The following is a 55,052-nucleotide window of genomic DNA, read 5'->3' on the forward strand; positions in this document are numbered from 1 at the left end:
GCGTAGCCCACGATGCCCGCCGAACCCTCCCGGGTCCGCTCGCGCCTGGCCCGCTCCTGCGGCGACAGTCTCTCGGCCGAACCGCCCAGCAGGGTGGCCGGATCGGCGGCGACCCGCTCCTCGCCCGTCGCGGTGTCGAGGACCATGAGCCGGTTCGCGCGGTCGGTGCCCGAGGACGACCGGAGGAAGACCACCCTCGTCCCATCCGGTGAGACCGTGAAGGCGCGAGGTGCGCCGAGAGTGAACCGCTGGGTCCGGGCGTGCTGGCGGGGAAAAGACAGCTTCTGCGAGGTCATGGCCCCGAACCTAGCCCGCGGCGGCCGGTCCGTGCGCCCCTCGTGCTGCTGTGCCCCGATCAATGCGTCGGCACGGATAGTTATGATCCGTAGCGCTCGGTGGGTATGAACCTGCTGGCTCCATGTGTGCTGCCTGTCCCGACCGTACTGATGGAGGTGAACCGCCGTGGCACTCTCGATTTCGGCGGTGGTGCTGCTGGCGATCGTCGTCTTCCTGCTGATCCGGAAATCCGGACTGAAGGGCGGACACGCGGTGGTCTGCATGTTGCTCGGGTTCTATCTCGCGAGCTCTTCGATCGCACCGACCATCTCGGAGGTGACGTCGAACGTGGCAGGAATGATCGGGGGCATCAAGTTCTGACGGGCGGCCCGGGCGGCCGGGACACCGTGGGGCGGTCCGTGCGGGGGACGGTCTGCTCGTAGGGTGGTCCCATGAAGGACCTTCCCGGCCGCCGTCTGCTCCTGGTGCACGCGCACCCCGACGACGAGTCGATCAACAACGGCGCCACGATGGCCAGGTACGCGGCCGAGGGCGCCCACGTCGCGCTGGTGACCTGCACCCTCGGCGAGGAGGGCGAGGTCATCCCGCCCGGCCTGGCGCACCTGGCCGGGGACCGGGACGGCGGCCTGGGCGACCATCGCGTCGGTGAACTCGCCGCCGCGATGCGGGAGCTCGGGGTGAGCGACCACCGCTTCCTGGGCGGCCCCGGCACCTACCGCGACTCCGGGATGATGGGCACGGAGCAGAACGACCGGCCCGGCGCCTTCTGGGCCGCCGACCTCGACGAGGCCGCCGGGCACCTCGTCGGCGTGATCCGGGCCCTGCGCCCCCAGGTGCTGGTGACCTACGACCCGGACGGCGGCTACGGCCACCCCGACCACATCCAGGCGCACCGCGTCGCGATGCGCGCCGCGGACCTGGCCGCCGACCCCGCCCACGAGGACGGCGCGGCCCCGCACACCGTCGCCAAGATCTACTGGAACCGGGTGCCCCGGTCCGTGGCGGAGGAGGGCTTCGCCAGGCTGCGGGAGACCGCCCCGGACGCCTTCCCCGGGATCGCCGCGATCGACGACGTACCCGGAGTGGTGGACGACGCGGAGATCACCACGGAGATCGACGGGACCGGCTACGCGGAGGCGAAGACCGCCGCGATGCGGGCACACGCCACCCAGATCGCCGTCGACGGCCCGTTCTTCGCTCTTTCGAACGATCTCGGGCAGCCCGTCTTCACGACCGAGTACTACCAATTGGTGCGGGGCGTCCGTGGCGTGGACCATGGTGAGCGGGAGCGCGACCTCTTCGCGGGCCTGACCGACGCGCCCCTCGCACCGGGAGCACAGACATGAGCAGCAGGCAGAGGCAGCGCGCCTCGTCGCAGTCGCCGCGCACCAACGCCCCGCCCAGGAGCCCCGGTCCCACCGGACTCGCCGCGCCCCCGAACCCCCGGCGTATCCCGCTGTACGCCGGACTCGCGGTGCTCGGCGCGGCCGTCGGGCTCGCGGGCACCCTCGTCCAGGCGGCTCTGTTCCCGGGCGGGTTGCTGCTCGCGCTCGCCGCGTCGGCAGGGCTGTTCTACGGCGGCCGGGTGCTGACCCGTACACAGCTCGGCGCGCTGGTACCGGCCGTCGGCTGGTTCATCGCCGTCGTCCTCCTCCTCGGAGGGCGTCCCGAGGGCGACTTCGTCTTCGGCGCCGAACTCGGCCTCGCGCTCTTCATGCTCGGGGGGATGGCCGCCGCTGTGATGTGTGCCACGATGTCGCGGCTGCCGTATCCGGCCAACGGCACCGGTGGAACCGGCGCGTGATGTGGTATGTCCCGCTCCCGGTTGTCCCTCCGCGCGGCGGTGGGTGCATCCTTGATTCCCCCGGGCGCGGAGAGTCTTACGGCGGCGGCCAGTATGGTGGTGCGCGCGCCGAGCCGTCCCCTGGCCTGCGGCACGGGGGAAGTACGGGCGGCGGAGCCAATCGGGAGAACCTGCTTTGAGTCGTGAAACTGACAGTTCGTCCTCCGGGCCCCAGGGGCGCGGCGGAGCCGCGTACCCGTCGGGTACGCCGCCGTACGGATCACGCCAGTATCCGTCGCTGCACCCGTCTCAGGAGGGGGCGGAGGGGACTCCGGAGTCTGCGGATCCGCCTCAGCCCGAGGAGCCCAGAACCGAGACGACGCTGACGACACGTATCCGGATCAACATCCCGGGTTCGCGTCCGATCCCGCCTGTCGTCATGCGTACGCCCATGAGTGACACCGATCCCACCGGGGGCCGTCCGGCCACCGAGCGGACCGGCAGCACCCCGAGGCCCGGCGCTCCCGTGCCGTCGCCCGCCGGCCCGCCCGGCGGTTCCGGCCCGGAGCCGCGTGACGGTGGTCCCGTCGCCGAGGCACCGGCCGAGAAGCCCGCGAAGGAGAAGAGCGGCAGCGACTGGTTCGCCCCGCGCAAGGCGCCGGCACCCGTCGCCGGTGCGGCGACCCCGGGCTCCGCTCCGGGCACGCCCGGCCAGGGCGCCGGTGCTCCGGCCCCGGGCGGCCCTTCGGCCGGAGGGCCTGCTTCCGGCCCCGCGCCGACGCCGCCCCGCACGGACGCGCCCTACTTCCCTGACGGCCCGCAGGGTCCCGGCGATCCCGGTGCACGCCAGGGCGGCAGCGCCCTCGACGCGCTCGGCGCGGGCGGCCCCGGCGGCTCGCGTCCCACGCCGAACCTCGGTACGAGGCCGCCCGGCGGTCCCGGCCCCTCCGGGCCCACCACCGGCCCGGTCACGGGCAGTTCGGCGCTGACCCCCAACCTCGACGGCTTCCCCGGCGGCGGCCGGCCGGGCCCCTCCGGCGCCCGCCCCGGCGGACCCGGCGGCGAACCGCCCAGGATGTCGGACGACACCGCGATCCTGACGCCGCAGGCTCCGGCACCCGGCCCGGGCTCCGGTACCGGCGGGAACGTCTCCGGCGACACGCTCACCAGCGGGATCCCCGTCATCCCGCCGGACTCGCGCGATGCCCGCTCCCCGTTCCCCGGCGGCCCCGGCGGGCTGCGGCCCGAGGGCCCCGCAGGCGGCGGCCCCGCGGATCCGGCCACGCCGGCCCCCGCCCCCCGGCCCGCGCCCCAGGCCGCCGCGCCCGCCAAGAAGGGCCGCTCCAAGCTGGTCCTCCTGGGCGTGGCCGTCTTCGTGCTGCTCGGCGTGGCCTACGGCGCGGGACTGCTGCTGAACCACTCCGAGGTACCCAAGGGCACCACCGTGCTCGGCGTCGACATCGGCGGCGGGACGAAGGAGGAGGCGGTCACCAAGCTGGAGGCCGCGCTCGGCAAGCGTGCCGAGACGCCGCTCCAGCTGTCCGTGGACGGCAAGAAGGAGAAGCTCGCCCCCGAGAAGGCGGGCCTGACCCTGGACAGCCAGGAGACCGTGCGCGGCGCCGCGGGCAGCGACTACAACCCGGTCTCGGTGATCGGCTCCCTGTTCGGCGGGGCACGCCCCGCCGACCCGGTGATCCCGGTCGACGAGGAGAAGCTCGGGGTCGCGCTGACCGACCTGGCGGGTGTCTCCGGCTCCGCCAGCGACGGCACGATCAAGTTCGAGCCGAACAAGGCCGTCGCCGTACCGGGCAAGCCGGGCAAGTCGCTGGACGTCAACCGGTCGATGATCTCCGTACGTGACGCCTATCGCGCACAGGTGCAGACCGGAGAGCCGGCCGTCGTCGAACTGCCCGTCGCCGCAACCGAACCCACCATCACCCAGGCCGAACTCGACCGGGCGATGAAGGAGTTCGCCGAGCCGGCGATGTCGGGTCTGGTGACCATCAAGGCCGGGCCCAAGCAGATCGACTTCGGCCCCGCGAGGTCGCTGCCGCAGATCCTGTCCATGAAGCCGGTGGACGGCAAGCTGGTCGCGGTCTACGACAAGAAGGCGATCGAGACCCTGCTCGACGGCGTCTTCGACGGCATCATGATCACCAAGGGTGACGGCAAGCAGTACCCCGTCAGCGCCGACGACGTGGCTCACGCCATGCAGGGCGCGCTGCTCGGCAAGACGCCTGCCGAACGCACCGTCGCGATCGAGCTGAACGGCGAGGGCTGACCGGCCTGGCAGTACCGTACGGCCCCGCCCCCGCCCGGACCTCTCCGGGCGGGGGCGGCGCCGTACGGTGGCGATGTGCGACAGTGCGGGTCCGTCCATGAGGAGTTGGCCGCGGGGCCGCTCGGGGAGGAGACCCATCGATGTCGACCCTGTGGAGTCTGACGATCGACTGCGCGCACCCGAAGGCCCTGGCGGCCTTCTGGGCATCGGCGCTGGGGTACGTGGAGAAGCCCCCGCCCGCCGGGTTCGCCGACTGGCAGCAGTGGTTCGCCCACCACGAGGTCCCGGAGGAGGAGTGGGACGACGGTGCCTATCTCTGTGATCCGGACGGCCACGGCCCGAACCTGTCCTTCATGAAGGTCCCGGAGCCGAAGACCGTGAAGAACCGGCTGCACCTGGACGTGCAGGCCGGAGGGGGGCGTGAGACGCCCTGGGAGACCCGGTGGCCCCGGGTGGCCGAGGCGGTCGAGCGGCTGACAGCCGCCGGTGCGACCGTCGTCCGGGAGTACGAGTCGCAGGGCCGGCCCGACCACGTCATGATGGCCGATCCGGAGGGCCACGAGTTCTGCGTGCTCTGAGGACGGCCGAGTGGTGCGTGCGCCGAGGGCGGCTGAGTGGTGCGTGCTTTGAGGGCGGCCGAGTAGCGCGTGCGCCGAGGACGGCTGAAGGACGCGCGTACCAATGCGGTCGTCACGCTCATGCGCGCCTCCGCGTTCCCCATGCGGCCAGAATACGGCAGCCGCGGTCACCCGCCTGGTTCGCGGTACGAATTACCGGAGGGAGAACCTCTGGCGGAGCCGTCGGTGAATTCCTCGGCGGAGCCGGGCCTAATTGAGAAGGGCCCTCGCGGCCTGGGCCCGGTGGCGGATGGCCTCCGCCGCCGTCGGCTCGATGCCGTCGACGATCTCGGCGTACTCGTCCATCTCCGCGGCGCCGCGCAGGAACTCCCCGCGCTGTACGAGGAGCTGGGCCCGCTCGTAGCGGAGCCTGGCCGGGTGCGAGGGCAGCAGCAGGGAGAGTTCGAGCGCCCACAGCGCGACGTCCGTGCGCTCGGGCCGTGCCGACGCCCAGGCCCGGATGTTGTTCAGGACGCGCAGCACGGTCTCCAGGGGCCTGGCCGGCACCGGCGCCGAGGCCTCCGGCGGGACCCCGGTCGCGCCCGTCACCAGCAGGTCCGCGTCCTCGCCGGTCAGCGGCGCGCCGCCGGCGAAGGGATCGGCGAGCACCCGCTCGGCCGGGTCACCGAAACCGACCACGTAATGACCGGGGAGCGCCAGGCCGTACACGGGTGCGCCGGCCCTGCGGGCGACCTCGATCCAGACGACGGACAGCAGGATCGGCAGCCCTCTGCGCCGCCGCAGCACCTGCTGGAGCACCGAGGAGTCCAGCCGCTGGTAGTCCTGGGACGATCCACCGAAACCGCAGCGCTCGCCGAGCAGTTCCGCGAGTGCCGAGGCCCAGGCGCGGGGGCCGCGCGCCCCGTACGGGAGGAGGCCCGCCAGCCGGTCCAGTTCGATCTGCGCCGCGTCGACGCCGTGCGGATCGGGGTCCCCGGCCGTCGCCGGGAACGCCTCCGCGCCCAGCAGGAGACAGAGCAGCGCGAGGTCCGGCCGCTCGGCGCGCGCCTCTTCGGCGAACCGCTGCCGGCGTCCGGCCGTGCCGGGATCATCGGTGCTCATGTGTGACACGTACCCCTGCTGCTGTCTCCGTCACGCGGGCCGGAAGTGGTGGTAACTGTGATGGGTGGCGAAGCCCATGCGCTCGTACAGCGCACCGGCCCCTTCATTGTCCGTCTCGACCTGGAGCCATGCGGCCGAGGCGCCTTCGTCCAGCGCGGTGCGGGCCAGGGCCGCCATGACGGCTGTCGCGAGGCCCCGGCGGCGGTACTCAGGGCCCACCTCGACGGCCATGAAGCCCGCCCAGCGGCCGTCGGCCACGCAGCGCCCGATCGCGGCCGGCGGTCCCGCCGGATCATCGCCCGGCACGGAGGCGAACCACACCGACGGGCCGCTGTTCAGCACCTTCAGCACATGGGGCCCCGGGGTCTCGAAGCGCTGGTAGCGCGAGAGCCACGCGTCGTCCGTCGTGCGGGACACGCGTACGGCGGTGACGTCCGCGTCCAGGTCCCCGATCGGTGCCAGCGCCGCGATCCGGAGGTCGGCCGTCACCTCGCGGTGCCACCCGTGCTCCTCCAGGCCCGCGCACAGCAGCTCCTGCGTGCCCTCGGCGCCCGTCGCGGCCTGGACGTAGGCCGGCAGGCCGCGTTCGCCGTACCAGTGGCGGACCCGTTCGAGCGCGTCGCCGAGCGGGAGCCCCGGATCGCCGAGCGGCAGCACCGAGTTGGCACGGCGGGTGAATCCGGCCGAAGCGCGCAGCCGCCACCCGCCCAGCGTCTCGCTCTCCACCGGCTGCCAGGCACGCGCGGTGACCAGGGCGAGTTCCGCGAAGGACGCGGCCGGCCCCCGGCGGCGAGCGGGCGCGGGCGGCACCACCTTGCCCGCCACGAGCGCGGATTCCGCGATGTGGACGCTCTCGCCGTTCTTCGTCGTGACGGAGAGCACTCCGGCGTCCCACGATGTGAGAACGCCGACCGTGTCGGTGAACTTGGCGCTCTGGCCAGGGGCATCGACGGCGCGCCGGATCGAGACGCGTTTACCCACGTCAGCAGCTGTCATGCGAACCTCGAGCTGTCCGCCCATGGTGAATTCCACAGCTCTGTACGCCCCTCCTGTTCGGATCGTGCCCCGGAACGGAGATACTAGGTGGCGGGCATCGACGACGCCGCGCTCCCGCGCGAGAGCCAACGCCCTACCGAGGAGGAACGACAGCGTGACCTACGTCATCGCGCAGCCTTGTGTCGACGTGAAGGACAAGGCCTGCATCGAAGAGTGCCCCGTCGACTGCATCTACGAGGGCTCACGGTCCTTGTACATCCATCCGGACGAATGCGTCGACTGCGGAGCCTGTGAGCCGGTCTGCCCGGTCGAGGCCATCTTCTACGAGGACGACACCCCGGAGGAGTGGAAGGACTACTACAAGGCCAACGTCGAGTTCTTCGACGACCTCGGCTCGCCGGGTGGTGCGTCCAAGCTGGGTCTCATCGAGCGCGACCACGCGTTCATCGCCGCGCTGCCGCCGCAGAACCAGTAGCAGCGGCCGCACGAGCGCCGCCCGGCCCCGTACGGCTCGTCACCGTACGGGGCCGACGTGTTTCCGGCAGCCATGCCCCCGTACGAGAAAGCAGAGTTCCGTGTCCGCAGCAGTTCCCGTGTCGTCCCGTCTCCCCGTCTTCCCCTGGGACAAGCTCGCGCCCTACAAGGCGACGGCCGTCGCCCACCCGGACGGTCTCGTGGACCTGTCCGTCGGCACGCCCGTCGACCCGGTGCCCGAGCTGATCCAGCGGGCGCTGGTCGCCGCTGCCGACAGCCCGGGCTATCCGACGGTGTGGGGGACCGAGGCGCTGCGTGACGCCCTGACCGGGTGGGTGGAGCGCCGGCTGGGCGCGGTGGGCGTCCGGCACGAGAACGTGCTGCCGGTCGTCGGCTCCAAGGAACTGGTCGCCTGGCTGCCCACGCAGCTCGGCCTCGGCGCGGGCGACAAGGTGGCCTACCCTCGGCTCGCCTACCCGACGTACGAGGTCGGCGCCCGGCTCTGCGGCGCCGAGCCCGTCGTCTACGACGACCCGACGGAGCTGGACCTCGAGGGGCTCAGGCTGCTCTGGCTCAACTCGCCGTCCAACCCGACGGGCCGGGTGCTCCCGCAGGACGAGCTGACCCGGATCGTCGCCTGGGCGCGCGAGCACGGGGTGCTGGTCTTCAGCGACGAGTGCTACCTGGAGCTCGGCTGGGAGGCGGAGCCCGTCTCCGTGCTCCACGAGGACGTCTGCGGCGGGACGTACGAGGGCATCGTGGCCGTCCACTCGCTCTCCAAGCGCTCCAACCTCGCGGGATACCGCGCGGCCTTCGTCGCCGGAGACGCGGCGGTGCTCGGCGAACTGCTCCAGATCCGCAAGCACGGCGGGATGATGACCCCGGCCCCCGTCCAGGCGGCCACGGTCGCGGCCCTGGGCGACGACACGCACGTGGCGGAGCAGCGCGAGCGCTACGCACGGCGCCGTACGGTGCTGCGCGCCGCGCTGGAGGCCCACGGCTTCCGGATCGAGCACAGCGAGGCGAGCCTGTACCTCTGGGCCACGCGGGACGAGCCGTGCTGGGAGACCGTGGCGCATCTGGCCGAGCTCGGCATCCTGGTGGCGCCCGGCGACTTCTACGGCCCCGCCGGGGGCCACTTCGTGCGGGTGGCGCTGACGGCCACGGACGAGCGGGTGGACGCGGCGGTCAAGCGGCTTTCGTAGAGCTGCCGCGGGGGCGAGGCCGGGGTGCCCGCCCGGAGGTGTGCCGAGGGGCCTCGGGAGTGCGCACTCCCGAGGCCCCTTCGTGTCCGTGCGGCGCGCGTGCCGGCGGATCAGCCGATCGGCAGGCCCTTGGCCGGCAGGCTGTCGGAAGCCAGCTCGCCGTCGGTCACGGTGCCGGCCTTCTCCAGGGTCTTGCCCGCGGCGGGCAGGGTCGTGCCGACCACCTTGCCGCCGGTCTCGTTCGCGACCTCGGAGCCCTGCTTCGCGGTGGAGTCCACCGTGCTGCTGAGACCGGCGCCGTCGAGCGAGGTGAGGCCGCCGAGCGCGGGGGTCTGCGGCAGCCCCGCGGCGCCCGCGGCACCGGCCGCGCCGACCACGGGGGCCGCACCCGCGGCGATCAGCAGCGCGGCACGGGCGATCCGACGGGTCAGGGGGAGGGACATGATGCTCCTTCGGCGGGACGTCGACAGTGTCGTGGCAGATGTGGAATCTGCCTGTCCGGTTGATCGGACGCACTGAACAACAGGCCGGGGGGCGGGGAAGGTTGCGGGGCACCGAGGTAAAGAGTCGGTAATGCGTCAGATAATCCGCAATGGAGGAACCCGGGCGAACGGGGCATGCGTCGAGGGCCTGATGAACCGTCCCTCCCCTTTACGCGTAAGGAAATACAGGGCTCGGCGGGGGCGGGGGATCGGCCGCTCGGGCAGTGGTTCGGGGCGGTGGCGTACGGCCCGTACGGATGACGGCCCGTACTACTGAGCGAGCCGCATTCGGACGGTGCCGCGGGCCGATTCCGAACGCTCGCTGCGCCAGCCCGTGTCACCGGTCCATATCCGGCCGTCGTACGAGACCTCCTCGATCCGCAGCGTGCCGGCCCGGGCGACCGCCCAGTGGGCGAGCTCCCAGCCGCGCCGGGAGGCCGAATCGTCCCCGGCCCGCACGGGCACCGACACCGTGCTCGCGGCAGCGGCGCCCGCCGACCTCGTGGAGGGCAGGACGTCCTTGCCGAAGGCGCGTACCAGGTCCGCCCGCACCTCGGCCGCGTCCCCCGGGCCCGCGCCCGGCTCCGTCGACAGCGAGCAGGTCAGCGAGGCGGGCGCGCGCCCGGTCAGGGCGGCGGACAGCAGGGTGGCGTCCGGCTCGTGCTTGGCGTACGCCTGCGGGAAGCCGCTCTTCTGGACGCGCTGGGCCGCGACGGTCAGCGGCAGCCGCGAGTAGCCGGGGACCTCGGCGAGGTGCTCGTAGAACTTCCCGGCCGAGTAGACCGGGTCCATGATCTGCTTCGGCGTTCCCCAGCCCTGTGAAGGGCGCTGCTGGAAGAGCCCGAGCGAGTCCCGGTCGCCGTGGTCGATGTTGCGCAGGGCGGACTCCTGGAGAGCGGTCGCCAGCGCGATCGTCACCGCGCGCTCCGGCAGCCCGCGCGTCATGCCCACGGCGGAGATCGTCGCGGCGTTGGCGGCCTGGTCGGGAGACAGCTCGTACGTGCGCCCCTCGCCCCCGTCGGCCGGGCCCACGGTGCAGCGGGGAGCCCCTTTGTAGCCGGAGAGGTACTGCACGGCCAGATAGCCGGCCAGGGCCACGAGCACGGCGAAGGCGGCCATGACTCGGAAGAGGAGGCTGCGGCGGGGAGCGGAGGTGGTCCGGGGCACGGGGCCAACCGTACTGGAGGGTACGACGGGGGCCGAGACCGAAGTCCCTTAGGCTCGTGACCATGGATGGACACTCGCTCGACCTCGCACTGGACGGCCCGGCGCTCACCGCTCGGCTGGTCGACTTCCCGTCGGTCAGCGGGCAGGAGAAGGACCTCGCCGACGCCATCGAGGCGGCCCTGCGCCCGCTGCCGCATCTGACCGTCGACCGCCACGGCAACAACATCGTGGCCAGGACGAACCTCGGCCGTGCCGAGCGCGTCGTGCTGGCGGGGCACATCGACACCGTCCCGATCGCGGACAACGTGCCGTCCAGGCTCGACGACGACGGGGTGCTGTGGGGATGCGGGAGCTCCGACATGAAGTCGGGCGTCGCCGTCCAGCTGCGGATCGCGGCGACCGTGCCGGAGCCCAACCGCGACCTCACCTTCATCTTCTACGACAACGAAGAGGTCGCCGCCCACCTGAACGGCCTCGGACACGTGGCCGAGGCGCACCCGGAGTGGCTCGCGGCGGACTTCGCCGTCCTCCTGGAGGGCTCCAACGGTGAGGTCGAGGGCGGCTGCCAGGGCACGCTCCGCGTCCATCTGCGCTTCACGGGCGAGCGGGCCCACTCCGCTCGCGGCTGGATGGGGTCCAACGCGATCCACGCGACCGCCCCGGCACTGGCCCGGCTGGCCGCGTACGAGCCGCGCCGCCCGGTCATCGACGGGCTGGAGTACCGCGAAGGGCTCAACGCCGTGGGCATCGAGGGCGGCGTCGCCACCAACGTCATCCCGGACGCCTGCACCCTGGTCGTCAACTACCGCTACGCCCCGGACATCACGGCGGAGCAGGCCGAGGCGCACGTCCAGGAGGTCTTCGCGGACTGCGGCGTCGACGAGTTCGTCGTGGACGACCACACCGGCGCCGCGATGCCGGGTCTCTCGCACCCCGCCGCCAAGGCCTTCATGGAGGCGGTCGGTGGCGTCGCGCGGCCCAAGTTCGGCTGGACGGACGTGGCCCGGTTCGGCTCCCTGGGCGTCCCCGCCGTGAACTACGGTCCGGGCGACCCCCTCTTCGCCCACAAGCGGGACGAGCACGTGCGGGTCGAGCGGATCACGCACTGCGAGGAGCGTCTGCGCTCCTGGCTCACCAGCTGACTCACGGCATTCCCCTGCACGTAACCTCCGCCGATCTACGCTGAAGCGACACACGCACAACGCAGGTCGGCGGAGGGAGCAGGTCATGGGCAACCCGGAGGACGCACGGATCCCCGAGGGCGCGCAGATTCCCGAGGGTGCGGTGAAGCCCGAGGAACAGCGACTGGGGCCGGTACTGCGTCGCAGGGACCAGGTCCAGCCGGGCACGACCGATCAGAGGCTGCTGGACTCCGAGGGCGACTCCGAATGGGTCCACACCGACCCCTGGCGGGTCATGCGGATCCAGTCGGAGTTCGTCGAGGGCTTCGGCGCGCTGGCGGAACTGCCCAGCGCCATCAGCGTCTTCGGCTCCGCGCGCACCCCGGCGGGCGGGCCCGACTACGAGGCGGGCGTACAGATCGGCAAGGCGCTCGTCGAGGCGGGATTCGCCGTCATCACGGGGGGCGGCCCAGGGGCGATGGAGGCCGCGAACAAGGGGGCCCGGGAGGCCAAGGGCGTCTCCGTCGGGCTCGGCATCGAGCTGCCCTTCGAGTCGGGGCTGAACCCCCACGTCGACATCGGCGTCAACTTCCGCTACTTCTTCGTGCGCAAGACGATGTTCGTGAAGTACGCGCAGGGCTTCGTCGTCCTGCCGGGCGGCCTGGGCACCCTGGACGAGCTCTTCGAGGCCCTGACGCTGGTGCAGACGGGCAAGGTGACGCGCTTCCCGATCGTCCTGTTCGGCACGGCGTACTGGGGCGGCCTGGTGGACTGGCTGCGGGACACGGTGGTGGCGGGGGGCAAGGCGTCCGAGCGGGACCTCATGCTGTTCCACGTCACGGACGACGTGGACGAGGCGGTCCGGCTGGTGACCAAGGAGGTCGGCCGCTAGAGACCCCGCACCCGGACCCGCCCCCCGGCCACCGCAGGCCCGGGAGGCGCGTCCGGCGCCGGACCCGGGCCGGCTCCGCCCTCCCGCTCGGCCCCAGGGTCTTTCGTTCGGATCAGGCCAGCCCCCGGCGCGCCACGGCGGGCGCGCGGTGGCCCGCGATGGACGCCACCATGTCCAGGACCTGCCGGGTCTCCGCGACCTCGTGCACCCGGTAGACGCGCGCGCCCAGCCACGCGGACACGGCCGTCGTCGCGAGCGTGCCGAGCACGCGCTCCTTCACCGGCTTGTCCAGCGTCTCTCCGACGAAGTCCTTGTTGGAGAGGGAGACCAGGACCGGCCATCCCGTGGCCGTCATCTCCTCCAGCCGGCGTGTCGCCTCCAGCGAGTGCCGGGTGTTCTTCCCGAAGTCGTGCCCCGGGTCGATCATGATGCCGTCCGGGCGGACCCCGAGTTCCACCGCCCGCTCGGCCAGGCCCACGGTCACCCGCAGGATGTCCGCCATGACGTCGTCGTACGTCACCCGGTGAGGGCGGGTACGCGGTTCGGCGCCGCCCGCGTGGGTGCACACGAGTCCCGCTCCATGGCGTGACGCCACCTCCGCCAGCTTCGGGTCGACGCCGCCCCACGCGTCGTTCAGCAGGTCCGCCCCCGCCTCGCAGACCGCATCGCCCACGTCGTGCCGCCAGGTGTCCACGCTGATCACCACGTCGGGATGGCGGCGGCGCACCTCGGCGACGAAGCCCACCGTGCGGCGTGCCTCCTCCTGTGCCGTCACCTCTTCGCCGGGGCCCGCCTTCACCCCGCCGATGTCGATGATCGCGGCGCCCTCGGCCACCGCCTGCTCGACGCGGGAGAGCGCGGGCTCGTCGCGGAACGTCGCCCCCTGGTCGTAGAAGGAATCGGGAGTCCGGTTCACGATCGCCATGATCACCGGCTCGTTCGGGCCGAATTCCCGCCGCCCCAGCCTGAGCGCACCGCTTCGCATCCCTGGTTCCTCCTGTAGCTCGCCTGCGCCTGCGACCCTAACTGTCAGTGGCGCATGGCACGATCTGACCCGGACAGGTATGCCGCTCCCGAGGAGATGAACGTGTTCTGGTTCTTGCTGCTCACGATGGCCGTGGTGGTGGCCGCGGTCACGCTCGCGGTGGTCGGTGGAGGCACGAGCGCGGTGCTGCAGGACGTCGAGCCCGAGCGGCTCACCGACCCGTTGCCCGCGACCCGCCCGGTCGGCCGTGCGGACATCGAGGCGATGAGGCTGCCCATGTCCGTGCGTGGCTACCGCATGGCGGACGTGGACGAGGCGCTCGACAGGCTGGGCGCGGAACTCGCCGAGCGGGACGCCCACATCGCCGAGCTGGAGTCGACGCTGGCCGGGGCCCAGGCGAGCGCGGTGACGGGACCCGACCTGTTCAAACGGCCCGGTGAGCCGCTCACCGGCGAGAGCGGCACGCCTCAGGACGAGGAGGACGGGCGATGAGCGGGGCCGAACCCGCAGCGGACGGCCGCCCGCGCTGCCCGTGGAGCCTGTCCACGGAGGACTACCTCGCCTATCACGACACCGAGTGGGGCCGGCCCGTCCACGGTGACGACCAGCTCTTCGAACGGCTCTGCCTGGAGGCGTTCCAGTCCGGGCTCTCGTGGCTGACGATCCTTCGCCGGCGCGAAGGCTTCCGCAGCGCCTTCTCCGGGTTCAAGATCTCCGCGGTGGCGGCGTTCACCGACGCCGACAGGGAGCGGCTCCTCGCCGACGCCGGGATCATCCGCAACCGCGCCAAGATCGACGCCACGCTCGCCAACGCGGAGGTGCTGGCCGGCTGGGGCGAGGGAGAGCTGGACGCGCTGATCTGGTCGTACGCCCCGGATCCGGTGACCCGGCCCGCCCCGCGCACACTCGCCGACGTCCCCGCCGTCACCCCGGAGTCCACCGCACTGGCCAAGGAGCTCAAGAAGCGGTCCATCCGCTTCGTCGGCCCCACCACCGCCTACGCCCTGATGCAGGCCTGCGGCCTGGTCGACGACCATCTCGCCGACTGCGTGGCCCGGGGCGGGCGCTGAGGGCCCGCCCTCGGACGCCTCTACTTGCCCAGATACTTCGGCGGCTGCTTGGCCAGGAAGGCCTCCACCGCGATGGTGTGGTCCTGCGACGCGCCCGCCCTCGTCTGGAGCTCGTCCTCCTTCTCCAGCGTCTCGGAGAGCGTGTGCCCCGCGCCGTAGGCCACGGACGCCTTCAGCGCCGCGTACGCCACCGTCGGTCCGTCCGCCAGCGCGCGGGCCACGGTGCGGGCCTCCGCCGCCAGATCGGCCGCCGGCACCACCTTGTTCGCGATGCCCAGCTCGTACGCCTCCTGGGCCGAGATCGAACGCGGGAAGAACAGCAGATCCGTCGCGCGGCTCGCACCGATCAGCCGGGGCAGGGTCCAGGAGACGCCCGAGTCGGCTGTCAGCGCCACGCCCGCGAAGGACGTGTTGAAGGCGGCGGTGTCGGCGACCACGCGGTAGTCGGCGGCGAGAGCGAAGCCGAAGCCCGCCCCGGCGGCGACCCCGTTGACCCCCGCGACCACGGGCTTCTCCATCTCGGTGATCGCCCGCACGATGGGGTTGTAGTGCTCCCGTACGGTGCTCAGCGCGTTGCCCGTGCCCGACGCGCTCGCCTCGGCCAGCTTGGAGACGTGCTCCTTGAGGTCCTGGCCGACGCAGAAGGCGCGCCCGGTGGCGGTCAGCAGAACAGCCCGCACCGCGGGGTCCTCCGCGACCGCCAGCAGCGCGTCGCGGAGCGCGACCTTCGCTGCCGTGTTCATGGCGTTCATCGCGTCGGGGCGGTTGATCGTGATCGTCGCGAGCCCGTCGCTCACTTCCGTGAGCACGGTGTCGGCCAGGTCGGCCATCGCTGGGTCTCCTTAGGGCTCCGGCATTGTGCCTGTCCAGGCAAGCATGGCGGACTTCCGGCGGGCCGGACATGTGACCTGCGTCTAACGATTGGCTCTCGGCTGAGGGCCGAGGGTGGCGCAGTATCGCAGCCGGATCGCCGAATTGGGGTGTTTTGGGGAAGCGCGTTGCGCAAGCGATGCCGGCCGATGTTGGTCATCGGGGTCTTCGATGCGGGATAATGCGGAGGAAGCATTGTGTTCGACGCCGGTGAGGCAGCGCCTGTCATGGGGCCGCCGGCTGCGATGAGCTGGTTTCAGGAAGGGGAACGAGCATGGCGGCCATGAAGCCGCGGACGGGCGACGGCCCGCTCGAGGTGACAAAGGAGGGGCGGGGCATCGTCATGCGCGTTCCGCTCGAAGGCGGCGGTCGGCTTGTCGTCGAGCTGACTCCGGACGAGGCCGACGCACTTGGCGACGCACTCAAGCAGGTCGTCGGCTGAGGCGCAGGCGCCCACACTTCACCACTGCCCCGGCACGGACTCCGTGCCGGGGCAGTGGCGTGCCGGGGGGCGTCGAGGGCTGCTTCCGCGAGGGCAGTAGGGGTGTGCGGAGGCGGGGAGGCCGACGGCCGGTCAGCCGCGCCGCACCGCGCACAGCAGGCCGTCGCCCACCGGGAGCAGGGTCGCCATGAGCTCCTGGCTCTCGCGTACCGCCCGCAGCAGCTCACGCAGGCGCAGCACCTCGGCCGGCTGTGCCGCGGAGTCGATGGTGCGTCCGTCGGCGAAGACGCCCTCGAAGCAGACCAGGCCGCCCGGTCGTAGCAGGCGCAACGATTCAGCGAGGCAGTCGAGACTCTCGAGCCGGTCACCGTCGCAGAAGACGAGGTCGTATCCGCCATCGGCGAGCCGCGGCAGCACGTCGAGGGCGCGGCCGGGGATGAAGCGGGCCCGGTTGGTGGCGAACCCGGCCGCACGGAACGCCTCCCGGGCGAACTGCTGGCGCTCGGGCTCCGGATCGACGGTGGTCAGTACGCCGTCCGGACGCATGCCCTGCAGCAGATAGATCCCGGACACGCCGGTCCCGGTGCCGATCTCGGCGACCGCCTTGGCGTCCGCGGTGGCGGCGAGCAGACGCAGAGCCGCGCCGGTACCTGAGGACACCGGGCGGAGCCCTGATTCCTGGGCCCGGTCCCGCGCCCAGAGCAGAGCTTCTTCCTCGGCGACAAAGGCGTCGGCGAATGCCCAGCTCGTCTGCCGGTTGGCGGTAATGACCCTCTCCTGTCCCCGTAGTTCGCGCAACGGTGACTGTATCCGCTGCACCCGGGAACCCGCAGATGGGACCAGGCGTTAGAAGGGGGTGGAGGACAACGGCTGGACCGGCCCCTCGGGCCGGGCCCGGAATGTGCCTCTTGCTCCAGGGGAGACCCGGGGCGCCAGCAGGTAAAAGGCTTATCCGGAGCTAACGGGCGAGGTGGCTATGGTAGGGGCTCCACTGGACACCACCAGAGCCGATAGGGGAGGTGCGGCTGCGCCTGTGGATCGGAGAGGAGCGCTGCGGCGCTTTCTCAGGTCGGCGGGTGAGCCGAAATCCGTGACCGACATTGCTGACCGTTCTTCCAACGATTCCGCACCGACCGCGACCTTCGCCTCAGATGCGGATTCCCAGGCGTGGACCCCGCCCTCATGGGAAGAGATCGTCAGCACGCACAGCGCCCGTGTGTACCGCCTCGCCTACCGGCTGACGGGTAACCAGCACGACGCCGAGGACCTCACCCAGGAAGTCTTCGTCCGCGTCTTCCGGTCGCTGTCGACCTACACGCCCGGCACCTTCGAGGGCTGGCTGCACAGGATCACGACGAATCTCTTCCTGGACATGGTCCGCCGCAAGCAGCGGATCCGTTTCGACTCGCTCGGGGACGACGCCGCCGAGCGCCTGCCGAGCCGTGAGCCGTCTCCGCAGCAGGTCTTCAACGACACGCACTTCGACGCGGACGTCCAGCAGGCGCTGGACACCCTCGCGCCCGAGTTCCGTGCCGCGGTCGTCCTCTGTGACATCGAAGGCCTCTCCTACGAGGAGATCGCCGCCACGCTCGGCGTCAAGCTCGGCACGGTACGCAGCCGTATCCACCGTGGCCGCTCGCACCTGCGCAAGGCACTCCAACACCGTTCGCCCGAGGCCCGCGCCGAGCAGCGTTCCCTGGCGGACGCGGTCCTGGCAGGGGAGGGCGGAACGGCGTGAGTGGCACAAGTCCGACCCCCGCGGAGCAGCATCTCGGGGACCGGCTCGCCGCGCTTGTCGACGGCGAGCTCAAACACGACGCCCGGGAACGGGTTCTGGCCCATCTCGCGACCTGTTCGCGCTGCAAGGCCGAAGCCGACGCCCAGCGGCGGCTGAAGAGCGCCTTCGCGACCTCGGCGGCCCCCTCGCCCTCCGAGGGTTTCCTCGCCCGGCTACAGGGTCTGCCCGGGGGCTCCGGCACCGACGAGGACGGCTCCGACGGCCCCTTCGGCGGCAGCCGCCGTTTCGGGGACGGCATCTTCCCCGTGATGCAGCCCGGTGGCCCCGACCAGGGACGCTCGCCGCTGGACGGCTTCGGCTACCTCCCCACGGCCCACGGTTCGACCGCGGTGCTCCCGGGCGGCTCGTCCGGCCGCGGCTTCCGCATCCATGACGTCACCCGCGAGGCCGACCGTTCTCCTTGGCGCGCCCGCCGCTTCGCGTTCGCCGCGGCCAGCGCCGTGTCGCTCGCGGCCATCGCGCTCGGAGGTGCCCTCCCGCTCGACTACAGCCCCGAGGCTCCCTTCAGCGCCGAGGGCGCGGGCAGCAGCGCGATCCCGCTCGACGCGCAGGAGCGGACCGGTGGCGCCGGAACCGCGGCCAGCCGCAGCGGTGGCGGCGCGCTCGCCGTGCAGGGGGGCAGGGAAGGGTCCGTCGGCCCCGCTCCCTCCGCCTCCGGCCGGCCCGTGCTCGCGTCCGCGCCCTCGCTGCTCAGCACGTCGGCGCTCACCGGGGGCACGTACACCTTCCCCGTGCTGAACGTGAGTGTGCCGCCGCTCATACGCCCGACCGACGCCGGCCCGCTCTATTCGGCCGCACCCGGCGGGGGAGGGGACCTGAAGCAGGCCGCGCCCTCCGCCACGGCCGCGGTCCCGCAGCTGTACGACCGCGCCATGCCCCTTTCCCCACTGCGCTGACCGGCGGCCTGCGCACCGATTCGCAAACCTGGTTGAATTCCGGGTGGGACGCCTCTGTGGGGCGTGCAAGGGCCAGTTGCGGGGAGAGCATGGACGACGGTAGGCCCAGCGGGGCGAAGACGAAGTGGTGGAGCCGTCCCTCGACGGGGCGGTCGGGCCCGGCCGAACCGGAGGCCTCCGCACCCGCCACCGGCGCGGCGGACGAGACCGCCGGCTCGCCCGCGCCGTCCGCCGGGGCCGAGGACTACCTGCACGCGCCTCCGGCTCCCGCCGCGCCGTCGGCCTCCGGGCCCGTGACTGCGGAGCGGGCGGCCCGTACCGAGCCCGAGGACTACACACCCGCGCCCCCGGCACCCGCCGAGCCGGCCACCCGGGAGCCTGCAGCCCCACTCGTCGCCGGGCCGGACGTTCCCGCCTCCGCGGCTCCCGACGCCCCGGCAGCTCCGCTCGCCGTCGGGCCGGACGTTCCCGCGGCCCCCGCTGCCACGACCACTCCCGCGCCACGTGCTCAGCCCCTGCACGCGCCGGACGAGTACAGCACCCCGCCCTACGGCGGCCCGGGACCGTGGGCGCCCGCGCCGCCCGTGCAGCGTCCGGTGCCGACTCCGGCTCAGGGCACCCCCGTACCCCCGCCGTACGCGGGCACGAACGGGCACGGGATGACCGCACCCGCACCCGCACCCGCACCCGCCCCGGCGCCGGCCGGCCAGGCGGTCGGCGGCGAGGGCTACGCGCCTCCTCCGCAGTCCCACGCGGCGCCGCACCCGCACCCCACGGTGCCCCCTCAGCCCTCCGCGCAGGCTCAGCAGCCGCACCTGGGCCCGCAGGCACCGCAGCAGCCCTCGCAGTGGCTGCGCTACGACCCCTGGGGTGCGCCTCAGCAGGCCCAGCAAGGTCCGCAGCCGCAACAGCCCCTCAGCCACCAGGGACCCGAGAGCCGGCCTCGCAGGGGCCGCCGGGGGTCCGTCCTCGTCGGCGCCGCGCTGCTCGCCCTCGTCGCGGGCGGGATCGGTGGCGGCATCGGCGCCTACGTCGAGCGCAACGGCGGCCTCACCACGGTCGACCTCCCCCAGGCGGGACGCGACGACGGCGGCCGGGCGCCCGAGAGCGTCGCCGGTATCGCCGCGAGCGCGCTGCCCAGCGTGGTCACCCTGCACGTCAGCGGCTCGGGCGAATCGGGCACCGGAACCGGCTTCGTCCTCGACGGCAAGGGCCACATCCTCACCAACAACCATGTGGTCGCCCCCGCGGGCTCCACCGGCGACATCACGGTCACCTTCAGCGGAGGGGAGACCGCGTCCGCCGAGATCGTCGGCAAGGACAGCGGGTACGACCTCGCCGTGGTCAAGGTGACCGGCGTCTCGGGTCTCAAGCCGCTGCCGCTCGGCAACTCCGACAACGTCCAGGTGGGCGACCCGGTGGTGGCCATCGGCGCCCCCTTCGACCTGTCCAACACGGTCACCTCGGGCATCATCAGCGCCAAGCAGCGGCCCATCACCGCCGGCGGCGAGAAGGGCGACGGCACCGACGTCAGTTACGTCGACGCCCTGCAGACCGACGCCCCGATCAACCCCGGCAACTCGGGCGGCCCGCTGGTCGACTCCCGGGCCCATGTCATCGGCATCAACAGCGCCATCCGCGCCGCCGACAGCGCCTCCGGTGCCGACGGCGGCCAGTCGGGCTCCATCGGCCTCGGCTTCGCGATACCGATCAACCAGGGCAAGCGGGTCGCCGAGGAGCTGATCAACACCGGCAAGGCCACCCACCCCGTGATCGGCGTCACGCTGGACATGGAGTTCACCGGCGACGGAGCCAAGGTCGGCGGCAAGGCCGCCGACGGCGGAGCGGCCGTGACGGAGGGAGGCCCCGCCGACAAGGCGGGCATCCGGGCGGGCGACGTCATCACCGCCGTGGAGGGCCAGCGCGTGCACAGCGGCGAGGAGCTGATCGTCAAGATCCGCGCCCACCGGCCGGGCGACCGGCTCGCTCTCCGGCTGACCCGCGGTGGTGAGGAGCTGTCCAAGACGTTGACCCTGGGTTCGTCGAGCGGCACCTGACGGACACCGGCAGGTACCGCACGGACAGCTTCGCCGGGTACCGTGGAGCGGCCCGGGCCCTGACGACCTGGCGGCGGAGATCACGCGGAGACCACGCAGAGAACACGAGGAGCAGCAAGGTGTTCAATGACATAGGCGCACTCGAGTTGCTGACGCTCGTGGTTCTCGCCGTGCTCGTATTCGGCCCGGAGAAGCTGCCGAAGGTCATCCAGGACGTCACGCGCACCATCCGCAAGATCCGTGAGTTCTCGGACAGCGCGAAGGAAGACATCCGCTCGGAGCTCGGACCGCAGTTCAAGGACTTCGAGTTCGAGGACCTCAACCCCAAGACGTACATCCGCAAGCAGCTCGCGACCGGGAACGACGAACTGGGGCTCAAGGAGATCCGGGAGAGCTTCGACCTGCGCAAGGAGATGGCCGAGGTCACCGACGCGGTGAACGGCCGCGAGAGCGCGTCCTCCACCGGCACCGCCGCCGCAGCAGCGGCGTCCGGTGCCGCCGGGGCCCCCGACCTGCTCAAGAAGCCCGCGCAGCCCGCCAAGGACGAGCGCCCGCCCTTCGACGCAGACGCCACCTGAGACCCGTCAATCCCGGCTCGTCCGGACGGTATGGCTATTCTCCATCTGTCCGGTTGCGAGGTTGCCCATGCCCATGGGGGGAGGGCCGCTCCGGATCAGCGGAAGATCGAGGAGGCGGCCGGGCAGATGGAGACGACGAGTCGGGTAGGGGCGGACGGTGCGCCCAGCACAGTCACCGCAGAGGGGGTGCCGGCGACCCGGCGTACTGTCGACGGCTATCTCAAGGCGCCGTTCCCCTGGTACGGGCTGGACGGGGCCTTCACGGGCCCTCGCTGGCTGATGCACGTCACCGCCGCGGCGGACGACACGGTGCAGCACGGTTCCACCGGGCACGGCGAGGAGCCGGTGGTGCGCGCCGACGCGGGGGCGGAGAAGGCGCGTTTCGCGGTGGTCGTGACGGTGGGCAGCAGCCCGGTGCGTGACAGCGACGACGGCACGGGTGTGCTGGACGCGACGACGGTCTCGTCGGCGGCCTGGCTGGCGGGCGCCGGCCTGCTGGACTGCACCTGGCCCCCGCAGATGGACCACACGCTACGTGGCGAATGGCTGAACCAGCAGACGGAGACCGCCTTCGAGCTCGCCGACGACCTCGGCCGGGCTCCCTGGTCCACGCTCTCGCTCCCGGTGGACGGGGTGCCGGCGGAATTCCACTACCGGGAGTCCGAGTTCGGCTGGGTGCTCGCCGGATCGGCCCCGGACGGGGTGCACATCGGCGCGTACGGGCGTGGCATGAGCGCCTACGGCCTGGGTTTCGCCGTGATCGGTGACATCGCCTCGTACGAGAGCTGAGCGACGCGCGTGAGCTGAGCGACACGCGAGAGCGGGTGGCCGCGGCCCGGACGAGGCCACCGCCACCCGCTCAGGGGCTCAGAACTTGTTGCGCGGGGTGAGACCCAGCGACATGCCCGACAGGCCGCGCTGACGGCCGCTCAGCTTCCCGGCGATGGACCGCAGGGCCGAGCCGGCCGGGGAGTCCGGGTCGGACAGGACGACGGGCTTGCCCTCGTCGCCGCCCTCGCGCAGCCGTACGTCGATCGGGATGGACCCGAGCACCGGCACCTCGGCGCCGACCGTCTTCGTCAGCCCGTCGGCGACACGCTGACCACCGCCCGAACCGAACACGTCGACCATCTCGTCGCAGTGCGGGCACGGCATGCCCGACATGTTCTCGACCACACCGACGATCTTCTGGTGTGTCTGCACGGCGATGGAGCCGGCCCGCTCCGCGACCTCGGCCGCCGCCTGCTGCGGGGTCGTGACGACCAGGATCTCCGCGTTGGGCACGAGCTGCGCCACGGAGATCGCGATGTCGCCGGTGCCCGGCGGGAGGTCGAGCAGCAGGACGTCGAGGTCGCCCCAGTACACGTCGGCGAGGAACTGCTGGAGCGCGCGGTGCAGCATGGGCCCGCGCCACACCACCGGGCTGTTGCCCGGGGTGAACATGCCGATGGAGATCACCTTCACGCCGTGCGAGGACGGCGGCATGATCATGTTCTCGACCTGGGTGGGCTTGCCGTCCGCGCCGAGCATCCGGGGCACGCTGTGCCCGTAGATGTCCGCGTCCACCACACCGACCTTGAGCCCGTCGGCCGCCATCGCCGCGGCGAGGTTCACCGTCACCGAGGACTTGCCGACGCCGCCCTTGCCGGACGCGACCGCGTAGACCCGGGTCAGCGAACCGGGCTTGGCGAACGGCACCTCGCGCTCCGCCGTGCCGCCGCGCAGCGAGGAGGCGAGCTCCTTGCGCTGTTCGTCACTCATCACGTCGAGCGTGACCTCGACCCGCGAGACGCCCTCGACACGGGCCACCGCGTCGGTCACGTTCTTGGTGATCGTCTCGCGCATCGGGCAGCCGGAGACCGTGAGATACACGGTGACAGCGACTACACCGTCAGGATCGATCTCGACCGACTTCACCATGCCCAGCTCGGTGATCGGTCGGTGGATCTCCGGGTCGTTCACTGTCGCCAGTGCTTCGCGCACCGCGTCTTCCGTAGCCATAGGACGATGGTACGGCGCCGGTCCCTACGGGCGGGTAGCCCCTCCGCGGTCGTCTTCGTCACTCTCGGCCGTGAGGAGGAGCCGCCGCTCCTCCATGTCCTTCACCATCGCCTCCAGCTCCGAGCGGATCCAGTCACGGGTGGCGACCTCGCCGAGGCCCATCCGGAGCGCGGCGATCTCCCTGCTGAGGAACTCGGTGTCCGCGATGGAGCGCTCGTTCTGCTTGCGGTCCTGTTCGTGGGTGACCCGGTCCCGGTCGTCCTGGCGGTTCTGGGCGAGCAGGATCAGAGGGGCCGCGTAGGACGCCTGGAGCGACAGCATCAGCGTCAGGAAGATGAACGGGTACTCGTCGAACCGCAGGTCCGGCGGCGCGAAGATGTTCCACACCACCCACAGGATGATGATCAGCGTCATCCATACGATGAAGCGTCCGGTGCCGAGGAAGCGGGCGATGCGCTCGGAGAACCGGCCGAACGCCTCGGGGTCGTACTCCGGCAGCAGCCGGCGCCGGGGCGCCTTCGGCTGGTCGAGCCGGGGCCGCGGGGGGCGCACGATGCCCGAGGCGCCGGTCGGCACGGCCCGCGAACGGTCCTCAGCTGCCACCGGTGGTCTCCTCCTCGCCCTGGAAGTCGGTCTCGCGCCAGTCCTCGGGGAGCAGGTGGTCCAGCACGTCGTCGACGGTCACCGCGCCCAGCAGCGAGCCGCTCTCGTCCACCACGGGTACGGAGACCATGTTGTACGCCGCCAGATAGCTGGTCACGGCGGGCAGCGGGGTGTCGGGCGTCAGCGGCACGAGATCGCTGTCGACGATCGAACTCACCAGGGTGAACGGGGGGTCGCGCAGCAGCCGCTGGAAGTGCACGGTGCCGAGGTACTTGCCGGTCGGCGTCTCGTCCGGCGACCGGCACACGTACACCTGGGCGGCGAGCGCGGGGGACAGGTCCTGCTGGCGCACCCGGGCCAGTGCGTCCGCGACCGTCGCGTCGGGCCGCAGGATGATCGGCTCGGTCGTCATCAGCCCGCCCGCGGTCCGCTCCTCGTACGACAGCAGACGGCGTACGTCGGCTGCGTCGTCCGGCCGCATCAGGGCCAGCAGCCGTTCCTTGTCCGCCTCCGGGAGCTCCGAGAGCAGGTCGGCCGCGTCGTCCGGGTCCATCGCCTCCAGGACGTCCGCCGCGCGGTCCTCCTCCAGCTTTCCGAGGATCTCCACCTGGTCGTCCCCGGGGAGCTCCTCCAGGACGTCCGCCAGCCGGTCGTCGTCGAGCGCCGCGGCGACCTCGGCCCGGCGCTTGGGCGTCAGGTGGTGCATGGCGTTGGCCACATCGGTGGGGCGCAGCCGTTCGAAGGTCGCCACCAGGCTCTCGGCGCCCTGCCCGTGCTCCTCCAGCGAGAAGCCGCTGATGGCCGACCACTCCACCGTCAGCGTCTCGCCCTTGCGGCGCAGAGCACCGCCACGGCCCTTGCGGACGAAGAACTTGTCGATCTCCCAGTCACGGCGCGCGGGGAGCTGCTGGATGGCGACGTCGAGGACGGTCACCTCCTCGTCCGTCTCCGCCAGCCGCACCCGCCGGTCGAGGAACTCGCCGAGGACGAGTCGCTCGGTCGGGCGTTGCTCGAACCGCCGCATGTTGACCACGCCGGTGGTGATGACCTGGCCCGACTCCACTCCGGTCACCCGGGTCATCGGTACGAAGATCCGCCGCCGGCTCACGACCTCGACGACCATGCCGAGCAGACGCGGGGGCCTGCCTCCCACCCGCAGCATCGCCACCAGGTCACGGACCCGGCCGACCTGGTCGCCGTTGGGGTCGAACACCGGTACGCCGGAGAGGTGGGAGACGAAAACTCTGGGAGCGCCTGCCGCCATCCTGTGCGCCTCCCTCGTCCTTCACGTCCTCCTCCGCCGTGATCAGGCTAGCCCGTACCGGTCCGGGGCGCCCTGGCGGACCGTCCGTAAGGCGCTCTGCCGAATGGCGTACGCGGCACGGGTACGCTGCCGTCTGCCACCCCCCGACACACAGATGAGAGGCAGTGCGCCCGTGACCTCTTCCGCCCCGGCCGTCCGGGCCCGACGCCGGACCGTTGCCGCCGTGGTGCTCTGCGCGGGAATGACCGCCGCGCTCACGGCCTGCGCGGGAGAGGACCCCGACAAGGGGACCAACGGCGTCGGCAAGCTGACGGCCGCACAGATCGACAAGAAGACGCGGGCGGCCGCCGATGCCGCGAAGACGGTGCGGCTGACGGGCAAGCTGGTCAGCAAGGGCGTCACGTACACCCTGAACATGCGGCTCAGCGGCGAGGGCGGCACCGGATCGGTCACCTCGAAGCAGAACACCTTCGCGCTGCTGAGGGTCGGTGACGAGCTCTTCCTCAAGGCCGACGCGGGCTTCTGGAAGGACGAGACGGGCGACGACGAGAGCGACCAGGCCGCCGACAAGCTCCAGGGCAAGTACGTCAAGGTCCCCGAGGACGACCCGACCTACCAGCAGCTGCGCGGCTTCACGGAGAAGGAGACGCTGCTCGACGGGATGCTCACGCTGCACGGGAAGGTCAACAAGGGCGGCCGGGACACCATCGGCGGGGTGCGCACCGTGCAGATCATGGGCGGAAAGGGTGAGGGAGGTGCGCTGGACGTCTCCCTGAAGGGCACTCCGTACCCCCTGCGGGTGGCCCGTGGCGGGGGCGGCGGCACCGTCACCCTCGCGGACTGGGGGCAGACCTTCCCGCTGGAGGCGCCGTCCGAGGACGACACCGTCGACTACGGCGGCCAGCTGCCCAGGTCCTCCTCGAGCTGACGGAAGGCCCTCAGCGCCTGCCCCTGCGCTTCAGGAGCAGGCGGGGCAGCGCGGCGGGAGCCGTCCGCCGGGTGGTCGCCGTCGTGGGCAGCGGAGTCGCGGCCAGCGACCCGTCCGGCAGGTCGGTGGTCCAGGTGCCGGGGGTCAGCCGTACGACCCGGCACTCACGCGCCCAGCGGTCGGTCATCCGCTCGGCGTCCGGTGCGTTCAGCCGCTTGCCCTTGAGCTCGCCGACCGCCGCCTCCCACTCCTCGGAGTGCGGCTCCAGGACCGCGACCCCGGCCGTCCAGGCCACGAGCCTGCCGCCCTTGTCCTTGCTGCGTACGGTGACCTCGGCGGCGCCGCCGGCGTCCAGCCCCGGGGGCAGCGGCTGCTCACCCGGGCCGTCCCCGACGACCACCGCGGCGCCCTCGTGCCAGACGTGCCACAGCGCCCGGGAGGGCCCGGAGCCCCGCACCCAGATCAGGCCGGACTTCTTGGTGGCCTCCTCGACGAGAGCCCGGGCCAGCAACACGTCAGCAGCAGTCATGCCCGAACTCTATTGCGTCCTCCGTCCGGGCCGGCGCGAGCCCGGCGTGATGCGGCCGAGGGCCCCTAGAGCCAGCCGTTGCGCTTGAGGGTGCGGTGGATGGAGAAGCAGACGACGCCGATGAGCGCCAGCACCATCGGATAGCCGTACGTCCACCGCAGTTCGGGCATGTGCTCGAAATTCATGCCGTACACCCCGCAGATCATCGTCGGTACGGCGATGATGGCCGCCCAGGAGGTGATCTTGCGCATGTCCTCGTTCTGCGTCACCGTCGCCTGCGCCAGATTGGCCTGGAGGATCGAGTTGAGCAGTTCGTCGAAGCCGATGACCTCCTCGTGCACGCGGGCGAGGTGGTCGGCCACGTCACGGAAGTACTTCTGGATGTCGGGGTCGATCAGCCGCATCGGGCGTTCGCTCAGCAGCTGCATCGGCCGCAGCAGGGGCGACACGGCGCGCTTGAACTCCAGTACCTCACGCTTCAGCTGATAGATCCGGCCCGCGTCCGAGCCGCGCCGGCTGCCCTTCGCGGGGGTGGAGAACACGTCGATCTCGACCTCGTCGATGTCGTCCTGCACCGACCCGGCCACCGCGATGTACCCGTCGACGACGTGGTCGGCGATGGAGTGCAGCACGGCGGAGGGGCCCTTGGCGAGCAGTTCGGGGTCGTCCTGGAGCCGGTGCCGCAGGGCGCGCAGCGAGCCCTGGCCGCCGTGCCGGACGGTGATGACGAAGTCCCGTCCGGTGAAGCACATCACCTCACCGGTCTCCACGACCTCGCTGGTCGCGGTCAGTTCGGCGTGCTCGACGTAGTGGATCGTCTTGAAGACCGTGAACAGCGTCTCGTCGTACCGCTCCAGCTTGGGCCGCTGGTGGGCGTGGACCGCGTCCTCCACGGCGAGCGGGTGGAGACCGAACTCCCGCGCGATACCGGCGAACTCCTCCTCGGTCGGCTCGTGCAGGCCGATCCAGGCGAAGCCGCCGTCCTCACGCACCCGCAGCATCGCCTCACGCGGCGTCAGGCAGGAGGCGTCGGTGACCCTGCGGCCGTCGCGGTAGACCGCGCAGTCGACGACGGCGCTGGAGGCGGAGGGGTCACGGGTGGTGTCGTACGTGCTGTACGGGGTGTTGCTCTTGCGCAGGGACGGGCGCACGGCGGCGCGCAGGTCACGGATCATCGACATGGCTGGCTCCTCTTCCACGGAGGGCCGTCGGCGGGGGCGTGGAACAGCCCGGAATGGGGACGTGCGCTCACGTCCGCAAAGCGGGCGGCACCGCGCGGGCGCGATGACGGCGTTCGCTACAGACAGGCAAAAACGAGGGGCTCTTCCGTTGCGCGAACTGCCGTGGTGAGGTCCGGGAGGGACGTCAGATCACAGAAGGAAGGCGTCGTGCGGAAGAGCGGCTGGTACTGCACGGTCGACTTGGATCCACCGCGGCCCCACCTCCTCCGGCCGGTCCCCCGTAGGGGATCACGTGTTGTCAGGACTGAGAGCGACGCTTTGCGTGCTGTCCCGACCGACGGCCCAGGCTATCAGCCTGACTCAGGGCCAATTCCTTCCTTTGCCCGTTCACAACGCGTTCTATGCTCGCGGTATGCGAGAAATTCTTGATCTGGTCGAGGCCCGGCTCCGGACGGCGCTGGGGGAGCCGGACGCGCGCGCCGACGTGACGTTCCTCGGCACGGACCGCATCGAGGTGCTCCGCTTCGTCGACGGCGACGTGGTGCGCTACGCCACGCTCGGCATGTCGGCCCAGCCGATGGCCGACCCCACCTCACCGCTCGCCGACCCCGTGAAGGGTCCGCGCGCCGAACTGGTCCTGTCCGTGCGGGTGGGGCTCGCCGACACCGACCAGGTGCTGCGGCCGCTCGCGGTACTGGCCGCGTCCCCGCAGGTCGAAGGGCTGATCGTGGCCCCGGGCGCGTCTCTCGACCTCGGGCAGCCGCTCTGGCCGGGGGCGCCCTTCAGCTCCGTCCTGGTCGCCGAGCCGGGCGGCCTGGTCGAGGACCTGGAGCTGGACGCCCCGATGGAGCCGGTGCGCTTCCTGCCGCTGCTGCCGATGACGCAGAACGAGGCCGCCTGGAAGCGGGTCAGGGGGGCGCAGGAGCTTCAGGAGCGCTGGCTCTCGCAGGGCACGGATCTGCGGGACCCGCGCCGTACCTCCGTGGCGCTGGACTGACGCGGGCGGGGCGTGCGGGGGAGCACGTGTCGGACACGCCGTCGCGCGTGCCCGAGCGCTGGGGGCCCCGTCGTGGACCCGAGCGCTGTGCGCCGGCCCGCCGTGCGCCGGCCCCGCCGAGCGCCCGAACGCTGAGGGCCCCGCCGTGCGGCCAGGAGGGGGACCGCGGGCGGGGCCGGGCAGGGTGGGCCGGTGGTTCAGCCGGCGAAGACGCTGACGCCGTCCTCGGTGGCGTGCCGGGGCTCCAGCTCCTCGGCCTCGTGGGTCAGGGCCGCGCGCCGGACCCACACGACCAGCGCGCCGGCCAGGGCGGCGACCGCGGCGACCACGAACGGGATGTGGATGTCGGTCCACTCCTCGATCTTCGGCGCGAGGTAGGGCGCCGCCGCGGCGGCGAACCAGCGGACGAAGTTGTAGCCGGCGCTCGCCACCGGGCGAGGCGCGTCCGAGACGCCGAGGGCCAGCTCGGTGTAGACGGTGTTGTTCATGCCGATGAAGGCGCCGGAGACGATGGTGCAGACGACGGCCGTGGTGTGGTCGCCGTATCCGAGGATCACCAGGTCGGCGGCGAGCAGCACCAGGGAGCCGCCCACCACCTTCAGCGAGCCGAAGCGCCGCTGCAGGCGCGGTGCGACGAGTACGGAGAACACGGCGAGCAGCAGGCCCCAGGCGAAGAACACCGCTCCCGACCTGTACGGCGACATGTCCAGCACGAACGGCGTGAAGGCCAGGATCGTGAAGAAGGCGTAGTTGTAGAAGAACGCCGAGGTGGCGACCGAGGCCAGGCCGCCGTGGCCGAGCGCCCTGACCGGGTCGAGCAGCGAGGTCTTCCGGGCCGGCTTCGGCTGCTCCTTGAGGAAGGCCGTGATGCAGAGGAAACCGACCGCCATCAGCGCGGCGGTCCCGAAGAACGGATAGCGCCAGCTGGCGTCACCGAGCAGCGCGCCGACCAGCGGCCCGCACGCCATGCCGAGACCGAGGGCCGACTCGTAGAGCAGGATCGCCGCCGCACTCCCGCCCGCGGCGGCTCCGACGATCACCGCGAGAGCGGTCGACACGAAGAGGGCGTTGCCCAGGCCCCAGCCGGCCCGGAAGCCGACCAGCTCGCCGACGGACGAGGAGGTTCCGGAGAGCGCCGCGAAGACGACGACCAGCGCGAGACCGGCCAGCAGGGTCTTGCGGCCGCCGATGCGGCTGGAGACGAAGCCGGTCACGAGCATCGCGACCGCGGTGATCAGGAAGTACGAGGTGAACAGCAGGGAGACCTGGCTCGGTGTGGCCTCCAGCCCCTCGGCGATGGACGGCAGGATCGGGTCCACCAGGCCGATCCCCATGAAGGCCACGACCGAGGCGCCCGCCGTGGCCCAGACGGCCTTCGGCTGGCGCAGGATGCTGGTCGCCCCTTCGTCGAACGGGTCCTCTTCCCGCATGGTTCTCTCGCTCTCCACTAGGTCGTTGCGTCATGCACAGAATAAGTTAGGCATTCTAATAAGTGCAAGCTGCATCTATCTCTCCTGGTGGGAGCCGCGCTGCGGACGGGTGATCGTCCTTGACGCGGCGACGGCCGGGGAGGACCGTGGGGCGTTATGAGGGGCGAACCCAGTTGCCCGAAGTGCGGTGGCCGGGTCAGGGCGCCCGGCCTTTTCGCCGATGCCTGGCAGTGCGCCGCGCACGGCCAGGTGCACCCGATGCAGCCGGTGGTCCCGCCCAGCGTCGAGGCGCTCGGAGTCGTGGTGCACCGGGCCCAGGTGCCGGTGTGGATGCCCTGGCCGCTCCCCGTGGGCTGGCTGTTCACGGGCGCGGCGTACGCGGGCGACGACCGCAGCGGTGGCCGCGCCACCGCGGTCGCGTGCTCGGGCCCCGGTCCGCTCGGCGGCATGGGGGAACTGCTGCTCGTCGCCGAGGAGCTCGGTGTCGGGCTCGGCGCGCGCTACGCGGGCATCGAGGGCCCGGACCCCGGCGCCGCCCTGAGTGTCGACTCCGCACCTGACGCCAAGGTCCACGCGGCCGGGCGTCCCACCGCGCTCTGGCACGTCAAGGACGCTCCCGCCGATCGCGCGGTCTTCGCCGGCGAGGCCAGAGGGCTGTGGCTCTGGGCGATCCTCTGGCCCGAGCAGTCAGGGCTCCTGATGTACGACGAGCTGGTGCTGACCGATCTGCGCGACGCGGGCGGCGAGGTGGACCTCCTGCCGTGCGGAGCGCTCACCCCCCGGCTGCTCACACGGCCCTGACGTGGGCTTCCGGCACGGAACCGGGCGTCGGGGGACGCCCATGACGGGGGGCCCGGCGCGGTACGGGGCGCCTCGGCCGAGGGCCGGAAGGGTGACGCACGGCGGTTATCCTTGAGCGTCCCCTGTCCGGCCGCCAGCACTGGAGTACGTCGTGCGCATCGATCTGCACACCCACTCCACCGCGTCGGACGGCACGGACACCCCCGCCGAGCTGGTGGCGAACGCCGCCGCCGCGGGTCTCGACGTCGTCGCCCTGACCGACCACGACACGGTGGGCGGCCACGCGGCAGCCGTCGCGGCCCTCCCCGAGGGGCTCACCCTCGTCACCGGCGCCGAACTCTCCTGCAGCATCGACGGCATCGGCCTGCACATGCTGGCCTACCTCTTCGACCCGGCCGAGCCCGAACTGGCCCGCGAGCGTGAGCTCGTCAGGGACGACCGGGTGCCGCGGGCCCAGGCCATGGTGCGCACACTCCAGGAGCTGGGCGTCCCGGTGACCTGGGAGCAGGTCGCGAGGATCGCGGGCGACGGCTCGGTCGGCCGCCCGCACGTCGCCACCGCGCTCGTGGAGCTGGGCGTCGTGGACTCGGTCTCCGACGCCTTCACCTCCGCCTGGCTCGGGAACGGCGGGCGCGCGTACGCCGACAAGCACGAACTCGACCCGTTCGACGCGATCCGGCTGGTCAAGGCCGCGGGCGGCGTCACCGTCTTCGCCCACCCGCTCGCCGTCAAGCGCGGCGCGGTGGTGCCGGAGGCCGTGATCGCGCGGCTGGCCGAGGCCGGGCTGGACGGCATCGAGGTCGACCACATGGACCATGACAAGTCCACCAGGGCCCGGCTGCGGGGACTCGCCGCCGAGCTGGGGCTGCTGCCGACCGGGTCCAGCGACTACCACGGAACCCGCAAGACCGTCCGTCTCGGGGAGTACACCACCGACCCCGAGATCTACGGCGAGATCACCCGGCGCGCCACGGGAGCGTTCCCCGTGCCGGGCGCCGGAGGACGGCTCCCCGCGTAACGGGGCTTTCCCGCCCGCTACGGGCACTCCTGGCCGTAGCCGGCATCCCCCTTCTTCCCCCCTTCGCGCGCAGGCGCGTCCGGCCCCCGCGTGGCGCCGGCGCGCGCGCACCTTCCTGTTCGGCCCGCTCATCTCTCGCAAGGCTCAAGGCTCACCGTGTTCGACATCGCTGTCTTCGGATCCCTTTTTCTCACCCTTTTTGTGATTATGGATCCCCCCGGAATCACCCCGATCTTCCTGGCCCTCACCGCGGGCCGGCCCGTCAAGGTCCAGCGCAGGATGGCCCTGCAGGCGGTCGCCGTCGCCTTCGGGGTGATCGCCGTGTTCGGTCTGCTCGGCCAGCAGATCCTCGACTACCTGCACGTCTCCGTGCCCGCGCTGATGATCGCCGGCGGGCTGCTCCTGCTGCTGATCGCGCTGGACCTGCTCACCGGCAAGACGGACGAGCCGACCCAGACCAAGGACGTCAACGTCGCCCTCGTGCCGCTGGGCATGCCCCTGCTCGCGGGCCCCGGCGCGATCGTCTCGGTGATCCTCGCGGTGCAGAACGCCGACGGCGCCGGCGGCCAGATCTCGGTCTGGTCGGCGATCGTCGCCATGCATCTCGTGCTCTGGGTGGTCATGCGCTACTCGCTGCTGATCATCCGTGTGATCAAGGACGGCGGCGTGGTGCTGGTGACCCGGCTCGCCGGAATGATGCTCTCGGCCATCGCCGTTCAGCAGATCATCAACGGCGTCACCCAGGTCATCCAGACCTCCTGAAGGCCTGGACGCCGTCGGCGCGGAGCGCCCCGGACACCACAGCGCCCCCGCACGGTCCTTCCGTGCGGGGGCGCTTCGTCTTCTTCAGCTCGTCATGCGCTCGTCTTCAGCGACACGAAGCGAAACAAGGTGTTATGAAGCCGACGTGTCGGCCGGCCGGATGTAGATGCGCTGGCCCATCGAGGCGGCCTGCTGCACGATCCGGTTGACGGAGGCGGCGTCCACGACGGTGCTGTCCACGGCGGTACCGTCGACATCGTCGAGTCGCATGATCTCGAAGCGCATATGGCTTCCCTTCGTCTGATCCTCCTGCTGGAGAACTACTGGGAGGACGGGCCTGCCGTCCGCAAGGATGTGGAGCACGCGGCGATCGCGCCCCGCGCTCCACAGGGGTTACAACGGCTTGCCGACGGCAAACATTCCCTACGCTAAGGAAATTTTTTGGATGTCTAAGTACCCGTCGGTAATCAGCCATACGCGGACGATGAGGTCCGCATGAATCACGCGGACACGCGGGCGGACGAAGGACCGGACATCCGCGAACAGCTGGACCGCACCAACGCACTCCTCCAGCGCGTCCTCGCAGAGGTGTCGAAGACACCCTCCACCCATGCGATCTTCGTGGACGCGGGCTACGTGTACGCGGCTGCCGGTCTGCTCGTCACCGGCACCGAGGACCGCCGCTCCTTCGACCTGGACGCGGAAGGGCTGATCGAGGCCTTCATCGACAAGGCCCGCACGATCTTCGCGGACAGCAGGCTGCTCCGCGTGTACTGGTACGACGGGGCCAGGCGCCGCATCCACACCGTCGAGCAGCAGTCCATCGCCGAACTCCCCGACGTGAAGGTCAGGCTCGGCAACCTCAACGCCAACAACCAGCAGAAGGGCGTCGACTCACTCATCCGTACGGACCTGGAGTCGCTGGCCCGGCACCGTGCCATCAGCGACGCGGCGCTCGTCGGGGGCGACGAGGACCTGGTCTCGGCCGTCGAGGCGGCGCAGGGTTACGGGGCCCGTGTCCACCTCTGGGGCATCGAGGCGGGCGAGGGGCGCAACCAGGCGGAGCCGCTGCTCTGGGAGGTCGACAGCCAGCGCACCTTCGACCTGGACTTCTGCCGCCCGTACGTGACCCGGCGCTCCGTCACGATGTACGAGGACGACAGCCCCGCCCCCGCCCGCGAGGACGTCCGTTTCGTCGGAGCGCAGATCGCCGCCGCCTGGCTCTCCTCGCGCGGCCGAGAGGCACTCGCCGACCTGCTGCCCGGACACCCCTACCTGCCGGGCTCCGTCGACCAGGACCTCCTCGTCGAGGCCGAACGGCTCCTCCAGCACTCCCTGCGCGGTCACGCCCCGCTGCGCAGGGCGCTGCGCGACGGCTTCTGGCAGCACCTCCAGGCGCAGTACTGACGGTCTGCGGGCCGCCCCGGCCGTGGCGTCAGGGGCGGACGCCGTTCCAGAACGAGATCAGGGAGGCGGCCGTCTCCAAGGGCCGGGCCGTGTTGGGGGAGTGCTCGGCACCCTCGATCACGGTCCGGCGGGCGCCCAGCCGCCGCGCCATCCCGTCGAGCAGCGGCAGCGGCCAGACGTCGTCACGCTCGCCCGAGATGACGTGCACCGGCAGGGACAGCGCGGCGAGCTCGGCCACCCGGTCGGGCTCGCACGACAGCTGCGCGCCGGTGGCGATCAGCTGCGCGGGGTCGTGGCGCAGCCAGCGGCGGCGCAGGTCCTCGCCGTCACCCGTGTCGGCGTCCTCCGGCGGGTCCATCGCGCGCATCATCTGCCAGACGTCGGCCATGCTCCACCGGCCGAGGGCGTCGCCGAGCAGCTGCGCCTTCTTCTGCTGTGCGGGGTCGATCTCCGCCGGCCCGGAGGACATCAGGGTCAGTGAGCGGAAGGGCGTGGCGTCCCGGAGCACCGCCGCGCGGGCGATCTGGCCGCCCAGGGAGTGGCCCAGCAGATGGATCCCGCCGGACACCGGCGCCCCGCCGTCGTCGGCCGCGGCGGCCTGCGCCAGTACGTCCAGCGCCAACTCCGCCTGCGCATAGGCCTCTTGGTGTCCTGCACCCTCGGTCTCGTACTGCCCCCTGCCGTCGACGGACAGCACCCGGAAGCCGGCCTCGGCGAGGGGTTCGAGCAGCGCGATGAAGTCCTCCTTGCTGCCGGTGTACCCGGGCAGCAGGAGGGCCGTGGAGTGCGCGCCGCCGGACGGCGCGGCGTCCAGCACGGCGAAGTCCCCGCGTGCGGTGCGCAGCACGCGGGAACGGGCACAGGAGGGCGGGGTGAAGGTGGGCGGCCGGCTCATGGGGCCGAGGGTATCGCCGGAGGCCGGACAGCGCCCGGGCGGAGCCCTGCCCCGACCCCCGCAACGGGGTACCGGCCCCGCCCTGGCCCCTGCAGCGGGGTACCGGCCCGCCTTGGTCCCCGCAGCGGGGTACCGGCCCCGCCCTGGCCCCTGCAGCGGAGTGCCGCCCCGCCCCGACCCCCGCAGCGGGGTACCGGCCTCGCCCCGGCCCCTGCAGCGGGGTATCGGCCTCGCCTCGACTCCCGCAGCGGAGTACCGCCCCGCCCCCGGTCCCCGCGTCGGGCTACCGGTCCGGGCAGACGTACGGCCCCGGCCCCCGCAGTGCGGGAACCGGGGCCGTACGGAAGCTGGACCGCGGCTGCGGATCAGCTCTCGGTCGTCTCCGCGGCGGCGGCCGTCGCGGCGCGGGACCGGCGGCGGCGCGGCTTGGCGGGGGCCGCCTCGGCGTCCACCACGGCCTCGGTCACCGGGGCGGCCTCAGCCTTCTCCGCGGCACGCGGACGGCGGCGGCGGGGCTTGGGCTCCGCGGTCTCGTCTGCGGACGTGGTCTCGACGGCCACCTCGGCCTTCGGCTTGGCGGTGGCACGGGTGGTGCGGCGGCGGGACTTGGTCTCGCTCACGGGCTCGGAGACCGGAGCGATCTGGAAGTCGACCTCGTCGGCCGGCTTCACGACCCGGGCACGGCGGCGCGGCCGGGTGGCCACGGGCTCCGCGGCGGGCGCGGAGACCGCCACGGTCTGGAAGTCCACCACGGGCTCGGCGGCCGGGGCCGCCACGACGGCGGGCTCCGCGACAGCCGAAGCGGCACGCGAACGGCGACGGCGCGGCTTCGACACGGCCTCGGCCTCGGCCACCGGTGCGGCCTCCACGGCCACGGCCACGGCCGGGGCCTCGGTCACGGCCACCGAGGCCTCCGCCACGGCCTCGGGGGCGGCGGCACGGGTACGGCGCCGGCGGCGCGGCGTACGCGTCTCCGGAGCGTCCTCGACGGGCGCGGCCTCGGTGGGCGCGGCCTCGGTGGACGGCGCCGGCACGGTGACGGCGCCCTCCTCCAGGCTGCTGCCACCGCGGGTGCGACGACGCTGACGCGGCGTGCGCGGCGGGCGCTCCTCGCGGGGCGCCGGGGCGGAGGCGGCTGACTTGCGGCCACGGCCGCCCGTCTCGCCGAGGTCCTCGATCTCCTCCGCGCGCAGACCCGCACGGGTCCGCTCGGCCCGGGGCAGGACACCCTTGGTGCCGGCCGGGATGCCGAGCTCCTCGTAGAGGTGGGGCGAGGTGGAGTACGTCTCCGGCGGGTCCGGGAACTTCAGGTCCAGAGCCTTGTTGATCAGCTGCCAGCGGGGGATGTCGTCCCAGTCGACCAGCGTGATCGCGATGCCCTTGGCGCCCGCGCGGCCGGTACGGCCGATGCGGTGGAGGTAGGTCTTCTCGTCCTCCGGCGACTGGTAGTTGATGACGTGGGTCACACCCTCGACATCGATGCCGCGCGCGGCGACGTCGGTGCAGACGAGGACGTCCACCTTGCCGTTGCGGAAGGCGCGCAGCGCCTGCTCACGGGCGCCCTGGCCGAGGTCACCGTGGACGGCGCCGGACGCGAAGCCGCGCTTCTCCAGCTGCTCCGCGATGTCGGCGGCGGTCCGCTTCGTACGGCAGAAGATCATCGCGAGCCCGCGGCCCTCGGCCTGCAGGATGCGCGAGACCATCTCGGGCTTGTCCATCGAGTGGGCGCGGTAGACGAACTGCGCCGTGTTCTTGACGGTCGTGCCCTCGTCGTCGGGCGAGGTGGCGTTGATGTGCGTGGGCTGCGACATGTAGCGGCGCGCGAGGCTGATGACGGCACCGGGCATGGTGGCCGAGAACAGCATCGTCTGGCGCTTCGGCGGCAGCATGGTGATGATGCGCTCGACGTCGGGCAGGAAGCCCAGGTCCAGCATCTCGTCGGCCTCGTCGAGGACGAGGACACGGATGTGCGAGAGGTCGAGCTTGCGCTGGCCCGCCAGGTCCAGCAGCCGTCCCGGGGTGCCGACGACCACGTCGACGCCCTTCTTGAGGGCCTCGACCTGGGGCTCGTAGGCCCGGCCGCCGTAGATCGCGAGAACGCGGACGTTACGGACCTTGCCGGCGGTCAGCAGGTCGTTGGTGACCTGCTGGCACAGCTCGCGGGTGGGGACGACGATCAGGGCCTGCGGCGCGTCCGTCAGCTTCTCGGGCGCGGCGCGGCCGGCCTCGACGTCGGCGGGGACGGTGACGCGCTCCAGGAGCGGCAGGCCGAACCCGAGCGTCTTGCCGGTGCCGGTCTTGGCCTGGCCGATGACGTCGGAGCCGGAGAGCGCGACGGGGAGCGTCATCTCCTGGATGGGGAAGGGGGACGTGATGCCGACCGCCTCGAGGGCTTCGGCCGTCTCGGTGAGAATTCCGAGGTCGCGGAACGTAGTCAGGGTGCTGCCTCTTCTGTGAGACGCGGCCCGAGGCGAACGCTGGGGGTCGTACCGTGCCGGGGTTGGTCATCCGGCCGTGGATGGGCCGGGTGGCGCGGGACCACTGCCGTCGCTCGAGCGCTCGTGCCGCTGAGGGGGCCCCTCATCTGCGGTCGTACGTGGTGTACGCCTCGCGTGGAGGGCTGTCGGGTCGGAGCCGATCGGGCCACCGACCGGGCATCCTCATTCAAGGTCGCGCTCCTGGCACAAGAAAATGCTCAGTAAGCGCAATACCACTGTACCCCGGATTCGCGCATGTGTGTTGGGCGAATTCATCGGAACGGTGTGATGTCTCCGGTCGGCCAGGCCCTTCCACCCCCCACGTGGCGGGCTATTCTGCGCTCCATGGAGACGCCTGACAACGCCACTGAAGCATCCGACGAAGCGCCCGCACCGACCGGAATCGCCGCCCAGGACTGGGCCACCGCCTCTGCCGACCCGCAGTACCGCGCCGCGGTCGTGGATCTGCTGGGCGCGCTCGCCTACGGGGAGCTCGCGGCCTTCGAGCGGCTCGCCGAGGATGCGAAACTCGCGCCGACACTCGGTGACAAGGCGGCCCTGGCGCGGATGGCGTCCGCCGAGTTCCACCATTTCGAGCAGCTGACCGACCGGCTCACCGCGATCGACGCGGAGCCGACCGGCGCCATGGAGCCCTTCGCCAAGGCGCTCGACGACTTCCACCGCCAGACGGCGCCTTCGGACTGGCTGGAGGGCCTGGTCAAGGCGTACGTCGGTGACTCGATCGCCAGCGACTTCTACCGGGAGATCGCCGCCCGGCTCGACTCCGACACCCGCTCCCTCGTGCTCTCCGTGCTCGACGACACGGGGCACGGGAACTTCGCCGTGGAGAAGGTGCGGGCCGCGATCGAGGCGGAGCCCCGGGTCGGCGGACGCCTCGCCCTGTGGGCGCGCAGGCTCATGGGCGAGGCGCTCTCGCAGGCACAGCGTGTGGTCGCGGACCGTGACGCCCTGTCAACGATGCTCGTGGGCGGTGTGGCGGACGGCTTCGACCTCGCCGAGGTCGGCAGGATGTTCTCCCGGATCACCGAGGCCCACACCAAGCGGATGGCCGCACTCGGCCTCGCCGCCTGACCGGGCCCGTCAGAACGCCGCCGACCGCACCGGCCGGCTGCCGCGCGGGCGGATCAGCAGGGACAGGGTGACCGCCCCCACCAGCACGGCACCGGCCGGGGTCGCCAGAAGATGTGCTCCGCCCAGCGCCGAGTGGGTCAGATACGCCCCGAACAGGGCGCCGAGCGCACCCGTGACGAACACCACACGGGGGGACGGGAGGCGGCCGGGCAGGGAGCGCAGCGCGACCCACGAGAGGACGAGTCCGAGCACGACGGAGCTGATGGGTTCCCAGAGCACTGAGGGGTCACCTCGCTTGATGGCGCGGCGGGCAGTCGGTCGTAGGCCGTACTACCCGGGGCTTGCGGAACGCAACCCTCCTCCGCCCCAGCCGGCCCCCACCGAGGGAACGTCCGGGGCGGATCCGGAGCAGGATCCCGGCAGAAGAGGTGGGGGGGGGGGGGGGGGGGGGGGCCGCCGCCCCGCCCCCCCGGGGGGGGGGGGGGGGGGGGTGTGGGAGGCACTGTTGGTCCGCCGCACACCCGCTCGGGCGGGGCGTCGGGGGGGGCGGGGGCGCGCCCCCCGGCCCCCCCCCCCCCCCCCCCGCCGGCGGGGCCCCCCCGCCCCCCCCCCCCCCCCCCCCCCCCACCTCTTCTGCTTCGCGTCGCGCGTGCTACAGCGCGCCGAACCCCACCCGCCGGGTGCTGGGCTCGCCGATCTCCACGTACGCGATCCGGTCGGCCGGCACCAGGACCTTACGGCCCTTGTCGTCCGTGAGGCTGAGCAGCTGCGCCTTGCCGTTGAGCGCTTCGCCGACCGCGCTCTCGACCTCTTCGGCGGAAAGTCCGCTCTCCAGAACGATCTCGCGGGGCGTGTGCTGCACCCCGATCTTGACCTCCACGGCTATGTCCCTCCGACGGTCCGTCTCTGCGCGGTGAACCGCGCCGTACGCAGCACACATTAGCCCGGTGAAGGGACCGGACAGGGGCCGACCGGCAACGCCCGCAGCGAACACCGCCCCGGCCGCGGCCGTGGCTCAGTGCTGATCGGCGCCGTGCAGCGGGAATCCCGCGATGCCTCGCCAGGCGAGGGAGGTGAGGAGCTGGACCGCGGTGTCCCGCGGAATTCCCGAACGGCTGGAGAGCCAGTAGCGCGCCACGACCTGGGAGACCCCGCCGAGGCCGACCGCCAGCAGCATCGATTCGTCCTTGGAGAGCCCCGTGTCACCTGCGATGACGTCGGAGATGGCCTCCGCGCACTGCAGCGAGACCCGGTCCACCCTCTCGCGGACGGCCGGCTCGTTGGTCAGGTCGGACTCGAAGACCAGCCGGAAGGCGCCGCCCTCGTCCTCCACGTACGCGAAGTAGGCGTCCATCGTCGCCTCCACGCGCAGCTTGTTGTCCGTCGTGGAGGCGAGCGCCGTGCGCACCGCCTGGAGCAGCGACTCGCAGTGCTGGTCCAGCAGGGCGAGGTAGAGCTCGAGCTTTCCGGGGAAGTGCTGGTACAGCACCGGCTTGCTGACGCCCGCCCGCTCGGCGATGTCGTCCATCGCCGCGGAGTGGTAACCCTGCGCCACGAAGACCTCCTGCGCGGCGCCCAGCAGCTGATTGCGTCGGGCACGGCGGGGCAGCCGGGTGCCCCGTGGGCGCGCCGCCTCTGTCTGCTCGATGGCTGTCACGCCGCCTCCCAAGAACTCGTGATCGAACACAGTCGTACCGTGCACGCTGCGCCGTGGATGCCATCGTACTTTTCGGTAACCCGGGTGCGCGCGGCGCGGACGCAGAATTTCACGGACCGGACGGCTGCGGTAGCCACAGATGTGCCGGTCGGCACCGCAAAGCGGTGCGATCTACCGGTAATCGTCCTCATCTTCTGTGACGACGCGGGCCTGTTCGGCGGCGTCGGCCTCGTTCGCCGCTCCCGGGTCGATGCGGGTGAGGGGCTCGTCGTCCTCGGGCCGCACGGGGGACCGCTGCTCGACGGCGTCCGCTTCGGGGGCCTCGGGGTCGCGCTCCTCCGGCTCGGTGTCCTCGAAGGTCTCGGGGTCGCTCGGGTCGACCGTCATGGTGGCTCCCTTCCTTCCCTTGCAGCCTAGGAGCAACCCTCCAGGGACGCTATGCGGCCTGTGACCGCGAACACATGAACCACCGCGTGATCATCTCGTAACATTGCCGCATGTCTTCGACCGAGCTGCCCGGTATCCCAGCCGTCGCCGCCGCGGTGGCCCCCACGGTCAGTGCCGTCAGGGTGGCGGAGGGGGAGAAGCTGCGCACCGTCACCCCGGTGGGCCTCACCCTGAACGTCCGCTCGCGCCCGGCAAGGACGGCGGAGGCCGCTCCCGCCCTCTTCGTGCACGGCCTGGGCGGCTCCTCCCAGAACTGGTCGGCCCTGATGCCCCTGCTGGCGGACACGCTCGACTGCGAGGCGGTGGACCTCCCCGGCTTCGGGGACTCCCCGCCGCCGGACGACGGCAACTACTCCGTCACCGGACACGCCCGGGCGGTGATCCGGCTCCTGGACGAGGAACAGCGGGGGCCCGTTCACCTTTTCGGTAACTCTTTGGGGGGCGCCGTTGCCACCAGGGTCGCTGCCGTGCGGCCCGATCTGGTGCGCACCCTGACGCTCATCTCCCCTGCTCTGCCCGAGATCAGGGTCCAGCGGCCCGCCGTGCCGACGGCGCTGCTCGCACTCCCGGGCGTCGCTTCCCTGTTCGTCAGGCTCACCCGTGACTGGACCGCCGAGCAGCGCACGCGCGGAGCCATGGCACTCTGTTACGGCGATCCGGCACGCATCTCCGACGAAGCCTTCCGCCATGCGGTGGCCGAGATGGAGCGCAGGCTGGGGCTGCCGTACTTCTGGGACGCCATGACACGCTCGGCCCGGGGCATCGTCGATGCCTACACGCTGGGCGGCCAGCACAACCTGTGGCGCCAGGCCGAGCGGGTGCTCGCACCGACCCTGCTCGTGTACGGCGGACGGGACCAGCTCGTCTCGTACCGGATGGCACGCAGGGCGTCCGCGGCCTTCCGCGACTCGCGTCTGCTGACACTGCCCGACGCCGGGCACGTGGCGATGATGGAGTATCCGGAGGCGGTCGCCCAGGCGTTCCGGGAACTGCTCGACGAACGCGGCAGGAGCTGATCCGGGGCGTGGGACGACACAGCCGAAAGGGCCCCGAGGTCACAGGGCGCGACACCGGGGCCGGCGCAGCCGCGCCGGCGACCGGGCGGGGTACCGGCCGACGGGGACGGAGCGCCGCCCCGCCACCCGCGGGCCCGTTCCACGACGCCCCCCAGGTGCGCGGCGGGCATCCCGAACAGCGTGAGCCCGGTGGCGGATGGGGGACCGGCCCGCTCCCCGCGTACGACCGCGGCCGTGACCCGGCGGAGCAGGGCGGCCAGGAGGCCTACCGGGCCCGGCAGGCCATGGCGCGGCAGCAGGCGGCGCAGCGGATGGCGGCGGAGCGGCGTACCGCAGGGCCGCAGACGGGCAGCGCTCCGCTGATACCCGGCCCCCGCAAGGAGTTTCTGGAGGCGTTCGACACGGCGCCTTCGCGTCCCGTCCCGCCCGCGTCGGCCGCGCGCGCGGCCGAGACGTTCGAGACCTCGGCTCCGCCCGGCGGGCCCGAGGGCCCGGAAGGCCCTGGCGAGGACCCCGGCGCCCCGGACGGCCGGGAGCCGAAGGGGAGCAAGGGGCGCACCTTCACCGGGATCGCCGCCGCCGCGGTGACCACGGTCCTCGCGGTCGTGGTGGCCGGGCAGGTGGCGCAGGACTCCGGGAGCACCCCCGATGCGCCGCGGACCACGGGTGTCGACCGGCAGGACTCGGGGGACTCCTCCCGTTCCGTGGACCGTGCCACCCCCGAGGTGAAGCCGCAGGAGGTCAAGCCCCTGTCGTACGCGCAGAAGATGGCCGCCCCCTATCCGCTGGCCGCGAGCCTGAAGGGGCCCGGGACGTTCGAGGCGGTGGCGGGGCACGCCGACGCGCCGGGCAAGGGGGAAGTGCACCGGTACCGGATCGACGTCGAGAAGGGCCTCGGTCTCGACGCCGGGCTGTTCGCCGAAGCCGTGCAGAAGACGCTGAACGACGACCGCAGCTGGGCACACAACGGTGCCATGACCTTCGAGCGGATCTCGTCCGGCAAGGCCGATTTCGTGATCACTCTCGCGAGCCCGGGTACCACCGCGGTCTGGTGCGCGAAGTCGGGTCTGGACACCACCGAGGACAACGTCTCCTGCGACTCCGCGGCCACCGACCGCGTGATGATCAACGCCTATCGCTGGGCGCAGGGGGCCGCCACCTTCGGTCCGGGCAAGCTCCTGATCTACCGGCAGATGCTCATCAACCACGAGGTCGGCCACCGGCTGGGCCACAACCACGTCAGCTGCCGCACGCCGGGAGCCCTGGCGCCCGTGATGCAGCAGCAGACCAAGACCCTGGAGCTGGACGGCGTCAAGTGCCGGCCCAACCCGTGGGTGTATCCGGGCAGTTGAGGGCCGGGACGGGCCCTCCGTCCCGGATCGTGAGACGCCCGTCTCATTCCGCGTTGACATCGCGGAAGAGGTCCTCCATATTTCTCCGCATGTCACGCACGTCCGCATCCACCGAGCGCGCCGCCATCGAGCTGGCGCTCTTCGGCGTGGCCGGGCACTGCGTAGCCGACATTCTCTGTCGCTGACGCCTGCTCGAGCGCGCGTCGGCACCGGAGGAGCCCTTCCCGGCTCCCCGGTCCATCCTGACTGCCGCGCCCGGGCGTTCTCCGTCCGCAGGCGCGGCATGTGTGTCTCCAGGTCTCCCGGCTCCTCGCCAGAGGTGAGACCTCGCTGCGCCCCGGACGGGCATCTCTCCCGTTTCCCCGTCGCAGCAGCACACCGAGAGGTCATCTTCCGATGAGTCAGCCGTCCGTCATATCGCGCCGCGTGGCAACCGCCGCCGCAGTAGGTCTCGCCCTGGTCGCCGGACTCGCGGCCTGCGCGGGGCCGCAGGACAACGGGGGGAGCGGCGGTGGCGACGGTGCCTCGGGCAAGCCCGCCAAGGGCGGCACCCTCACGGTCCTCAACAGCAACCCCCAGCAGGACTTCGACCCCGCCCGGCTCTACACCTCCGGCGGCGGCAACGTCCCGTCCCTCGTCTTCCGCACGCTCACCACACGCAACCGCGAGAACGGCGAGGCGGGCGCACAGGTCGTCCCGGACCTGGCCACCGACCTGGGCACGCCCAGCAAGAACGCCACCGTCTGGACGTACACCCTCAAGGACGGGCTGAAGTACGAGGACGGCACCGCGATCACCAGCGCGGACATCAAGTACGGCATCGAAAGGTCCTTCGCGGCCGAACTCTCGGGCGGCGCGCCCTACCTGCGGGACTGGCTGATCGGCGGAGCCGACTACCAGGGGCCGTACAAGGACAAGAAGGGCCTCGACTCCATCGAGGTCCCGGACGACAGGACCATCGTCTTCCACCTGAACAAGCCCGAGGGCGAGTTCCCGTACCTCGCGACGCAGACCCAGACGACCCCGGTGCCCCAGGCCAAGGACACCGGCACCAAGTACGAGGAACACCCCGTCTCCTCCGGGCCGTACAAGGTCGTCTCGAACGAGAACGACGGCGAGCGGCTCGTCCTGGAGCGCAACCCGCACTGGTCGGCCGCCACCGACGAGGAGCGCAAGGCGTACCCGGACAAGATCGACGTTCGCTCCGGGCTGGACTCCGCCGTCATCAACCAGCGGCTCTCCGCCTCGCAGGGCGCCGACGCCGCCGCCGTCACCACCGACACCAACCTCGGTCCCGCCGAGCTCGCCAAGGTCACCGGGGACAAGGAACTCGCCGCACGCGTGGGCACCGGCCACTTCGGCTACACGAACTACATCGCCTTCAATCCCAAGGTGAAGCCCTTCGACGACCCGAAGGTGCGCCAGGCCATCGCCTACGCCGTCGACCGCTCCTCCGTGATCAACGCGGCCGGCGGCTCCTCGCTCGCCGAGCCCGCCACCACGTACCTGCCGAACCAGAAGTCCTTCGGCTACACGCCCTACGACCACTTCCCCGCAGGGGAGACGGGCAACGCGGCGAAGGCGAAGGAACTGTTGAAGGAGGCCGGCCACCCCAAGGGCATCAAGGTCACCCTCACGCACTCCAACGACAAGGACTTCGAGACGAGCCCGGAGATCGCCACGGCGATCCAGGCCGCGCTCAAGAAGGCCGGAATCACCGTCGAGCTCCAGGGCCTGGAGGGCAACGACTACTCCGACACCATCCACAGCGCGTCCGAGGAGCCGGGCTTCTTCCTCGCGCACTGGGGCGCGGACTGGCCCTCGGGCGGCCCGTTCCTCGCACCGATCTTCGACGGCCGTCAGATCGTGAAGGACGGTGCCAACTTCAACACGGGCTTCCTGAACGACCCGTCGGTCAACAAGGAGATCGACGAGATCAACAAGCTCACCGACCTGGACGCCGCCGCCACGCGCTGGGGCGCCCTCGACAAGAAGATCGGCGAGCAGGCCCTGACGGTGCCGCTCTTCCACCCGGTCTACAAGAGGCTGTTCGGCCAGGACGTCAAGAACGTCGTCATCAGCGACTGGACCGGCGTGCTCGACATCTCCCAGGCCGCGGTCAAGTAACCATGTCGGAAGCACTTCTGGTCCAGGAGGCGGGAGCGGCCCCGGTCGCCGCTCCCGCCTCGGGGGCCCGGCAGTTCTGGCGGCGGCTGCGCGCACAGCGCGCGGCCACCGCCGCGGCGGCCGTGGTCCTCCTGCTCTTCCTGGCCGCGATCGCCGCGCCGCTGCTCGCCGCGCTCGCGGGCCAGGACCCCGACACCTACCACCCCGACCTGGTCGACTCGGCGGCCGGCGGGGTCCCCATCGGCTCCTTCGGCGGCATCGGCGCGGACCACTGGTTCGGCGTGGAGCCGCAGACCGGCCGCGACCTCTTCGCCCGCGTCGTGTACGGGGCCAGGGTCTCGCTCGGCGTGGCCGTCGTGGCCACCGTCCTCCAGGTCACCATCGGGGTGACCGTGGGACTGGCCGCCGCCCTCGGCAGCCGCAGGGTCGACCAGGTCCTCAGCCGGATCACGGACATCAACGTCGCCCTGCCGCTCATGGTCATCGCGCTGGGGCTGCTCGCGATCGTGCCGTCCTCCTTCCCCCGGCCCGTGCTGATCGCCCTCGTCATCGGTGGCATCAACTGGGCGGGCACGTCGAAGATCGTGCGCGCCCAGGCGCTCGCCCTGAAGTCCCTCGACTTCGTCTCGGCGGCCCGGCTCGCCGGACGCGGACGGTGGAGCATCGCCCGGCGCGAACTCCTGCCCTCGCTCGCCGCGCCCGTCATCACGTACGCCGCGCTGCTCTTCCCCGTCAACATCACCGTCGAGGCGGCCCTGTCCTTCCTCGGCGTCGGCATCAAACCGCCCACGCCCTCGTGGGGTCAGATGCTCACCGAGGCCGACACCTGGTACCAGTCGGCCCCGACCTATCTCCTGCTGCCCGCCGGGCTGCTGTTCGTCACCGTGCTCGCGCTGACCGTGCTCGGCGAGGGCATCCGGACGGCACTCGACCCGCGGGCCGCCTCCCGGCTGCGGATCGGCACCGGGCGCGGGCAGCGCGAGGAACGTGCGAAGGAGCCGACGACATGACCGGGTTCCTGCTGCGGCGGCTCGGAGGCGCCGTCTTCGTGCTGCTCTCCCTGACCGTCATCCTGTACGCGGTCTTCTACGTGGCACCGGGCGACGTCGCCCAGATCGCCTGCGGACCGCGCTGCTCCCCGGCGCAGGTCGCCCAGGTCACCGAACAGCTCCGGCTCGACGACCCCGTGTACACGCAGTACGGGCACTTCCTCCAGGGCGTCGTCGCGGGGCGGGACTTCTCCACCGGCACGGGCGTGGAGCACTGCTCCGCGCCCTGCCTCGGAGTCTCGTACCAGAGCGACCAGCAGGTCATGCGGCTGATCCTGGCCAAACTGCCGGCCACCGGCTCGCTCGTGATCGGCGCGTTCGCCGGGTGGATCCTGCTCGGCGTCGGTACCGGGGTGCTGTCGGCCTGGCGGCGGGGCCGGATCACCGAGCGGGTGCTGACCTGGCTGACGCTGGCCGGCACGGCCACGCCGGTCTTCGTCATCGGGCTGCTGCTCATCATCGTCTTCTGCTCCACGCTGCAGTGGCTGCCCTCACCCGCCTACGTGCCGTTCACCGAGAACCCCGAGCAGTGGGCCTGGGGGCTCCTGCTGCCATGGGTCTCCCTGGCTCTCATCGAGTCCGCCAAATACGCCCGTCTGACCAGGAGTTCCATGCTGGAGACACTGGCCGAGGACCATGTGCGCACCTTTCGCGCGTACGGGGTCGGCGAACGCGCGATCATCGGGCGGCACGCGCTGAGAGGCGCGCTCGCGCCCGTGATCGCGCTCAGCGCGCTCGACTTCGGCAGCATGTTCGGCGGTGCCGTACTGACCGAGTCCCTCTTCGGGATCCCGGGCATCGGGCGCGAACTGGTCCACGCGGTCAAGGTCGTCGACCTCCCCGTGGTCGTCGGCATGGTGCTGGTGGCCGGCTTCTTCGTGGTGCTCGCCAATGCCGTCGCGGACGTCCTGTACGCGCTGGCCGACCGACGGGTGGTCCTGTCATGACATCACCGCTGGTGCGGGTCGAGGACCTCACCATCGACTTCGGGAACGTCCGTGCCGTGGACGGACTCTCCTTCACGCTGGAGGCGGGAGCCGCCCTCGGTGTCGTAGGGGAATCCGGCTCCGGCAAGAGCGCGTCCGCCTCGGCGCTCCTCGGGCTGCACCGGGGCACGGGCGCCCGGGTCACCGGGACCGTCCACGTCGCCGGCACGGATGTGGGTGCCGCGGACGAGGCCGGACTGAGGGCCCTGCGGGGCGCCGAGGCCGCGATGATCTTCCAGGACCCGCTCTCCTCGCTCGATCCGTACTACACGGTCGGCGACCAGATCGCCGAGGTGTACCGGGTGCACAACCGTGTCTCCCGCAGGGCGGCACGGGCCCGCGCCGTCGAGGTCCTGGACCGGGTCGGCATCCCGGACGCGGCCCGCCGGGCCCGCTTCCGGCCGCACGAGTTCTCCGGCGGGATGCGGCAGCGGGTGCTCATCGCGATGGCCCTGGCCTGCGAACCCCGGCTGATCGTGGCGGACGAGCCGACCACGGCTCTCGACGTCACCGTGCAGGCCCAGATCCTGGACCTGCTGCACGAGCTGCGCCGCGAGACCGGCACGGGCCTGTTGCTGGTCACCCACGACGTGGGCGTCGCCGCCGAGAGCGTCGACGACATCCTGGTGATGCGGCACGGCCGGGCGGTGGAACGCGGGCCGGTCGCCGAGGTGCTGGGCGCCCCGCGGGAGCCGTACACCCGCGAGCTCCTGGCGTCGGTGCCCCGGGTGGACGCGAAGCGGGCGTCCCGGATTCCGGGGCCCCGGGCCGCCGGGGGCGAGGACGTGCCGCTGCTCGAAGCCGTCGGCCTGCGCCGTGAGTTCGGCCGGGGAGCCGGGCGCGTCACCGCCGTGGACGAGGTCTCGCTCACCCTCCACGCGGGCGAGACCCTCGGGATCGTGGGCGAGAGCGGCAGCGGCAAGACAACCCTCGGGCGCATGCTCGTGCGTCTGCTCGACCCGACGGCGGGCGGCCTCCGCTACCGGGGCAGGGACATCGCCTCGCTGCCGGAGAACGGCCTCAGACCCTTCCGGCGCGAGCTCCAGATGGTCTTCCAGGACCCGGTCGCCTCGCTCAACCCGCGCCGCTCGGCCGGGGAGTCCGTGGCCGACCCGATCCGGGCGGCGGGGGAGACGGACGAGGGGCGGATCCGGGCCCGCGTGGGCGAACTGCTGGAACGCGTCGGCCTCGACGCCGGACACCACGAACGCTATCCGCACGAGTTCAGCGGCGGTCAGCGGCAGCGGATCGGCATCGCGCGTGCGCTCGCCGCCGAGCCGAAACTGATCGTGTGCGACGAACCGGTCTCCGCGCTCGACGTCACGACCCAGGCCCAGGTGATCGCGCTCCTCGCCGAGCTCCAGCACGAGCTGGGCATCGGCCTCGTCTTCATCGCCCACGACCTGGCCGTCGTACGCCAGGTCAGCGACCGGGTGGCGGTGATGCGGCAGGGCCGGATCGTCGAACAGGGGCCGGTCGACGAGGTGTACGGATCGCCTCGGGACCCGTACACCCGGCAGCTCCTGGCGGCCGTGCCGGCACTCGACCCCGCGCTCGCCGCGGTGCGCCGCGCCACCCGCAGGGAACTGGCCGCAGCCTGACCGTGAGTAACTGAACGCCCCATTGTCGCAACAGAACGCGACCGGCGCGGGAAAGTTACGACGGTTCACCCCTTTCGGTGGTGCGACGGACAACCGTCCGTCGCACCACCCGCGAATCCGCTTACGGTCGTCCCGCTGCGAGTCGCCGATCAACGGCGGCCGCCCACAAGGGAGATCGGGGGTGTGCTCGTGCGGATCGGACTCCTCACGGACGGTGGTTATCCGTATGCGACCGGTGAGTCCAGACTCTGGTGCGACCGTCTGGTGCGCGGTCTGCCCCAGCACGAGTTCGACCTCTTCGCGCTCAGCCGCTCCGCCGACCAGGAACGACGCGGCTGGGTGAGGCTCCCCGACCGGGTCGGCCGGGTGCGGACCGCGCCCCTGTGGACCCACGAGGAGGACACCCGGCACCCCGGCCGTCACCGGAGGCCGCAGGGCCGGATCGCCACAGGACTGGGGCGCGCGTACGGGCGCCGGGACCGGCGGCGCTTCACGGCGCACGTGACGGCGCTCGTCGAGGCGGTCTGCGCCAGCCCGGAGGCCGCCGCCGCATCCGGCGAGCCGGACACGGCGGCGGACCTCTTCGCGGAAGGCCTCTACGGCCTCGCCGAACTGGCCCAGGAGCGCGGGGGACTGCACACCGCCCTGCGCTCCGAGGCGACCGTACGCATCGTGGAATCGGCCTGCCGCGCCCCCGGCACCGGGCGCACCGTCCACAGTGCCACCGTCCCCGACCACCTCGACTTCGCCGCCGGGCTGGAGCGGGCGCTGCGTCCCCTCTCCCTCGACTGGTACGACGAGGACGGCCTGGGCGCGGTCGACCTCTGTCATGCGGCCTCCGGCGGAGCTGCGGCCCTGCCGGGGCTCCTGGCCAAACGCTTCTTCGGTGTGCCACTGCTCGTGACGGAGCACGGCGTGCCGCTGCGCGCCCACTACCTCGCGGCGCCCGAGAGCCCGCTCGGCGCGCCGGTGCGCGCCCTCCTGGCCAACTTCCACGGACTCCTCGCCTCCGAGGTGTACCGGCAGGCCGCGCTCGTCACCCCCGGCAACACGCACGTACGGCGCTGGCAGGAGCGTTTCGGGGCCGACAGCGGCAAACTGCGCACGGTCTACCCGGGTATGGAGGCCGAGCGCTTCGCCGCCGTGGGTGAGGGCGACGACGGCGGCGGTCCTGGCACCCTGGTGTGGATCGGGCGGGTCGAACCCGCCAAGGACCTCGTCGCCCTGCTGCACGCCTTCGCCGAGGTGCACAAGGCTGAACCCGGCGCCCGGCTGCGGATCTTCGGCGCGCCCGCCCAGGGCGCGGAGGGCGAGACCTACCTCGACCGGTGCCGAGCCCTCGCCGCCCAGCTCTTCCCCGACGAGGCCGCGGACGCACACGCGATCGGCGACAACCCGGTCACCTTCGAGGAGATCGGCGGCCCCGAGGTGCCCGATCTCGCGGAGGCCTACGCGGCGGGTGGCGTCGTCGTCCTGTCCAGCGTCGTCGAGGGCTTCCCCATCAGCCTGGTCGAGGCCATGTTCTGCGGGCGGGCCACCGTCTCGACGGACGTGGGCGCCGTGGTCGAGGTCGTCGGCGGTACGGGGCTGGTGGTGCCCCCGCGCAATCCACGGGCGCTCGCCGATGCCTGCCTCGCGCTGCTGCGCGACCCGGAGCGCCGTGCGCGCCTGGGGGCGGCGGCGCGCGCCAGGGCGCTGGAACTCTTCACCGTCGAGCAGAACCTCGCGGCGTTCCGCGGCATCTACCTCGACCTCGTGAGCCAGGCCCCGGCCCGGTGGACGGCACCGCCGGACCCCGAGGACCCGACCGGAGCGCCGCGCCCCTTCGCCACGCCCCCGGAGGCCCATGTGCTGGGCGAACCGGCCCGCGAGCCGGTCGGGTCCGGAGCCTCTCGGGTGCCGAGCTGGGCCGTCGCCGCCGAAGGCGTGTGCGCGGGCGCACGCGGAGCGGGGGACGGCGATGCGTGACGACACGAGCCACCACGACCACGGAGGTGCCCCGATGGGCGGACCGGCCGAAGCCCCGACCCCGGACGCCGCGTCCGGGGCGCGTCCGGGGGACGAGGGGGCCGTCCGGGCACCCGAGATCGCCCACCACCCCACCCGGCGGACGGCCGCCCGGCGCGGGACCGCGGACCCGGTGAAGGTACTCCTGCACCGGCACCGCGACCTCTGCGAGCGGGCCGTCGACCCCCTGGAGATCGCCGCAGGCCTGGAGGCGCACGGGCTCACCGACCGCGCCGCCGCGCGCTACCGGCACCGTGACGTGTTCTCGCTGGCGGAGGAGCTCTACGCCCGTGTCCCCGGCGCGGGCGGAGCGGCCGGCGCCCGGCACCCGGCGGCGCGGCCGGAGCCGGGCACCGAGCCGCGGGGCGGCTGGGCGCTGTCCGCGCTGCTGCCCGGCGCCGCCTGCCTCGCGACCGCCGGGGCACTCCGGGCCACCGAGGGCGTCCTCGGCGGGGAGGCCCGATGCGCGGTCACCGCCGTGGGAGCCCTGCTCGTCCTCGGCTGCCTCCGGCTCTGCCTGCGCGCCGGACCCCTGCACGCCCCCGACGGCGCCGGCGGCGTCACGCTCTACGTCTGCTGGCTCCTCGGCTACGCGGTGTACGGCGACGACCTGCTGGCCCAGGTCATCAGCGGTGGCCCCGACGGCGACTGGTCCGCGGCGCCGGCGCCCCTCCTCGGGCTCGCGCTCGCCCTGGCCCCCGCCGCCTGGTGCGCACACCTGTTCGCCGCTCACGCTCGGCGCCGGCTCGCCGGGTCCCACGCACTGGCCGAATTCGGCGCCGGCGTACGCCCGCTGCTCCTCAGCGTCGTCGCGCTCTTCCTGTGCGCGACGACCGGACTGCTGTTCCTGGCCGGCCTCGGACACCCGGGCGCGGCGGACGCCCCCGTGGTGAGCGCGGCCCCCGTCGCCCTCGGCGGACTGCTCTTCGTGGCCCGCCTGCTGGCCGTGCACGGGTTCCCGGAACCCGCCGCCACCGGACTGGCCGCCGCCTGCGCCGTCGAGGTCGCGGCCCCCTTCCTGGTACTCGCCGGACGGCTGCCCGGTCTCGACCTCGTCGCCAGGCCGGTCGACATCGTCGTGGCGGCTGCCGGCCCCGGTGGCGTACCCGCCCTCGCCTGCGGCGTCGCGGCGCTGGCGCTGCTGGTCCACGCATCGGTCGCCCTCACCCGGGCATCCGCCCACGCCCCGGCGTAGCCGGGCCCCCGCACGTCCCGCGGAGCCGACGCCGCGGGCCTCCCCCGCTCACCCCTTCCTCAAGGAGACACCGGACATGACCCCCCAAGCCCCCGCACCGGCAGCACGCCGTCGGCACCGAGGGGGTGCGCGATGAGGGTTCTGCTGCTCGGAGCCAACGGATTCCTCGGCCGTTTCGTCGCCGACCGCCTGCTCGCCGACCCCGCCGTGCACCTCACGGCGCTGGGCCGCGGCGACGACGCCGACGTACGGTTCGACCTCGCGGGCGGCAGCCCCGGAGCGCTCACCCGCTTCCTGGACGCCGTCCATCCCGGGGTCGTCGTCAACTGCGCCGGTGCCACCCGCGGCGGCGCCCGCGACCTGACCCGCCACAACACCGTCGCCGTCGCGACGGTCTGTGAGGCCATGCGCCGGAGCGGGTGCAGCGCGCGGCTCGTCCAGGTCGGCTGCGCCTCCGAGTACGGGCCCTCGCAGCCCGGCTCGTCCACGGCCGAGGACGCCGTGCCCCGCCCGGGAGGTCCGTACGGCGTCAGCAAGCTCGCCGCCACCGAACTCGTCCTCGGCTCCGGTCTGGACGCGGTCGTCCTGCGGGTCTTCTCGCCGGTCGGCCCGGGGACCCCGGCGGGCTCCCCGCTCGGCAGGCTCGCCGAGACGATGCGCCGGGCGATGCAGTCCGGCGACCCGGAGCTGAAGCTCAGCGGTCTCGGGGTGCAGCGTGACTTCGTCGACGTACGCGATGTGGCGCGTGCGGTGCACGCCGCGTCGCTCTCCGCGGCCCAGGGCGTCGTCAACATCGGCACGGGGCGGGCCGTGCGGCTGCGCGACGCGGCGGCCGTTCTGGCCAGGGTCGCCGGATACGCGGGCGCGCTCCACGAACTGGACGCGCCGCCCGCCCGCCTCCCCATCGGCGCCCCCCGGGCGTCGGCGGAGTCCGTCGTCGAACACCTCGGGGCGACACCGTCCCCCTATCCCGACGGCTGCGGAGCCTGGCAGCAGGCCGACGTCCGCACCGCCAGGGACCGGCTCGGCTGGCGCCCCCGGATCAATCTGGAGGAGTCCCTCGCCGACATCTGGATGGAGGCGGCATGCCGTATCTGAGCAGCACCGGCTCCGTCCTGCGGGCGGGCGCCGCCGAACAGCTCGGTGTGGGCGTGCCCGGTTACGCCCATCCGCTCCTCGCCCCCGGGGAATGGGACGGGCTCAACCGGCCGGGCACACCCCTGCACTGGGCGGTCCTCAACATCGACAACGGGCCGGGCGCCCGCCCCGACCCGCACTGCCTGGAGGCGGCCGGACGCCTCCGCAACGCCCGCGAACGCGCGATGCACGGGGAGGCCCCGGACGACACCGTCCGGGCCTCGGGGGGCAGGCTGCTCGGCCACCTCGACCTGGCCTTCGGCAGCCGGCCCTTCGGGGAGCTGATCTCCGACGCCCAGTCCTACCTCGACTGGTACCGCGTCGGCGGGTTCTATCTGCACCACTGCCCGGCCGAGCGTGACCGCCTCCCGGCCGTCCGGCGGCTGACGAGCACGCTCACCGCGCTCCTGGCCGACAGCGACAGCGCGGACGAGGGGGGCGGGCACCTGGTCCTCGGTCACGACGGCCACCCGCACCCCGGCTACGCCGAGGCGGCCGACCAGCTGGTCACCTTCCGCGGGCCCTGGACCGACTACCGCTGGTCTCAGGTGGCCGAATGGACCGCGGCCTACGAGCCGGGCCGTTTCGCCCACTTCGTCCACGGCGTCCCGCGTACCCACCTGGAGGAGGCCATGCGCATCGCGCGCTGGCAGGGAGCGGGGACGATCTTCTTCACGGACCGGGACGGCACGAGGGGACAAAGCGACCCATTCGCGGCACTGCCCAGCTACTGGGACGAATTCGTCTCGCGGATCGGACCCGGTATCTCGGAATGAGGAGCGGCGTGGCAGTGTTACGGGAGAACAACCGTACGTAGATGAAGTACGTAGAAACCGACCACCTGCATTGTTGAGGTTCCTGTGTCGCTGCCACCCCTGGTCGAGCCAGCTGCTGAGCTCACCGTCGACGAGGTCCGCAGGTACTCCCGCCACCTGATCATCCCGGATGTCGGGATGGACGGACAGAAGCGGCTGAAGAACGCGAAGGTGCTCTGTGTCGGAGCCGGAGGTCTCGGCTCGCCGGCTCTGATGTACATGGCCGCGGCCGGCGTCGGCACGCTCGGAATCGTCGAGTTCGACGAGGTCGACGAGTCGAACCTGCAGCGCCAGGTCATCCACAGCCAGGCCGACATCGGCAAGTCCAAGGCCCAGTCGGCCAAGGAGACCGTGCAGGGGATCAACCCCCTGGTGAACGTCGTCCTTCACGAGGAGCGGCTCGAAGCCGAGAACGTGATGGACATCTTCGCGCAGTACGACCTGATCGTGGACGGCACGGACAACTTCGCCACCCGCTATCTCGTCAACGACGCCGCGGTCCTGCTGAACAAGCCGTACGTCTGGGGCTCGATCTACCGCTTCGACGGCCAGGCGTCCGTCTTCTGGTCCGAGCACGGTCCCTGCTACCGCTGCCTCTACCCGGAGCCCCCGCCGCCCGGGATGGTTCCGTCCTGCGCCGAGGGCGGTGTCCTGGGCGTGCTCTGCGCGTCCATCGGCTCCATCCAGGTCAACGAGGCCATCAAGCTGCTCGCCGGCATCGGCGACCCGCTGGTCGGCCGTCTGATGATCTACGACGCGCTGGAGATGCAGTACCGCCAGGTGAAGGTCCGCAAGGACCCCGACTGCGCGGTCTGCGGCGAGAACCCCACCGTCACCGAGCTCATCGACTACGAGGCCTTCTGCGGCGTCGTGTCCGAGGAGGCCCAGGAGGCGGCGGCCGGTTCCACGATCACTCCCAAGCAGCTCAAGGAGTGGATCGACGGCGACGAGAAGATCGAGCTCATCGACGTCCGTGAGCCGAACGAGTACGAGATCGTCTCGATCCCGGGCTCCCGGCTCGTCCCGAAGAACGAGTTCCTGATGGGCACCGCCCTCCAGGACCTGCCCCAGGACAGGCGCATCGTCCTGAACTGCAAGACCGGTGTCCGCAGTGCGGAGGTCCTCGCGGTCCTCAAGTCGGCGGGCTTCGCCGACGCGGTGCACCTCGGCGGCGGCGTCATCGGCTGGGTGAACCAGATCGAGCC

At 72.2% G+C, this 55,052-nt stretch carries 57 protein-coding genes (2 of these 57 cut by a window edge); 36 read left to right on the forward strand and 21 right to left on the reverse strand.

The annotated features are described in order from the left end of the window. Positions 1-296, reverse strand: the beginning of a protein-coding gene (locus ACFYQ6_RS11735; protein WP_361580087.1) for a prolyl oligopeptidase family serine peptidase. 1,831 nt of this gene lie to the left of the window's left edge; 296 of the gene's 2,127 nt are visible here — the first part of the coding sequence; the start codon lies at positions 294-296; its stop codon lies beyond the left edge, outside the window. 166 nt (positions 297-462) lie between these two features. On the opposite strand from ACFYQ6_RS11735, the gene ACFYQ6_RS11740 reads away from it, so the two are divergent. The 5 genes from ACFYQ6_RS11740 (at position 463) to ACFYQ6_RS11760 (ending at position 4,939) form a co-directional block, all read left to right on the forward strand. Further along, positions 463-657: a hypothetical protein gene (locus tag ACFYQ6_RS11740; RefSeq protein WP_014154257.1), complete on the forward strand. Its 195-nt coding sequence runs from the start codon at positions 463-465 to the stop codon at positions 655-657. Between the two features lie 71 nt (positions 658-728). Next, positions 729-1,643, forward strand: a complete 915-nt coding sequence (gene mshB, locus ACFYQ6_RS11745) for an N-acetyl-1-D-myo-inositol-2-amino-2-deoxy-alpha-D-glucopyranoside deacetylase (RefSeq protein WP_361580089.1) — start codon at positions 729-731, stop codon at positions 1,641-1,643. Further along, a complete protein-coding gene (locus ACFYQ6_RS11750; RefSeq protein ID WP_361580091.1) occupies positions 1,640-2,101 on the forward strand; it encodes a DUF6113 family protein in 462 nt (153 codons plus the stop codon). The genes mshB and ACFYQ6_RS11750 overlap by 4 nt, the downstream gene beginning before the upstream one ends. Before the next feature lie 430 nt (positions 2,102-2,531). Continuing rightward, positions 2,532-4,361, forward strand: coding sequence for a hypothetical protein (locus tag ACFYQ6_RS11755; RefSeq protein WP_388762695.1), 1,830 nt, complete (start codon positions 2,532-2,534; stop codon positions 4,359-4,361). 140 nt (positions 4,362-4,501) lie between these two features. Continuing rightward, the gene (locus ACFYQ6_RS11760; RefSeq protein WP_361580095.1) at positions 4,502-4,939 is read left to right on the forward strand and encodes a VOC family protein; all 438 of its coding nucleotides are present in this window, start codon (positions 4,502-4,504) and stop codon (positions 4,937-4,939) included. Between the two features lie 249 nt (positions 4,940-5,188). Here the strand turns inward: ACFYQ6_RS11760 and ACFYQ6_RS11765 are convergent, their stop codons facing one another. Beyond that, entirely contained in the window at positions 5,189-6,040 is an 852-nt protein-coding gene (locus ACFYQ6_RS11765) for a transglutaminase-like domain-containing protein (RefSeq protein ID WP_361580097.1), read from the reverse strand. A 30-nt stretch (positions 6,041-6,070) separates the two neighbouring features. After that, complete coding sequence (locus ACFYQ6_RS11770) at positions 6,071-7,072, reverse strand: GNAT family N-acetyltransferase (RefSeq protein WP_361580099.1); 1,002 nt, start codon at positions 7,070-7,072, stop codon at positions 6,071-6,073. 118 nt (positions 7,073-7,190) lie between these two features. Here ACFYQ6_RS11770 and fdxA point away from each other — a divergent pair, with 118 nt between their 5' ends. Together fdxA and dapC are read left to right on the forward strand one after the other, a co-directional pair. After that, entirely contained in the window at positions 7,191-7,511 is a 321-nt protein-coding gene (gene fdxA / locus ACFYQ6_RS11775; RefSeq protein ID WP_014154250.1) for a ferredoxin, read from the forward strand. 100 nt (positions 7,512-7,611) lie between these two features. After that, a complete protein-coding gene (gene dapC, locus ACFYQ6_RS11780) occupies positions 7,612-8,715 on the forward strand; it encodes a succinyldiaminopimelate transaminase (RefSeq protein WP_388762699.1) in 1,104 nt (367 codons plus the stop codon). 110 nt (positions 8,716-8,825) lie between these two features. Here dapC and ACFYQ6_RS11785 read toward each other — a convergent pair whose 3' ends face one another. Next, positions 8,826-9,158, reverse strand: a complete 333-nt coding sequence (locus ACFYQ6_RS11785; protein ID WP_356737956.1) for an ATP-binding protein — start codon at positions 9,156-9,158, stop codon at positions 8,826-8,828. A 309-nt stretch (positions 9,159-9,467) separates the two neighbouring features. Further along, positions 9,468-10,364, reverse strand: a complete 897-nt coding sequence (locus tag ACFYQ6_RS11790; protein WP_361580103.1) for a hypothetical protein — start codon at positions 10,362-10,364, stop codon at positions 9,468-9,470. A gap of 62 nt (positions 10,365-10,426) precedes the next feature. Between ACFYQ6_RS11790 and dapE the strand changes: the two genes are divergently transcribed. Together dapE and ACFYQ6_RS11800 are read left to right on the forward strand one after the other, a co-directional pair. Next, positions 10,427-11,506, forward strand: a complete 1,080-nt coding sequence (gene dapE, locus ACFYQ6_RS11795; protein WP_388762703.1) for a succinyl-diaminopimelate desuccinylase — start codon at positions 10,427-10,429, stop codon at positions 11,504-11,506. Positions 11,507-11,591: 85 nt separating this feature from the next. After that, complete coding sequence (locus ACFYQ6_RS11800; RefSeq protein ID WP_361580107.1) at positions 11,592-12,377, forward strand: TIGR00730 family Rossman fold protein; 786 nt, start codon at positions 11,592-11,594, stop codon at positions 12,375-12,377. 112 nt (positions 12,378-12,489) lie between these two features. Here the strand turns inward: ACFYQ6_RS11800 and folP are convergent, their stop codons facing one another. Beyond that, entirely contained in the window at positions 12,490-13,362 is an 873-nt protein-coding gene (folP, locus tag ACFYQ6_RS11805) for a dihydropteroate synthase (protein WP_361580109.1), read from the reverse strand. Between the two features lie 96 nt (positions 13,363-13,458). Between folP and ACFYQ6_RS11810 the strand changes: the two genes are divergently transcribed. Together ACFYQ6_RS11810 and ACFYQ6_RS11815 are read left to right on the forward strand one after the other, a co-directional pair. Further along, positions 13,459-13,854 (forward strand): DivIVA domain-containing protein, encoded by a 396-nt coding sequence (locus ACFYQ6_RS11810; protein WP_388763021.1) that lies wholly within the window; start codon positions 13,459-13,461, stop codon positions 13,852-13,854. Further along, a complete protein-coding gene (locus tag ACFYQ6_RS11815) occupies positions 13,851-14,432 on the forward strand; it encodes a DNA-3-methyladenine glycosylase I (protein WP_361580111.1) in 582 nt (193 codons plus the stop codon). The genes ACFYQ6_RS11810 and ACFYQ6_RS11815 overlap by 4 nt, the downstream gene beginning before the upstream one ends. Before the next feature lie 20 nt (positions 14,433-14,452). Here ACFYQ6_RS11815 and ACFYQ6_RS11820 read toward each other — a convergent pair whose 3' ends face one another. Beyond that, complete coding sequence (locus ACFYQ6_RS11820) at positions 14,453-15,262, reverse strand: enoyl-CoA hydratase-related protein (protein ID WP_361580113.1); 810 nt, start codon at positions 15,260-15,262, stop codon at positions 14,453-14,455. Between the two features lie 314 nt (positions 15,263-15,576). On the opposite strand from ACFYQ6_RS11820, the gene ACFYQ6_RS11825 reads away from it, so the two are divergent. Next, on the forward strand, positions 15,577-15,744 hold the full coding sequence (locus tag ACFYQ6_RS11825) for a DUF3117 domain-containing protein (protein WP_018105485.1): 168 nt from the start codon (positions 15,577-15,579) through the stop codon (positions 15,742-15,744). 132 nt (positions 15,745-15,876) lie between these two features. Here the strand turns inward: ACFYQ6_RS11825 and ACFYQ6_RS11830 are convergent, their stop codons facing one another. Beyond that, the gene (locus ACFYQ6_RS11830; protein WP_145803469.1) at positions 15,877-16,542 is read right to left on the reverse strand and encodes an O-methyltransferase; all 666 of its coding nucleotides are present in this window, start codon (positions 16,540-16,542) and stop codon (positions 15,877-15,879) included. A gap of 178 nt (positions 16,543-16,720) precedes the next feature. On the opposite strand from ACFYQ6_RS11830, the gene sigE reads away from it, so the two are divergent. The 5 genes from sigE to ACFYQ6_RS11855 all read left to right on the forward strand — a co-directional run bounded on the left by sigE (position 16,721) and on the right by ACFYQ6_RS11855 (position 21,862). Beyond that, positions 16,721-17,482, forward strand: coding sequence for an RNA polymerase sigma factor SigE (gene sigE, locus ACFYQ6_RS11835; RefSeq protein ID WP_329232551.1), 762 nt, complete (start codon positions 16,721-16,723; stop codon positions 17,480-17,482). Beyond that, complete coding sequence (locus ACFYQ6_RS11840; RefSeq protein WP_388762709.1) at positions 17,479-18,438, forward strand: anti-sigma factor family protein; 960 nt, start codon at positions 17,479-17,481, stop codon at positions 18,436-18,438. Before sigE ends, ACFYQ6_RS11840 begins: the two co-directional genes overlap by 4 nt. Positions 18,439-18,527: 89 nt before the next feature. Beyond that, positions 18,528-20,495 carry a trypsin-like peptidase domain-containing protein gene (locus ACFYQ6_RS11845; protein WP_388762712.1) on the forward strand — a complete coding sequence of 656 codons (1,968 nt, stop codon included), beginning with the start codon at positions 18,528-18,530 and terminating at the stop codon, positions 20,493-20,495. Positions 20,496-20,614: 119 nt separating this feature from the next. Further along, entirely contained in the window at positions 20,615-21,073 is a 459-nt protein-coding gene (locus ACFYQ6_RS11850; protein ID WP_361580120.1) for a sec-independent translocase, read from the forward strand. Positions 21,074-21,199: 126 nt separating this feature from the next. Then, positions 21,200-21,862, forward strand: coding sequence for a hypothetical protein (locus ACFYQ6_RS11855; protein ID WP_361580122.1), 663 nt, complete (start codon positions 21,200-21,202; stop codon positions 21,860-21,862). 78 nt (positions 21,863-21,940) lie between these two features. Here ACFYQ6_RS11855 and ACFYQ6_RS11860 read toward each other — a convergent pair whose 3' ends face one another. The 3 genes from ACFYQ6_RS11860 to ACFYQ6_RS11870 are packed head-to-tail and all read right to left on the reverse strand — an operon-like array spanning position 21,941 to position 24,941. Continuing rightward, positions 21,941-23,074 carry an Mrp/NBP35 family ATP-binding protein gene (locus ACFYQ6_RS11860; protein WP_388762716.1) on the reverse strand — a complete coding sequence of 378 codons (1,134 nt, stop codon included), beginning with the start codon at positions 23,072-23,074 and terminating at the stop codon, positions 21,941-21,943. Between the two features lie 24 nt (positions 23,075-23,098). Then, a complete protein-coding gene (locus ACFYQ6_RS11865; RefSeq protein WP_361580126.1) occupies positions 23,099-23,677 on the reverse strand; it encodes a DUF1003 domain-containing protein in 579 nt (192 codons plus the stop codon). Then, positions 23,667-24,941 (reverse strand): magnesium transporter MgtE N-terminal domain-containing protein, encoded by a 1,275-nt coding sequence (locus ACFYQ6_RS11870; protein ID WP_388762718.1) that lies wholly within the window; start codon positions 24,939-24,941, stop codon positions 23,667-23,669. The genes ACFYQ6_RS11865 and ACFYQ6_RS11870 overlap by 11 nt, the downstream gene beginning before the upstream one ends. Before the next feature lie 172 nt (positions 24,942-25,113). Between ACFYQ6_RS11870 and ACFYQ6_RS11875 the strand changes: the two genes are divergently transcribed. After that, entirely contained in the window at positions 25,114-25,869 is a 756-nt protein-coding gene (locus ACFYQ6_RS11875) for a hypothetical protein (protein ID WP_361580130.1), read from the forward strand. A gap of 10 nt (positions 25,870-25,879) precedes the next feature. On the opposite strand, the gene ACFYQ6_RS11880 is transcribed toward ACFYQ6_RS11875, so the two are convergent. Both ACFYQ6_RS11880 and ACFYQ6_RS11885 read right to left on the reverse strand, forming a co-directional pair. Next, positions 25,880-26,398 carry a hypothetical protein gene (locus ACFYQ6_RS11880; protein ID WP_361580132.1) on the reverse strand — a complete coding sequence of 173 codons (519 nt, stop codon included), beginning with the start codon at positions 26,396-26,398 and terminating at the stop codon, positions 25,880-25,882. 65 nt (positions 26,399-26,463) lie between these two features. Next, positions 26,464-27,579 (reverse strand): magnesium and cobalt transport protein CorA, encoded by a 1,116-nt coding sequence (locus tag ACFYQ6_RS11885; RefSeq protein WP_361580134.1) that lies wholly within the window; start codon positions 27,577-27,579, stop codon positions 26,464-26,466. A 412-nt stretch (positions 27,580-27,991) separates the two neighbouring features. On the opposite strand from ACFYQ6_RS11885, the gene ACFYQ6_RS11890 reads away from it, so the two are divergent. Next, positions 27,992-28,576 carry a suppressor of fused domain protein gene (locus tag ACFYQ6_RS11890; RefSeq protein WP_388762721.1) on the forward strand — a complete coding sequence of 195 codons (585 nt, stop codon included), beginning with the start codon at positions 27,992-27,994 and terminating at the stop codon, positions 28,574-28,576. Between the two features lie 197 nt (positions 28,577-28,773). Here the strand turns inward: ACFYQ6_RS11890 and ACFYQ6_RS11895 are convergent, their stop codons facing one another. Further along, positions 28,774-30,006 carry an MFS transporter gene (locus tag ACFYQ6_RS11895; protein ID WP_361580138.1) on the reverse strand — a complete coding sequence of 411 codons (1,233 nt, stop codon included), beginning with the start codon at positions 30,004-30,006 and terminating at the stop codon, positions 28,774-28,776. 156 nt (positions 30,007-30,162) lie between these two features. Here ACFYQ6_RS11895 and ACFYQ6_RS11900 point away from each other — a divergent pair, with 156 nt between their 5' ends. From ACFYQ6_RS11900 to ACFYQ6_RS11910, 3 genes are all read left to right on the forward strand, one after another. Next, positions 30,163-30,807 (forward strand): DUF6758 family protein, encoded by a 645-nt coding sequence (locus tag ACFYQ6_RS11900; RefSeq protein ID WP_361580140.1) that lies wholly within the window; start codon positions 30,163-30,165, stop codon positions 30,805-30,807. 151 nt (positions 30,808-30,958) lie between these two features. Beyond that, entirely contained in the window at positions 30,959-31,825 is an 867-nt protein-coding gene (locus tag ACFYQ6_RS11905; RefSeq protein ID WP_361580142.1) for a PHP domain-containing protein, read from the forward strand. A gap of 156 nt (positions 31,826-31,981) precedes the next feature. Beyond that, entirely contained in the window at positions 31,982-32,587 is a 606-nt protein-coding gene (locus tag ACFYQ6_RS11910) for a MarC family protein (protein ID WP_361580144.1), read from the forward strand. 132 nt (positions 32,588-32,719) lie between these two features. On the opposite strand, the gene ACFYQ6_RS11915 is transcribed toward ACFYQ6_RS11910, so the two are convergent. Next, positions 32,720-32,872, reverse strand: a complete 153-nt coding sequence (locus tag ACFYQ6_RS11915) for a hypothetical protein (protein WP_175420788.1) — start codon at positions 32,870-32,872, stop codon at positions 32,720-32,722. Positions 32,873-33,082: 210 nt separating this feature from the next. Here ACFYQ6_RS11915 and ACFYQ6_RS11920 point away from each other — a divergent pair, with 210 nt between their 5' ends. Then, positions 33,083-33,994 carry an NYN domain-containing protein gene (locus tag ACFYQ6_RS11920; protein WP_361580146.1) on the forward strand — a complete coding sequence of 304 codons (912 nt, stop codon included), beginning with the start codon at positions 33,083-33,085 and terminating at the stop codon, positions 33,992-33,994. A gap of 28 nt (positions 33,995-34,022) precedes the next feature. On the opposite strand, the gene ACFYQ6_RS11925 is transcribed toward ACFYQ6_RS11920, so the two are convergent. Both ACFYQ6_RS11925 and ACFYQ6_RS11930 read right to left on the reverse strand, forming a co-directional pair. Then, on the reverse strand, positions 34,023-34,889 hold the full coding sequence (locus ACFYQ6_RS11925) for an alpha/beta fold hydrolase (RefSeq protein WP_388762725.1): 867 nt from the start codon (positions 34,887-34,889) through the stop codon (positions 34,023-34,025). 365 nt (positions 34,890-35,254) lie between these two features. After that, entirely contained in the window at positions 35,255-37,237 is a 1,983-nt protein-coding gene (locus tag ACFYQ6_RS11930) for a DEAD/DEAH box helicase (RefSeq protein WP_388762727.1), read from the reverse strand. A gap of 474 nt (positions 37,238-37,711) precedes the next feature. Between ACFYQ6_RS11930 and ACFYQ6_RS11935 the strand changes: the two genes are divergently transcribed. Continuing rightward, positions 37,712-38,458 carry a ferritin-like fold-containing protein gene (locus tag ACFYQ6_RS11935; protein WP_361580152.1) on the forward strand — a complete coding sequence of 249 codons (747 nt, stop codon included), beginning with the start codon at positions 37,712-37,714 and terminating at the stop codon, positions 38,456-38,458. A 9-nt stretch (positions 38,459-38,467) separates the two neighbouring features. Here the strand turns inward: ACFYQ6_RS11935 and ACFYQ6_RS11940 are convergent, their stop codons facing one another. From ACFYQ6_RS11940 to ACFYQ6_RS11955, 4 genes are all read right to left on the reverse strand, one after another. Next, positions 38,468-38,737 (reverse strand): hypothetical protein, encoded by a 270-nt coding sequence (locus ACFYQ6_RS11940; protein WP_361580154.1) that lies wholly within the window; start codon positions 38,735-38,737, stop codon positions 38,468-38,470. Between the two features lie 373 nt (positions 38,738-39,110). Further along, positions 39,111-39,338 (reverse strand): DUF3107 domain-containing protein, encoded by a 228-nt coding sequence (locus tag ACFYQ6_RS11945; protein WP_167526138.1) that lies wholly within the window; start codon positions 39,336-39,338, stop codon positions 39,111-39,113. A gap of 135 nt (positions 39,339-39,473) precedes the next feature. After that, entirely contained in the window at positions 39,474-40,115 is a 642-nt protein-coding gene (locus tag ACFYQ6_RS11950) for a TetR/AcrR family transcriptional regulator (protein WP_361587055.1), read from the reverse strand. A gap of 171 nt (positions 40,116-40,286) precedes the next feature. Beyond that, entirely contained in the window at positions 40,287-40,502 is a 216-nt protein-coding gene (locus ACFYQ6_RS11955; protein ID WP_361587052.1) for a hypothetical protein, read from the reverse strand. Between the two features lie 110 nt (positions 40,503-40,612). Between ACFYQ6_RS11955 and ACFYQ6_RS11960 the strand changes: the two genes are divergently transcribed. The 12 genes from ACFYQ6_RS11960 to moeZ all read left to right on the forward strand — a co-directional run. Further along, positions 40,613-41,578 carry an alpha/beta hydrolase gene (locus ACFYQ6_RS11960; protein WP_361587049.1) on the forward strand — a complete coding sequence of 322 codons (966 nt, stop codon included), beginning with the start codon at positions 40,613-40,615 and terminating at the stop codon, positions 41,576-41,578. Positions 41,579-41,586: 8 nt separating this feature from the next. Then, positions 41,587-42,930, forward strand: a complete 1,344-nt coding sequence (locus ACFYQ6_RS11965; RefSeq protein WP_388762730.1) for a DUF3152 domain-containing protein — start codon at positions 41,587-41,589, stop codon at positions 42,928-42,930. A gap of 89 nt (positions 42,931-43,019) precedes the next feature. After that, positions 43,020-43,115 (forward strand): Ms4533A family Cys-rich leader peptide, encoded by a 96-nt coding sequence (locus ACFYQ6_RS11970; RefSeq protein ID WP_356738022.1) that lies wholly within the window; start codon positions 43,020-43,022, stop codon positions 43,113-43,115. A 211-nt stretch (positions 43,116-43,326) separates the two neighbouring features. Then, positions 43,327-45,057 (forward strand): ABC transporter substrate-binding protein, encoded by a 1,731-nt coding sequence (locus ACFYQ6_RS11975; protein WP_361587043.1) that lies wholly within the window; start codon positions 43,327-43,329, stop codon positions 45,055-45,057. A gap of 2 nt (positions 45,058-45,059) precedes the next feature. Continuing rightward, positions 45,060-46,067, forward strand: a complete 1,008-nt coding sequence (locus ACFYQ6_RS11980; RefSeq protein ID WP_388762733.1) for an ABC transporter permease — start codon at positions 45,060-45,062, stop codon at positions 46,065-46,067. Continuing rightward, complete coding sequence (locus ACFYQ6_RS11985) at positions 46,064-47,053, forward strand: ABC transporter permease (RefSeq protein ID WP_388762735.1); 990 nt, start codon at positions 46,064-46,066, stop codon at positions 47,051-47,053. Before ACFYQ6_RS11980 ends, ACFYQ6_RS11985 begins: the two co-directional genes overlap by 4 nt. Then, the gene (locus ACFYQ6_RS11990) at positions 47,050-48,693 is read left to right on the forward strand and encodes a dipeptide ABC transporter ATP-binding protein (protein WP_388762737.1); all 1,644 of its coding nucleotides are present in this window, start codon (positions 47,050-47,052) and stop codon (positions 48,691-48,693) included. The genes ACFYQ6_RS11985 and ACFYQ6_RS11990 overlap by 4 nt, the downstream gene beginning before the upstream one ends. A gap of 189 nt (positions 48,694-48,882) precedes the next feature. After that, entirely contained in the window at positions 48,883-50,661 is a 1,779-nt protein-coding gene (locus ACFYQ6_RS11995) for a DUF3492 domain-containing protein (RefSeq protein WP_388763023.1), read from the forward strand. Continuing rightward, positions 50,654-51,895, forward strand: coding sequence for a hypothetical protein (locus tag ACFYQ6_RS12000; protein ID WP_388762739.1), 1,242 nt, complete (start codon positions 50,654-50,656; stop codon positions 51,893-51,895). Before ACFYQ6_RS11995 ends, ACFYQ6_RS12000 begins: the two co-directional genes overlap by 8 nt. A gap of 132 nt (positions 51,896-52,027) precedes the next feature. Next, positions 52,028-52,993, forward strand: a complete 966-nt coding sequence (locus ACFYQ6_RS12005; RefSeq protein WP_361573460.1) for an NAD-dependent epimerase/dehydratase — start codon at positions 52,028-52,030, stop codon at positions 52,991-52,993. After that, positions 52,981-53,808, forward strand: coding sequence for a spherulation-specific family 4 protein (locus ACFYQ6_RS12010; protein ID WP_388762741.1), 828 nt, complete (start codon positions 52,981-52,983; stop codon positions 53,806-53,808). Before ACFYQ6_RS12005 ends, ACFYQ6_RS12010 begins: the two co-directional genes overlap by 13 nt. An 84-nt stretch (positions 53,809-53,892) precedes the next feature. Beyond that, positions 53,893-55,052 carry the 5' portion of an adenylyltransferase/sulfurtransferase MoeZ gene (gene moeZ / locus ACFYQ6_RS12015; RefSeq protein ID WP_145803412.1) on the forward strand. The gene runs 19 nt beyond the window's last position, so the window shows 1,160 of its 1,179 coding nt (coding positions 1-1,160); the start codon lies at positions 53,893-53,895; its stop codon lies beyond the right edge, outside the window.

This window comes from Streptomyces sp. NPDC005494, assembly GCF_042872025.1.
GTDB lineage: Bacteria > Actinomycetota > Actinomycetes > Streptomycetales > Streptomycetaceae > Streptomyces.

Coding starts and splice junctions, on each gene's coding strand:
- mshB (WP_361580089.1), top strand. CDS start 729: ATGAAGGACCTTCCCGGCCGCCGTCTGCTCCTGGTGCACGCGCACCCC.
- ACFYQ6_RS11750 (WP_361580091.1), top strand. CDS start 1,640: ATGAGCAGCAGGCAGAGGCAGCGCGCCTCGTCGCAGTCGCCGCGCACC.
- ACFYQ6_RS11755 (WP_388762695.1), top strand. CDS start 2,532: ATGAGTGACACCGATCCCACCGGGGGCCGTCCGGCCACCGAGCGGACC.
- ACFYQ6_RS11760 (WP_361580095.1), top strand. CDS start 4,502: ATGTCGACCCTGTGGAGTCTGACGATCGACTGCGCGCACCCGAAGGCC.
- ACFYQ6_RS11765 (WP_361580097.1), bottom strand. CDS start 6,040: ATGAGCACCGATGATCCCGGCACGGCCGGACGCCGGCAGCGGTTCGCC.
- ACFYQ6_RS11785 (WP_356737956.1), bottom strand. CDS start 9,158: ATGTCCCTCCCCCTGACCCGTCGGATCGCCCGTGCCGCGCTGCTGATC.
- dapE (WP_388762703.1), top strand. CDS start 10,427: ATGGATGGACACTCGCTCGACCTCGCACTGGACGGCCCGGCGCTCACC.
- ACFYQ6_RS11800 (WP_361580107.1), top strand. CDS start 11,592: ATGGGCAACCCGGAGGACGCACGGATCCCCGAGGGCGCGCAGATTCCC.
- folP (WP_361580109.1), bottom strand. CDS start 13,362: ATGCGAAGCGGTGCGCTCAGGCTGGGGCGGCGGGAATTCGGCCCGAAC.
- ACFYQ6_RS11810 (WP_388763021.1), top strand. CDS start 13,459: ATGAACGTGTTCTGGTTCTTGCTGCTCACGATGGCCGTGGTGGTGGCC.
- ACFYQ6_RS11815 (WP_361580111.1), top strand. CDS start 13,851: ATGAGCGGGGCCGAACCCGCAGCGGACGGCCGCCCGCGCTGCCCGTGG.
- ACFYQ6_RS11820 (WP_361580113.1), bottom strand. CDS start 15,262: ATGGCCGACCTGGCCGACACCGTGCTCACGGAAGTGAGCGACGGGCTC.
- ACFYQ6_RS11825 (WP_018105485.1), top strand. CDS start 15,577: ATGGCGGCCATGAAGCCGCGGACGGGCGACGGCCCGCTCGAGGTGACA.
- sigE (WP_329232551.1), top strand. CDS start 16,721: ATGGTAGGGGCTCCACTGGACACCACCAGAGCCGATAGGGGAGGTGCG.
- ACFYQ6_RS11845 (WP_388762712.1), top strand. CDS start 18,528: ATGGACGACGGTAGGCCCAGCGGGGCGAAGACGAAGTGGTGGAGCCGT.
- ACFYQ6_RS11855 (WP_361580122.1), top strand. CDS start 21,200: ATGGAGACGACGAGTCGGGTAGGGGCGGACGGTGCGCCCAGCACAGTC.
- ACFYQ6_RS11860 (WP_388762716.1), bottom strand. CDS start 23,074: ATGGCTACGGAAGACGCGGTGCGCGAAGCACTGGCGACAGTGAACGAC.
- ACFYQ6_RS11870 (WP_388762718.1), bottom strand. CDS start 24,941: ATGGCGGCAGGCGCTCCCAGAGTTTTCGTCTCCCACCTCTCCGGCGTA.
- ACFYQ6_RS11880 (WP_361580132.1), bottom strand. CDS start 26,398: ATGACTGCTGCTGACGTGTTGCTGGCCCGGGCTCTCGTCGAGGAGGCC.
- ACFYQ6_RS11885 (WP_361580134.1), bottom strand. CDS start 27,579: ATGTCGATGATCCGTGACCTGCGCGCCGCCGTGCGCCCGTCCCTGCGC.
- ACFYQ6_RS11890 (WP_388762721.1), top strand. CDS start 27,992: ATGCGAGAAATTCTTGATCTGGTCGAGGCCCGGCTCCGGACGGCGCTG.
- ACFYQ6_RS11895 (WP_361580138.1), bottom strand. CDS start 30,006: ATGCGGGAAGAGGACCCGTTCGACGAAGGGGCGACCAGCATCCTGCGC.
- ACFYQ6_RS11900 (WP_361580140.1), top strand. CDS start 30,163: ATGAGGGGCGAACCCAGTTGCCCGAAGTGCGGTGGCCGGGTCAGGGCG.
- ACFYQ6_RS11915 (WP_175420788.1), bottom strand. CDS start 32,872: ATGCGCTTCGAGATCATGCGACTCGACGATGTCGACGGTACCGCCGTG.
- ACFYQ6_RS11920 (WP_361580146.1), top strand. CDS start 33,083: ATGAATCACGCGGACACGCGGGCGGACGAAGGACCGGACATCCGCGAA.
- ACFYQ6_RS11925 (WP_388762725.1), bottom strand. CDS start 34,889: ATGAGCCGGCCGCCCACCTTCACCCCGCCCTCCTGTGCCCGTTCCCGC.
- ACFYQ6_RS11930 (WP_388762727.1), bottom strand. CDS start 37,237: ATGACGCTCCCCGTCGCGCTCTCCGGCTCCGACGTCATCGGCCAGGCC.
- ACFYQ6_RS11935 (WP_361580152.1), top strand. CDS start 37,712: ATGGAGACGCCTGACAACGCCACTGAAGCATCCGACGAAGCGCCCGCA.
- ACFYQ6_RS11955 (WP_361587052.1), bottom strand. CDS start 40,502: ATGACGGTCGACCCGAGCGACCCCGAGACCTTCGAGGACACCGAGCCG.
- ACFYQ6_RS11960 (WP_361587049.1), top strand. CDS start 40,613: ATGTCTTCGACCGAGCTGCCCGGTATCCCAGCCGTCGCCGCCGCGGTG.
- ACFYQ6_RS11970 (WP_356738022.1), top strand. CDS start 43,020: ATGTCACGCACGTCCGCATCCACCGAGCGCGCCGCCATCGAGCTGGCG.
- ACFYQ6_RS11975 (WP_361587043.1), top strand. CDS start 43,327: ATGAGTCAGCCGTCCGTCATATCGCGCCGCGTGGCAACCGCCGCCGCA.
- ACFYQ6_RS11980 (WP_388762733.1), top strand. CDS start 45,060: ATGTCGGAAGCACTTCTGGTCCAGGAGGCGGGAGCGGCCCCGGTCGCC.
- ACFYQ6_RS11985 (WP_388762735.1), top strand. CDS start 46,064: ATGACCGGGTTCCTGCTGCGGCGGCTCGGAGGCGCCGTCTTCGTGCTG.
- ACFYQ6_RS11990 (WP_388762737.1), top strand. CDS start 47,050: ATGACATCACCGCTGGTGCGGGTCGAGGACCTCACCATCGACTTCGGG.
- ACFYQ6_RS12000 (WP_388762739.1), top strand. CDS start 50,654: ATGCGTGACGACACGAGCCACCACGACCACGGAGGTGCCCCGATGGGC.
- ACFYQ6_RS12005 (WP_361573460.1), top strand. CDS start 52,028: ATGAGGGTTCTGCTGCTCGGAGCCAACGGATTCCTCGGCCGTTTCGTC.
- ACFYQ6_RS12010 (WP_388762741.1), top strand. CDS start 52,981: ATGCCGTATCTGAGCAGCACCGGCTCCGTCCTGCGGGCGGGCGCCGCC.